This window comes from Nocardia sp. NPDC051832, assembly GCF_040681285.1.
GTDB lineage: Bacteria > Actinomycetota > Actinomycetes > Mycobacteriales > Mycobacteriaceae > Nocardia.
Genome location: NZ_JBFAYL010000011.1, coordinates 2,619 through 56,277, shown reverse-complemented (window position 1 = coordinate 56,277; position 53,659 = coordinate 2,619). Strand labels below are relative to the sequence as shown.

Here is a 53,659-nt window from a genome sequence, read left to right as displayed (position 1 = left end):
GAAAGGGATCGAGGCTGCCGAGAAAGAATCCGCTGCCGCGAAGCAGGAAGCGCTTGCTGCGAATGAATCCGCGAAGAAAAAGGTGGAAGCCGAGCAGCAGCGTGCCAATCGCGAGATCGCCGAGGTACAGAAACACGCTCAGCAGGAGGTCGCGGCGGCGAACGCAGCCCAGAAGCGCGCCGAGGGCGAAGCCGAGCAGATGCGCAAACAGGTGGATCAGCTCAGCAAGCAGCTGGAGCAGGAACGCGCTGACCGCCGTACCGACGCCGAGCGCTACCAAAAGCGCGAGGACGAGCACCGCGACGAAATGAACGAGACCAACCGCTACTGGCACAAGGAGCTTCGAGAAGCATACAAACTCGCTGGGCGGCAACATCTTCCGCCGGATGACAACGCCGAGCCCTGGCCCGGCGCCGAAGGTGCCTCGCCTGCCCGACGCGACGATCAGGGATAGGCCATGAGAACGGCCCAGCAGCTCGGCCCGGACAGCCGGGCTGCTGTGTACGCGATCGAGCTGCCGTTGCGGCGCCCGCCGATGACCTCCAACGATCAGCGGCGCGCGCACTGGACCGCGGTGCGCAAGGCCAAAGCCGAAGTGGCCGAGCTGGTCGGCTGGCATGGCCGCGCCCAGCTACCGAAGCAACTGCGGCTGGATCGAGCACGCGTCACGGTGATCTGGCATGCCCCCGACGCGCGTGGCCGCGACAGCGACAGCCTGGGCCCATTCCTCAAGGCCGCGCTCGATGCGCTGGTCACCATGGGCGTACTGCCCGACGACAACTCCAAGCACGTGATCGAGACGCGCCAGCGCGTCGAGATCGACCGCGCCAACCCACATATCACGATCGAGATCGCGGCCGATGAGCCCTCCAGCAGCCCCGTGCGCATGGATCCGCCGACGACTACCCCTGCGCCTGTACGTGTCCTTCCTGCGGCGTCTCAGCGTGAGATCGTGGCCCCGGCCCCGGCCCCGGCCCCGGCCCCGGCCCCGGCCATCCGGCCCAGCCCGCGCCCTCGCAATGTGACAGCGGTGGCCGCTCCTGGCGTGGCGAGCGCGCCGAAAGCAGCGAAACCGCCAGCCGCTGAACCAGTTTCGTTACAGCCCGAACCGGCGGCCGTAGCGCCGAGTGAACCGCCGGCCTCCGTGCTGCGCGACCAGACGCGCTGTTCGGGGTGCGGTGCTCCCATCGTGCAGCCTGGTACTGGTCGTCCGAAGCTGTTCTGCGGCGGGGCTTGCCGGGTGAAAGCACACCGACAGGGAAAAAAGACATGCCCGCGAAAGAATAGCGGAGCTGCACGATTACTGGCCAATTCTTTGCCAGTGCGTCGGGTTGATCCGGCAGTCACTCCTGCTGAGACCCACGCGGGATGGTTTCCGAACACCCACCAATCGAACTCGGCTCTCCGGTTACCACATTGAACCTATGCTCGCGCCTATGAGTGATGCCCGAACCGAGGAGCGGCCTAAGTGCCCATCCTGGTGCGCTGAGCACTATGAAGAGCTCGAAACCGTTATCCCTGGAGACGAGTACCGCCAACACATCGGACTGAAATCGACCCGAACGCTGAGCATCTACGGGCTGCAGCAGCTGACCGTTCAGCTGAGCCGATCCGACACTCCCGACGGCGAGGTCGAGTCCTACGCCATCGAGCTGCGCGTCCCCAACGACACCACCGACGACGACAACATCTGGATACAGCTCACCCCCGCTGATGCCGAGCATCTGGCCCGCCATCTGGACGCGCTGAACGCCGAGGTCCGCCGTGTCCCTGCCGGCAAGCAGGAGGGAACCTCAGGCCCATAGTGACCGGGCCCGGACTGCTCGTTCGGAGGATGCTCTCGCCGCTGTCGCGTCGAGGCGGCGTCTCGCGCGCGTCGACGCCGAGCAGGAAGTCGAGGTGCCGCGCTCGGAGTGGATGGCGACCTTGTGCGAGGCTCAGGACACCACCCAGCGCGCGGCCGAGCTCCGCTGAAATACAAGGGCCCGGCCCGCTTTTCAGCTGGCCGGGCCCTTGTTCGTCTCGGCGTCGAGTTAGGAGGTTGGACCCCGCGGGGGTGCTTCGCAGTAGACCTGCGGGTTGCTCCAGGGGCTCTGTTCAACGGCGGGCTCGTCGTCGACCAGTTTCACCGTCACCACGTCGTCCCTGAGCTCTACGGCGAGCACGCCCCCGTACTGCCGTGCCGCCATCATGGTGAGGATAGGCCGGTCGTTGCCCACCACCTGCAGCAGCTGCGCCTCGCCTTCGGAGGTGCCGCTGCCGGCGGCCAAGGAGGCTTTGGCGGTCACGAGTAGTGACAGTCGCGAGCACCTCGCTTCTCGTGCGAGCTCCCACGCTGCGACGCTGAGCCGGATATGGCTGCCTGGCAATCCATCTCGGTCAGAGCGCTCTCCGAAGGGGTGGCCAGCGTCGTCGCTGAAGTCCGTGGCTGCATAGAGCTGGGATTCTCGAGGTTGCGGTTCGAGGTCATACCACCCCGCGCCCGAGTCCACCGCGGGGTTGGCGTGCACCAGCGAGACCGGCTGCGGCTCATCGGTGCTGGGCTCGATGAGGTACAGCGTGCTCACCATGGTGATGGCCATCGCGATCACCGTCAACATCAAGAACATCAAGGTGCTCTGAGGCCCGCGACGGCGGCGGCGCGGCGGCGGCAAGACCGGCACCTCCGTTGGATCGTCGCCGGCGTCCGGCTCGCAGGGGCCGTCCTCGCCGGTGACCTCCATGGTGTTGGTGGGGCCCTCGCCGCGAGGCGGCCAGGAGCGCTGCACGACCGGCGGCTCCACCTCGGTGCGGCGAAGATTGACCTTCACAGCCAGGACGGGACGGATGTACTGCTTGCCGAGGTCGGGCGCCGGGTCGCTGTCGCCGAACCCGGAGAGGGTGGTCTCTGCCGCAGCCGGGGCGGTCGAGGGGGGCTCGGAGTTCGGGGCGGCTACACGCTGCTGCGCTGCGTTCAATCGTTCCCAGATCCGCATCACCTCGGCAACGCCGGCTTCGCCGAGCTTGCAGGCTCGGCAGAAGTCCTCCAGACGGTGCCGGGACTTCGGCAGCGACTCATTTTCCGGGTGCAGCCACCAGTAGGTGGTCGATCTCGGCATCTTGCTCACGGCGTGGATCTGCCCCTTGGAGCGGCCGGACCACTCCGCCAGCTTGCGCAGCAACAACATGAACGCCGCGGCATCCGCGGCTTCCAGGCGCAGCGCTTCACCGGCGGCGTTCACCGCCATGGGGCAGGTGCTGGCCTTCGCGGGCGCGGTGGCGGTCACTTCGACTCACCGCCGCCGTTGGGGCTGTTCCAACCCTGCAGTGCACCAAGAAGCTTGGTGGACAGGCCTTCCCCCTCCTGCTTGCGCAGCAGCGAATCGATCAAGCCGGTCACCACCAGCAATGTGATGATCGCCGCGATCACGGCGGGCACCCCGATCAGGATCAAGGTGATCACCGTGCCCAGGGTCACCGGCACCAGGACCAGCACCATCAGATAGGCCCACCGGCGGTCCTCGGTGAGCTCCTCACCGTCGCCGGCTCCGCCCGGCGGCGGGACGATGGGCACGCTGCCCGCGGCCAGCGGGATCGATCCTGGTGCCATCGGCGACGGCCAGGCGATATCGGGCACCGCGGTACCCGAGGGCCGCGGCGCGCACGGGGTGCTGCCGGTGGGTTCGCCGGCAGAAGGGTGAGAGAAAGGCGTCTCCGCCCTTCCGACATGCTCGGACATTTTTCCCTCCAGAGGAAGGAGTCACGAGACAAGCTGCGGCGCTCGGGATTTCGTACAAGGGTGCTGATCAGCGAGCTGGTTCAGCACCCCTGCCGACCTCGAACAACCGGAGCGGCCTCCGTGTCTCATTGGGCTGCAACCGCAATCGGATGCGTAAGGACGGGCCATCTCCGCGGATTGCAGTCCACTCCGGCCCCTGCTTCGGAATCCGAAGAACCAGAAGCACCCTCATGTTTCCATATGCCGGGAAAGTTACGGGCACGCGATCGAAATCAATGTCCAACAGGCACTTAGCGCCTCAGCTAACTCCGGGTTAGGTTAGGGCACCATTCCATCGGGCATCCAAAATTTGCATCCGAAAATATCTCCGGGGAGTTGCAGAAACCGATGGTTGAAAAATTGGACGCGCACCATACCATGGTCTGGCACGACCCCCGCACCACCCCAATCCAAACAGACCGCCTAGCACCGAACACCAATTCCAACAAGGCTGTTGGACACAATTCCGGCGTGTCTAGCCCGGCCCGTTTCCCCAGGTCAGTGAGATCTGTGGGCCATCCAACGTCCAAGAACGGTTCCCCGTGAGTGTCGAGTGGTCTAAAGTCGATTGCACGCGTTGCGGATGGGACACCCCATCCCTTCGGCGTATCCGGACTCCTCTTGCAGTGGGCTGCAGCCGAAGCCGGAGGTGGGATCTGTTGCAGCGGACCCGCCGAAACCAAAGCGAATGGCCCCGGGTTCGAACGAAACCCGGGGCCATTTGCATGTGACGGCATGGCCCCTCAGACGACTTACACGGGCGGGTGTGATGCAATTCACTTACCTACCCGGCAGTAACTTGGCGCGAAAATACCAAATGCCCATTTAGCACCTGTAGAGCAAGATCAAACTTCGTTTGAATATTCAAACATCGCTGCCGGCACGGACTTCGCACAGCGGAGCGCACCGCGCGCATCTTCCGGTGTATCAGAGCTGAGACACCGCAGCGCAAACTCATCGAAGAGAAAACGAACCGAATCCCTGTTCTTGCCCTAGAAAGCGGATGTGCCGCAACACAATTCGATCAAAATCCGAACTACATCGATGAAACCCTGCTCGGCGCCCGCAGCGAAATACCAGACTTGAGACGGACAGTTCCAAAGTCCAGGAAGGGATAGACGATGAAGCGCGACAGCGCCGAGCCGGAGACCACGAGGCCGAGCATCCGGAAACGGCGGGCCCGCCTCAAAGCGGAGCAGCTCCGCGAGAAGCTGCTCACCACCGCGCTGGAGGTCCTCGACCGCGACGGACTCACCCTCACTCTGGCCCATCTCAATGTGGAAGGACTCATCCGAGCCACCGGAATACCCCGGTCCTCCTACTACCGGGCCTGGCCCTCCAACGAGCTGTTATACCTCGACCTCATCGCGGCCATGGTCGCACCGGAGCGGATGGACGAGCGAGTCCCCGACCCCGGCACAACGGCCTTGGGGTACACGATCATCAAACAGTACGAGGACAGGATGGGCGACCGCGATGGCCGCCGCGCAGTGCTGCGGGAGCTCATCCGCCAGACGGTCGCCTACAACTTCGACTCCACTCACGAGTCACTGGCATGGCGCACCCACGCCGCCCTGACCGCGCCGCTGTCCTCGCTCAGTGCGGAGAACCACAGCAGGGCCAAAGAGATTCTCGGAGAGGCGGATTCGCGCAACCTCAAGCGGATGGCCGACTACTACACCGAGATGCTGGAGCTCTTCAAACTCCGCCTGATCGACGGAGTCGATACCAACGCACTCGCGGTCAACGCGGCGGCACTGATCGGAGGGTCTGTCATACGTCACGTGATGGGCCGAGCCGCCCCCGCTCCCCTCCGCCTCCCCGGCATAGACGGAGAACTCGTCGATTGGCATCCCGCGGCGGTCGGGTTTTTGGCCATGGTCGACGGCATGACCAAACTCGCCGACGAGGAAGCGGAACACGAATAGTCGAACCGTCCGCAAGCGATCCAGTCACTGGTCCCGCCCGGTGTGCAGAGTCCTGTAGGAGCAAGGACACCGGTGAGATCAGTTCTGCCACAAGGTGTTCAGCCCGATCAGCAGCATGCTGAACGAGGCGGCGAAAGCGCCGCTGGCGTGCATGACCGCGGTGGACCATCGGCCGGTGTTGTGTCTGGCCAGCGCTGCGGCGATGAGGGCGACGATGACGCTGATCAGCGCGAAGACCAGGACCAGCAAGCTCTTGACGAGCAGCGGTGAGGCCTCGGCGGACAGGGCTAGAGGATCCATTGCGGGGTCTCCGATCGGTTCGCGGTGTGCGCGGATGCTGTGCGAGCCCAGAGAACCTGCGCAGAACCAGAGGGCTGGACTCGCACCAACTTTGCGAGTTGGGCCCGGTGGCCTCGATCTGGCTGGTCGAGGCAGGGGGTGGGGGTCATCGGCGCTCCTGGCATCGGTCCGCTGGATGGCTTGGTGCCGATGTTGTAGGGGGTTCGCCGTGAAATCACCCGGAGTGTAGGGCGGTTGACGATTCTGTCCGGGCACTGGCAGTGGTCCTCGCCTATAAGGGGAGTTATCCGGACGAGCGGGATCGTCGACGCCGAGGGCAGGGAGCGAGCATGTGCAACATCTCGAGGGGTGGGTTGGATGGCTTGCGAATCAGATGATGATCCTTGGCCGGCCGCCGAGAGCGAGCCTGCGCTGATCGAGGTCGAACGCAATGCGCGGTTGGATGCCGATGCCGAGCTGTTCGACATGCTGTGGGATGCCGGGTTCGAGGGTCCGGTGTGGGAGTTGTTCGCTCAGGAGATGTGCCGCTACGCGATACCTGTGTTGTTGGCGTGGATGAGTTCTGGGCACATCTTCACGGTGGTGCGGTCGAAGATTCCGTTGAGGCCCTCCGAGCAGGAGATCCGCCGGTTCGCTACTGACGGCGAGCTGCGCGATGGGATGGCTGATACGGCGGTGGCGGTGGCTTTGCACCGGTTCAAGCAGCGCTCCCGCAAGAACCAGTCATGGTCTCGAACGGGTGCGGCGAGCTTGACGACCTACTTCGTCAACGGGTGCGTCTACGCATTCGCTGAGGAGTTCAAGAAGTACCGCGGTGTGGAAGAGCGCCGGCGCCTGAGCGATCTGGCCGCGATCCAAGAGGAGCTCGCACGCCCCATCCAAGGTCGGTACTGCGAGGACTTCGCGCAACGGGTGGTCGACGACGCGGTGGTGACGGAGTTGATGGACACCTTGGCACCGCGAGATCGAAACATTGTCTGGGGGAAGGCGTCCCAGATGACGAACAACGAAATCGCGCAGATGTTCGGTGAGAAATCCGGACGTGCGGTCGAGGATCGCTGGTCGTGGCTGAGGAAGCAGCACATGTGGATCGCCCGGCTGGGTAGGGAGACGCGATGAGCAACCACAACGAGCACAACAGCGCGATCGCCAGGAAGCTCGAAGCGGTCGCGGCGATGATCGAACGCTCCTCGTTGGGCACCGAGGAGGCCCGCGACCTGCGTGCACTCACCACGATCGTCCGTAGCAGGAGAGTCGTTGCCAGGTCCGACGACCTGGAACGTGGCACGACAGATTCGCTCGAACGAATCTCGACCTCGCCCCCGACGGTCGCCTCGGCCGGCCTTGGCCGCACAGGTGTGATGCGGGCGGAGCTTTCCGGTGATTCCGGATCGGTGCAGGAGACCGGCTGGCTCATGACCAGCGATGTCACCCCCGAGTCGGCCTACCGTGACGCGAGTGCGGGCTGCTGGCGGCTGACGTGGCTGCCTGAACGCCGACTGACCCGGGAACAGGCGCGGGCGGGAATGGAACTGGACGAAATTCTCAGCGACATCGAGTCGGTGCACGACCAAACGGCTCAGGCCCGCGCGGCGGAGCTCGCTGACCAGCTGGGCATGCTCAGCGAGCAAGCGGTCATCCGGCTCTCCAAGCGCGTGATTCAGCGAATGCAGGACGAGTCACCCACAGCTGAACATGCCAGTAACCACCGCAAAGAACGACTTGATCAGTGGCTCGGCTGAGTCGAGCGCGCTCGGCCGAGGATGACGTGGTTGGGCGGCCACGCCCGCCGGGATTGGTGGCATTCGCCGACCGGGCTGCCCCCGGCGGGGTGGGGCTGGCTGCGGGCCGAAGATTGAACTTTTTTTGAACTTCAAACCGCGGGATCCGGCGTAGCTTTCGACTCATGAGCAGAGCACCCGGTCGAGTGTTACAAAATGCTACGTTCCGCCGCTCCTCCGAGGCGCATAACGTCATCGGCAGTGTCCATCGCCCACCCGGGCGACCCAGCCGGGAGAGGCGGAACTACCAGTAAGACTGATAGTTCCGGCAGCGAGATCCGGCATAGCCTCGTTGCACGGTTAAGGATCTGCCGAGAGCGGGGGCCTCCGCGGCCGGAGTTCAGGACCAGACCCATCGAGCCGGTCAAGCGACCAAATCATCCCTTGCGGGAGGCATCCGAAGGTCGGTGCAACGCACAGCGCGAAACGGCCGTATGACCGATAAACGGTAGCTCTCACCGAGCGACTGAACGCGCGATCGAGGATGTTGATGCCAAAATACCTTCACGCTGATGGAACGCTGAGTTCCGCAGGTCAAGCTCTCGCTGCCGAGCTCTACAACCCCGCTGTCGGAGCGATCACCAACTGGCTCAAGGGCGGGACCGCCAGCGCCATGATCCGGTTCGGGAGCAAAGACCCGTTGGTGCTCGAGTGCGCCCGGACCGATTACGAGCTGCGCGAGGAAATCGCGGTCGAGACCTTCTGTGAGGCGCTGATGCCGTTCCTGCGCCAACTCGATCGCGGCGGCTACGACGCCACCCGCGGGGCCTCGATATCGTCTTTCTTCATCGGAGCCTGCCGCAACCGGCTCGGTGGCACGGTCGGCAAACACAGCGAGCGCCTGCGCGGAAAGCGCGCCCAGGACAGGGAGATTCCTCTCGAGTACCTGCGTGAGGACGAGTGCCTCGATCCTCGCCAGGCCGCCGATCGGTTCGATCGGGTCGAAGATGTCCGGCTCGCACGCCGGGTGCTTCTCAAGGCTCCGCACGATCTGCGCGCGGCGCTGCTGCTGCAGGTCGCCGAGGGCACGACCATGGCCGCGGCCTCCCGGCGTATCGGGGTACCGCCGGCCACGATCCGCTCGCAGCTCAAGAGATTGCGCAAGAAGCTCGCCCATCAGCACCTCGTGGGCTTGATCGTCATTCCCGACGACACCGCCCTGGGCGACTGGGTTCGCCACGACGCCCACGACGAACCCGAACCAGCCCAGCCCGCCGAACCCGAGGAGCCCGACGAGCTCAACGCCTTCGATGAGTTCGACTTCTTCGGCGAGTTCGACGACCTTGACTAAGCCGCCGCCAGCGGCCGCACCGCTCATCGAAAACCGTTGCTGCCTGCTATTTTTCGATTGCAACATCGAATTTTCGTACCCGTAGCGTCCTGTTCTACCCACTTCCGAACAGGACCCGGCACAACGCAATTCACGCTGGTTTCTGCTCGGTCACTCAACCGAACGGAACATCATGAACACCTCCACCATGGCCACCAAGCTCGTGATCCTGCTGAGCGTGATCCTGCTCGGGCTGGCCGGCGCCGCGATCGGCACCGCGATCGCCCGCCACGAAGGCGCGTCCTGGCCGAAGTCGCTTCAGCACGCCTTCGTGGCGTTCGGCGCAACCTGCTCGCTGTGCGCGGCCATGTACACCGCCTTCATCCTGCTCCCGTGACCGCCGACAGGGTGTGGCTCCGGGCGGTAGCCACACCCCACCATCCGAGCAAGCTATTAGCGGCGACGCGGTCGCTGCACGTCGCCGCTAATAGCTCGGGCACGGCTCGAACATGTCGGTACCTGCTGCGATGCTGGCCGGACCAGAGATCGCGAGGGAGGCCGGAGGTGAGCGTGGACGCCCCGGATGCACCGCTGGACCTGTTCTCGATCGAGGTCGCCCTCGACCCGCTCCTGACCGGGTTCACCACGCTGCTGGGCGGGCGCGCGGATCTGGCGCCACCCCAGCATGATCCGTGCCGATCAGGACATCGCTCAGCGCGTCGTAAGGACCAGCACAACATGCCCATCGAGACTGATCAGCATGTTGCCAACGATCCGTGAATATCTTGACGATGTGACAGCGGTCGAGATCGACCAGCTCCTTGCCGACGGCCCGAATGGTCGGCGGGTACTCGATCTGAACGCCGAGCTGGTCATCGAGGCGGTCGAAGCGGCGTGTGGCGAGGCGAAGTTCAGTAACGGCGCCAAGTTCACCAGGTCGACGTTCAACGAGGGGGCCGTCTTCGCTAAGGCGGCGTTCAGCAGCGGCACAGCTGGGTTCAGCGAGACAAAGTTCCGCGGCACTGCCGATTTTTCCGACGTGACCTTCAACTCCCTCGCCACGTTCTATCGGGCCGAGTTCAGCGGCCCAGCAACATTCGCCAGGGTGACGTTCGCGGGCACGACCACCTTCTCAGGCACCAACTTCGGGACTGGCCAGATCAAGTTCACCGCGCCGCAGCAGTGGGGGCCACCGCTGCCAGCGTTCGATTGGGCCCACGATGGCACCGGTAAGCCTGGCAATGTCGAACCACAGAATTGGCCGCCCGCCGCGTCGATGTCCTGACAAGCTGTCCTCCGAACCAACTTCGACACTGGTGCGACTTCGTAGGCGCTCCCCGCGCGAGTATCGGAAATCGTTCGGTTGTCGGCCACCGACCCGGCCGGCGGCGAACGCCAGGTCGACCACACCGGGACACTGTTCAACAAACGTGTCGAAAACGATTGATGTGCAACAAGTCCTGTCGGGCCCTTCTCGTACAGCCCAGGCCATGACCGAGACCCTCGACTCACCGCCGCAGTCGCCCTCGACGGCGCCCCTGGACGAATGCGGCCTAGGCTGTATCGAGGCCGCGCGGGGTTGGCGTGAACGGGGTGGCCTCGTTCGAGCTGCTCACCGGCACTCCCTTGTCGGTTCATTGTGCTCGGCCAGCAGTTTCGAGACCGGCCGTTCGAGACCGGCCACCAGCTCGCTCCCTGTCACCCGCCCCGTTACGAAATTAATCCGGCTGTCCGGCGGCCGTGATGTGCTCGCTACAGTCGCCGACCTGCGGTTATGGCGATACTGGCGAGTAACTTATCGGACTTCCCAGGTATCCGCGAGGCGGATAGTGTCACTGAAATAGCCCCTCTGATCTGCGGTAATCCTGCAGATCAGAGGAATAAGGGCGGGTCAGGCGTTTCAGTGTTACGCTCGCAATCAGACGCAACACTTGTGTCCGCAACCACCCAGCCCTGCGGCTGGGTTTTCTTGTTTCCCACCTCTATTCATCCGAGCCCCCAGCGCACGCTGGGGGCTTTTTTGTGCCCAAAAGGAGAGCCGCCGTTGATGACCCAGATTTCGTCGATGCTGTCGGCCGGCGTGTGGCCACTGGTCTTGCTCGTCGGCGGTGTCGTCGTGGTGACCCTTGTTGCCTTGTGCCGGGCCGAGGTCAACGATGTACCCAAAGTGTTCGCATCGTTCGCGGACGCGTTTGGAATCCACCGCCATACCCCAGATCCCTCCCGCGACTGCGAACTCGGCACCCTGCCCGCCCCACTCGATGCCGCCTGCGAGCACGATGAGGGCGGGCAGGATTTGCGGGAGGAGGACGAATGAGCCGTCGGCGCCACGGCCGGGCCTATGCCGATCGCGATCCGGTCATGAACAGTGCGTCCGACCGCGTCGATGGAGAGCGATTCACCGCTTTCTTCGAGGTGGCCCTCGCCCGACTGCCCATTGTCGATGCCCTTATCGTCCGCCAGGTCATGGAAGGAAAGCCGTTCTCGGCGATCGCCATGAGCAACGCTATGACCGAGAAGAGCATCCGGCGGAGCTTCGCCAAAGCGCTGACCGATCTCGAGAACGCTTTCGAAGCCGACGGGCTGCGGGAGTACCTCCATGACGACTTCACCCGGACACTGGCGCAACTACACCGCCAGGGCGGCATCTCCACACCGCAACGAGTGTGGTGTGAGCGCCACGAAAAGTGGTGCGACCAGGAGAAATCCGAGCGCGACAGGTGCGCAGGCTGCCCCTGCAAGGTCGACCGGCACCCCATCGATACCGGACCGGGACGGCCGCGGCGATACTGCGACAAAGCCTGCAAGCAGGCCGCGTATCGGCGACGCCGCAGTTCTGGTGACGATCGCGCAGCCGCTGAACCGCTGTCGTGCGGTGTACTAGATGACAGGCTGAGCTTGACGCGAGGAGGAAAGTGATGCCTGACAGCACCTTCGGTGTCGAGTTGCTGAGATTCCGGGTGTGGTTCCCGGTCTATATGCCTGACGGCGAGGGCGAGATCTGGTTCAACGCCCACGGTCCGGTATTGCCGCGGATCGGAGAACGTCCGGCGCCTCGAAGCTGACTCCACACCCGCGAAGTGGAGATCAGCATGCCCGTCATCGACCATCCTGATGCGACATAACTGCGACATCGGCATGCGACCCTCAACCCTGTCCCACATCAGGCAGGAGAATCCGCCATGACCGATAGCGAGAACTTCGACGTTGCAACCGTGGAGCTGGAAGCCATGCGCTCGGCTTACAGAGCACTTGCGCCCCTCGATGAGGCAGGCCGGCACCGCGCGCTGCGCTGGCTCTTCGAGGTGCTCGACGTGGGAGTGCACATGCGAATGCCGCTCCCACCCAGCTGACCGAACGCTCCTGAAGCGGGTAGCCAGGCTGCCACTATCGAGATGGGCCCTCGTAGCTGCGGGCGTCCAAGTGCGCCAAAGCTTCTGCGGCCAGCGGCAGCAGGTCCTCCCGCATGCGGTAGCCCACGATCTTCGACTTGCGTGGATCCGGTGCCCGACGTTCCTCTACCAGACGCGGTGCAGGCAGGCGGTTGGTCACGCGGCCAGCGGCCCGCACCAGTGGTGTCCGCATGCTCGCGAGGGATTTGTGGCCGGTGATCTCCTTGATCTGCTCGACGGTGGCCCATCCACCGTGGTCGACCAGGATCTGTACCAGCCAGATACTTGATGGCCCTACTTTCTCGAGGATCCGCGTGATCAACTCGGCATCCCAGACCATGTCTGGTCCTTCTGCCGCTCGCACATGAACGGACTCGGCGATCGGGAGCCGTTCGGCAAGGGCCACGTGCGCGGCGAGCAGCCCCAACTGGATCCGCGCCTCCATGGATAAGTCCGTGGTGCTGTCGGCTTGTTGCACCGCGGCCGTCAGCTGCTCGCGCGCGATCTCGAGCGCATCGACATCCCCCAGGCCCATGCAGATCAGGGTATCGGCATCCGTGCAGAAGATCGGCGAAACCGTTGGCGTGCAACGCGACCCGATGCGGCCTGACGCCACGGCCGACTTACAGCGCGCGGCGTAGCACCTCGGGTGTCGGCTGTGAGGTCTCAGGAGATGTATTTCTGTGCGCGAAACCGGAAGCCGCGCAGTGCAGTCGGCCGAATCGAGCGGAGTGGGCCCGCCTCGGTGGATGGGGCCGTGCCGTGGAACTTCAGGCTCAGGGTGGTGAATCTTCGGGCTGCTGAGCCAGCGCCGCGGCGATCTGCGCAGCGGTGTCGTCGGCCCACTCGACGGCGCTGCCCACATCGCGGTCGGTCACTTGCCGGTGGATCGTGCCGTCCGCCTCATGATGGCCAGCGGCGCGGTCGCAGATGAAGTGCCGGGCTTGGTTGTCGTCAGTGGCCGCGGCCGGCACGTCCAGCTCGGCGGCGCAAGCAGGAGCGTCGATCGGAACGAATAGCCCGTGAGCGAACAGCGCCTCGATGACGGTGCTGCCGGGAACGTCGTTGATGAAGGCCAGGGCCTGGACCTTGTCGCCGCTCATGCGGCGACCGTACAGGTTGTCGGTGCCGGGTCGTACCCTTCCGGCCATGGGCCCAGATACGGCAACGCATTTGCGGATTTTCAAGGCCTACGATCGGCCCGCCACGCTGTCGTTGCTGAGTGTGCGGGTGATCGTGGTCCGTGACCGTCGCCTCAGCTGGACCGCCATCGGGATGCTGTCGTATCTGCTGACCCAGCAGAGCCGCGTCGTGGACTACTACAGGCCAGCTATCGCGGGCCGGGGTCGGATCACTGTCGAGCAACTGGCCGACGCCGTTGCGCTGCTGGTCGAATGCGGCTATCTCGTCCCATTCGAAGATGGCTGGCGCGTGCGCTCCCGCGGAGATCGCAAACAACGCTATCCCTACGGCTGAGCTCTGACCTTGAAAGTGTCCGCGTGGTGTTGTCCGTGGGGCAAGCCACTCCGAACTGCAATGCGGCGTAACGGAACCCTGCTGGAAGCGCCACGCGATCACGACCCGGGCCACGGAAGTACCACGCTTCGTGCACGGAGCTCAGGGCTCTACGAGCTTCATCGCTGCGCGGTAGACGCGACTCAGTTCCCACGAGGTGACGACGATGCAGAGCGCGATTGCGAAGAATGCTGCGCCCGCCACGATCTCTTCGGTGGTCGCGGCCCCGCGTGACCAGGCCCCGAGTAGGCCTAGTGCGGCGACGCCAAGGACGGCGGCTTCGATTCCGGCGAGCTGGAGCAGTCGTGAGAGGGGGAGGTGCTCGATCAGGGTGTCGACGCCGAAGATGCAGATCGCGAGCAGCACGCCACTGATTGCTATGACCGCCGCTGCAGTGCTGTTGCCGCTGCGGAACTCGTCATCGTCCGGTGCAGCCAGATGGATGCACACCCCGATGCCGACCGTGCTGGCCACCGCGCACGCCATCATCGCGCGGATGGTCCAGCGGCGGCGGGTGTACAGCTTCATCCAGGCGGCTGCGGACGGCCTGCGCTGCGGTTCTTTGATGTCGACCTGTTTGCGGCGAAGCATCAGCGGATCTCCTTCTAATGGGGGGTGATCTGGTCAGCAATTCGGTTGGAAGGGGAAGCAGCCGCGCGAGGGCACGGGCGCGGGCGCGGGCGCGGCTGGGGGCGCTTCGACGACGACTGGTTCGGTTTCCGGTGGCGGCGCCTGTTCGGCTGATGTGGTCGGCTGCTCGGTGAGCGAGGTCGTGGCGGGGGTCGGGGAGTCGCTCGCTTCGGAATCCTTGATGTCGGTGACAGCCCAGATGCCACCGGCGATCATGGCGAAAACCACGGCAGCGATTGCCGCAGAGCGGGCCCGGGAACGGCGGCTGGAGGTTTCGGCCAGCAGTTGGGGAAATGGCACGGCGTATTCGCCCGGCTTGTAGGAGTCCGTGCGGCCGAGATCAGGGTTGTCGATCGGTTCAGGTTTCTGGGCGGGTGGTGTCGGCATGCTGATGGGCTCGGGTCTGGGGAATGAGGTGGGCGGGCGGCGCGCGAACGAGTAGTCGGGGGCGAATGGGTCGATGACGTCGCGGCCGGAGGTTGGTGGCGCGGTGGGGGTGTGGCTCGGAAAGCCGTGTGCGAGCAGCTGCGCGTGGGTGACCGCTGTGACGCCGAGGCGCTGCAGCACGGCGAGGACCACCTCGGCGGTCCAGGGGCTTTCCTTGCGGCGTGCGGTGCCGCGTAGCCAGCCCATCATCCCCGCGGGCCCAACCAGTACGTCGCGTCCGGTCGGCATCGGCCCCTTGTCCAGGGTGACCTCGGCGCCGCGAGCCGGGAGCACCAGCACCAGCCCTGCGACGAACAAGCCCTGCCCGCCGGCCTCTTCGACGAGGTGTTTGAGGTCGTACATGCGGCCGGTGACCTGGTCCAGGGGTGAGGTGTCGCCGGTGCGGACGTGCACGGGGTCGCCGGGCACGCCGGGCATGCTCCATCTGCCGTTGGCGGGGCATTTCATCGTTCCGCTGTCCTCGGTGAGCATGCCTTTGACCTCGACGACCGCGCAGGTTTCGGGGGTGAGAACGACCAGGTCGGCCTCGTAGGTGCGCTGGCTGCGGCGGTCTTCGATCTGGCATCCCGAGATCACGAGGCCTGGTGCGTCGTGGTTGCGTAGCCAGCCGATGACGCGGCGTTCGGTTCCTGGAATGTTGGTGCGGTCGCCGTTGATGACCAGCATGTGGGTCACCCCTCCCTGTTTGTGTGCTCGCCGTCTCAGGCGATGTCGAAATGGTATAGCCGCCGACCGACAGCGTTCTGCAATCGATCTTGTTGTGGCGCAACACCTCTGGCCGAGTCGAACTGATGATGTTCGGGTCCGCTCGTGGTGTCAGCTCTACCGAACCCGCACTCGGCGAGTCGCGCCGCCGGGTGCGGGCCCCTATAGATCCATGTGCCAGTTGGTGGCGCCGGCGGCGAGGAGGATGGGTTGCGGGTCGGGGGCGGTGCAGAACATCCAGCAGCGTGCGGTTGTGGCATCCGCGGTGGCCAGCGCCGTGGGGGAGGTGGAGGCCGGGTGCGTGGCCGTGGAGTTCTCGGCATCGACGGGAGTGGGATCGGCGGGTGCGCAGAACATCCAGCAGCCGTCGGTCTGGGGCGCGGAAGCGCTGGCGGTGGGCGATGCCGGCACCGAGGGTTCGCGGTCGTAGGTCAGCAGCGCCGAAGCCTGTAGCACGATCGCGACGGCGGCCAGCGCGAACAGCAGGAACGGGGTGCGGAGGAGAAAGGCGATAGCGTCGCCGGCGTGGTGGACCAGAACGCGTGTGGCTCGCGCGGCGAAGGCCAGGGGAATCCGGCGGGGGATGGGGGTGCTGAGTTTCGTCATGGCCTTCTCCTGTGTCGACGTCCAAATCTGCTAACAGTCTAGCCTTTCAGACTTGCAGCAGTCCGTACTTGGGAGAAGAAAAGAAAAAGCCCGGAGCGTGTAGCTCCGGGCTTTCGTGGACGATTATTCTTCGTCCTTCTTCGGCTTGAATTTTTCGACCAGCTTGTCGAACACGGCTGGATCTTCCTGCGCGAGCTCGACGAGTGTCTCGACCATGTCGCGACGGGTGACCGCCCCATTCGAGCGGCCGGTGCGCCGACCGGCCGCGCCGGCCGCCCGCTTGACCAGCTCGTCCCACTCGTCCGCTTTCGACGGGGTCATCTTCAGGGTCCAGGTCAGCAGGTCGGAGGCCATGAAAGCATCATAGGCTTCCGAACTGTCATCAGTCTAGGAGTCTGATTTCGCATCTCCACCCCCCGCGGACCGGAGGGCACCGCGTTTTCGTCACTGTGACAGACAGGCGACTCCGGTATGACACAACAACTCCGGCGCGACCTCATCGCCCACTCACTGGCCCAGGCTGACCGCGTGGACAGCGCGCCCGGCGCGGAATGTGGTGGTGGGGGATCGGCCGACGCCATCGGCCGGTCCCCACCGGGGGACGGTGCTCGACTGCATCCCACTGCGTGAGTCCCGACATCGAACACCGTAGACACCCCACCACTACTTTGAGTTATCGGCGGTATTTGAGCCAGAGTCCGAAGATCGCGATGATGAATGCGCTTGCGGCGCCGAGGATCTGCGGTCCTGCCTCGGCGACGACCACCAGGACGAGCATGCTGGCGATGATCGCGAGCAGCACCAGGACGTCCAGCAGGTGCCGCGATCCGCCGTGGTGGTGCCCTGGAAGTTCGGGCTCTGCTGGGGAATTCGAGATCTCGATCGGGTTGAGGTCTTCCGGATCGGTGGGTCGAGAGGGGACGATCACAAGTGCTCGCTTTCGAGTGGGCGTATCCCGGGCGGATCGGCGGCCTGACCTTCGAAACCTGGTTGCCGATCCGTTCCGGCGCGGGGCCGGGTTGGTCACATCGCCCAGAAATTCAATGTTGCGCACCAGTTTTCGGTCAATCCCGATAACCATCTGAGCTGCACATCTCCCGATAATTCGGGGTTTTCGGGCCGCGATACCGAGTTTTCTGGACGCGATCCCCAGTTTTCGGTGACACTGAAAGGTCTTGTCGGGCAAGGGTGGGCTGAAAAGGACACGGGTGTCGGACCAGAAACGAGGAGGGCGGCCGCTGGTCACGGACCCGGCCAAATTGCCTGCGCAGATGCCTGACGATGTCAAAGCACTGGTCATTGAGCTGAAACTGCTGTTGAAGCGCGCTGGCCTGACCTGCATTCGAGTCGCTAACGGATTACAGCGACCCTTGACCTCCCAGCAGTTCTACGAGCAACTCCGCCGGGTTTCGGGTCCGCCCCCGTTCCTGTACACGGCGATCGTGCAGGCCGCCGCCGATCAGCTGCAGATTCCCTACGCCGAACTGCATGCCGAACTGAAACCGCTGCATGACGCGGTCTATGGATCATCGGCCGCCCGTGTTTCACCGGCTCCAGCCAAGGTGATCACTTCAGCGCTGCCCGACGACACGACCGCGGTGGTCAATCGGCGGAGTGCCAGCAAGTGGCTGCTCGAGATGCTGCGCGGTGCAATGGAAACCGAGGCCATCGCCGAGCTCGACAGCCGGTTCCACGGCGACGATATGGCGCTGGCAAAGGTGCTGATCGACCTCAGCGAAGTCGACCTGTTCGCTGTCGCGCTGCTGCTGGACACGCTCGCCGAGACCGATTACTCCCGGGCGCTAGCGATTCATCGGGTGATCACCGGGCTGGACAAGCGGGCTGCGGCCGAGATCTCCGAGGTCTGCGACGGCATGGCGGCGGCAGAGAAGGCCATCGCCGTCGAGCACGAGCAGATGCTGTCTGATCGCGATCCTGATGTCGGGGCCGGCCAACGGATTGCCTCGCTGCTGAAGCAGGAACGGGGAGTCGGTCGTGTCGTGCGGGAGATCCGCATCAAAGTCGAGCAGGACATCCACGCGGCCCAGAAACTGGATACGGCCGTCAGAATCGCGGCCCGACGTCGCGAACGGAACACTAGAGCCAGGCCAACGTGCAGCAGAGCTTTTCGCAACATGATCCACGGAATAGCCGGCAACGGCACCCTCGATGACGCTCGGGTGATGGCCCGACTCTTGCACGCTCTTCATGGTGTCGGAGACCTCCAGTCCTTGGACCACTGTGTGACGGCACTGTTCGATCTACCGAAGGTGTACATGCACCTCAGCTTGAGCGAGACCGCGTCGGAGGTGTTCGAGCATCTGAAGCGCGAGACTGCACTGCAGATCGTGTCGGGTATCTGCACGGACGCCCGGCTATCCGATGAAATCGACGGGCTGACAACATATTCGGAGCTGAGGGCTTTGCTCTACGCTCTCACCGACCGCGTTCTCACAAATGTCGCCCGCGGCGTGGCCAGCCTGCCCCCCAACGCCGATTTCAGCGTGGGCCATTTCGTCGAGTGCCTTCCCAACACGGCCGCGTTCTGGTCCCACCTCGTGGCGGACTCGAAAGACGAGTCGGCGGGCGTGCTGATCGAACGGGCCGTGATCGACTGGATGAGCAGAGATCCTGATCAAGCGGGTCCGATCGAAGACTTCCCGCCGCTGCGCGGCATCGCCAACGCGCTGATCGATGTCGATGCCACCTCGCGGATGCGTGCCGCAGTGCTCGGTAAGCCCCCGAATTCTCCGGTTACAGCCCTGGTGCAAAACCTGGCCCTGAAACGAAGCGGATTTGGGATGGCGGTGGTGCGGGTGATGCTGCTCATCCGCCATCTGCGGATCGAGGGACTGCTCCACGCACTCGTGAGCGACCGCGAATCCGGTGTTGCCTTCGTACGAGCAGTCCTTCTCCAAACCCGCGACCCGTTTACGCTGTTTAGCCTTTTATTAGAAGGCCTGCCCACATTGGCTCCTCCGGTCTGCGACGTGATCACAGCCAGCTTCGATCCGGGTTATGCGCTCCCTGGCGATGAACTGCCGATGCCTATCTGGCTCAGCAAGACCGTCCTCGATCGGCAGGCGCAGATGGACTCGACCGGAGTTTGGGCCAGGTTTGAGAAAAGGTTGCGCATGGACGGTAGTGACCGCGCGGCGGCCGCCATCGCCTCCTACAACCACCCCTCGCGGGTTTCGATAGAGCCGGACAGCGATGCGCCGAATCCGCCGACATTGGGAAAGACCTGAAGCTGAACGCGGAGCAGCGGTCCAAAACTCCGCTTCTGGCCTGCCCAACCCCCTTCCGGGAATTTGTCACCGTGACGGCAACCTGGAGGCGGCGCACCCGGACCGAGGCGACCCTTTACGGCTGTAAAGGGTCGGCGGTGTGATGCAGTCGGTTCCCGCCGCGCCGAGTCAAGCAAACGCGCAGTCTCCGCGAGTTCACGTAGGCTCCCAAGCGGTCGCCGCTACGGCGACAGATCAACACCAAATCCGAAGTAGCCCACCGTGGGTGGGTGAAGCGTACGGAGGAATACATGGCTGATGCCGTAGTCCGGACTGTGCTGAGCCAGAAGGGCGGGGTCGGGAAGTCGACGATCTCGATGAACCTGGCCGCCACCACCGCCGATGTACATACCGGCGGAGACCCCACCGCAGACTCGCAGACCTCGCTGGTCAGCATCGACCCCCAGGGCTCGGTCCTCTGGTGGGGCAATCGCGTCCCCGATCTCCCGTTCGGCATCGTCCAGGCCCGCCACGACCAGGTGGACCTGCTGCGCAAACTGCCGAAATCCCCGACAGAGAAAAGCTTCTGGGTAGACACCCCGGGCTGGATGGGCCACGACGGCAGCGCCGACGACCCGATCGCCGGGCTGCCCTTCGCCAAGGCCCTGCACGCGGTTCTCGACGTGTCGACCACGGTGATCGTCCCGATGATGCCGGAATCGCTGTGCTTCGATCCCACCGCCCGCACGATCGAGAAGCTGCTCGAACCCCGCGGACTGGATTTCGTCGTGGTCATCAACAACTGGGATCCGCGCGACGGTGAGGTCGATCTCGAGCAGACGAGGTTATTCGTACAGAAGCAGGGCTGGCCCCTGGCGAAGACCGTCCTGCGGCGCTGGAAGCTGCATTCCCGAGCCGCGGCCGAGGGCGCGGTCGTCACCACCTACCCGCGCAACCGCGCCGGAATGGAAAGCCGCAGCGACTTCGCCAAGCTGGCCATCGAGCTGAACGTGGGGGTCCGCTGATGGCACGCGGAAGGACCGACCTGTCCAGCCTCGTCGGCGACACCGGCTCGAACTCGGTGGTCGACCCCGCCAACACCACCCCGGCGCCCGGCACGGACCCGCTCGCGGTCGCTGTCGCCGACGTTGCGCGCAACCCTCGCAATCCGCGCCGGCCGAACCCCGATGTCTCCGATCTGGAGTCCATCACCGAGAAGCAACTCCAGCCCGCCCGCGGCGTATCCCGAGAGGCGTACCTACGGCTCTACCCGGGGGATGAGGAACAGATCGGGGACGCGAAGGTCGTCGCGATCCTCGGCAACCGGCGCCACTTCGCCTGCGAGAAGTTCGGCGTTGAGAAGATCGACATCGTCGTCGACGACGAGATGGCGAAGGACCGCGCGACCCTGCGCGCGTGGGCGTTGCGGGAGAACATCGACCGCCAGAACCTCGACATCATCGAGGAAGCCGAAGCGCTCAAAGCCCAGGCCGAAGAACTCGGCTCACAGGCGAAAGCCGCCCGGTCCATCGGCCGCAGCGAAGGCTTCGTCTCCCAACGCCTCAGCCTGCTGAAGCTCGATCCCGATCTGCAGGAGAAGGTGCGGGCAGGGGAGCTGGCGATCGAGCGGGCACGAGAACTGGCGATCATCCCCACCGAGGACCAGGTGCGACTCTGGCAGGAAATCGAGGTCGCCAAGCAGCTCGCCAAGATCAAGGGCGAAACACCACCGGCACCGAAGCCGCCCAAGCAGCCCGTGGGGATACCGGCCATGGCCAGAACAATCAAGAAATGGAACGCCCAGCCAGAGTCTCTCGCTGCCGCCCTGTCGGAGATGGACCGCGGCAAGCTCGAGCAGCTCGTCGCGAAGCTCAACGAGCACTTGAGCACACCACAAGGCTGACCCTTTACGACCGTAAAGGGTCGCTGTGTCGGGTCGTTTTCGCACACCCTTTACGGCCGTAAAGGGTGTGCGGCTCGACCGACGCGCATCTGCGTACGGGAGGCACCGAGCTTGCCCGGTTCGAACCCGACACCCTTTACGGCCGTAAAGGGTGCCTCGGCTACTCGCCCGACTGGGACACGAACTCCGCAGCAGCGGGTGAGGGCGTGACCTCCATGCGAAACCCCAAGATCACCGACTGCTGGGCGGCGTAGCCGATGACTGCTTCATAGCCGCCGCGATGGGCGGGATCGTCGGCACCCCCGCCGAAGAGCGAGTGGCGCATTGGCCACAACTCGATGATCTGGTCCAGTCGGGCTCGGTTCAGGGGCCACCCACCAGGGTGTTACGAAAGTCAGGATCTCCTCGGACGCCACCGATACCAGCTCTGACCTGCTGTTTTAATTAGTATTGAGCTTGGGTTCGGCGGGTGCTACCGTTCTCCCCAGCGGCACCCTTGTGCCCGACCAGCTCCGGCTTCATCGCCGGGGCTTTTTTTATGCCCCCAGTTGACTAACTTCCAGGCCCTTGGCATTCGCCGGGGGCCTTTCTCGTATCAAAGGAGTGTTGCGTGGACATCATCAAAGCCCTGGTGAACGGGGGGTTGTGGCCGCTGGCCCTGTTTTTCGGCGCCGTGAGCGTCACCACCGTCATCGCGCTGCTCCGCGCTGATCGAAAAGACATCCCTCTCGTCTTCAGATCGTTTGCGGAGGCGTTCGGGATCCATCCACGCCCCGCCGTGACCGACGCAAACGCAACCGATGTCCACGAGCAAACCCCAGGCAGCAACAGAGACGGCGAGCCAACCGCTTCCGAGGGTGGCGAGAATGTAGGCGGCTCAACCGAACCTTCCGAGATCCAGTCCAGCACAAGCGAGAACGGCGACGACGGTGCATAGGCGATTCTCCGACCGGGATCCAGTCGGCGACCATGTCACCGAACTGGTGGCGTTGGCGCAACTGGATGCCGATATGCAGCGCAGGCTCGACGACATCGGCAGACACTCCAGCCTCCGCCAAGCCGCCACGGCCCGGTATCTGACCGGCACCCCCATCCAGCAGATCGCAGCCGAACGCCGCGACGTCGTCGACGACGTCCGCCGGGCTATCCGCCTGGGGCTACGGGAAATACTTGGACTCGAAGCTACGGCGACCCCGATTGCGCCTGAAACCGACTTCGATCACGCCCAGCTACAGCGCCGCCTCACTGCTCTGCAGCTGCCGCGCATTGTCTGCTCCCAACACGGCGAGGTAGACCTCCGGGGACAACCCCGCTGCATCGCCTGCGAATGCGAAGTGCCCCAACAGGAAAGTCCGATCGGAACCAGCCAAGGCCGACCACGGCTGTACTGCAGCAACGCCTGCAAGCAGCGCAGCTATCGCCAACGCCGTGCTGGAATGGCAACTGCTCCTGATCGTGCAGTTACTTCCCGTAGACGAGAGTTCGATCCTCGCAGCACAAACTACAGCCGCGGGAGAAACTACCTGGCAGTCCGACAGTTGCCAGTGCCTATCAGTAATCCCTACCGCGCCGCCATCACCCAATTCGCCACAGCGCTACGCAACCTGCACAGTCTGCGTTCGAGGCGGCTAGAGCTGTTTGGAGTCAGAGTATCCGACCTAAGCTACCTGTCCGATCGCTCGGAAGTCACCATCCACGACCTGTACCCTTCAGCCATTTCGAACCGTCAGCGAACAAGGACCATGCGCCGGCTGCGGGAATTTGATTTGAGCGACGGATCGCAAAGGTTGCTGTCCGCAGGCTTAGAAGTCAGGGTCCGCGAACTGGACGTTTTCCTCGCTTGGAAGCGTCGGCGAACAGGGACTCTGCCCTGGCTGCAGCTGACTGATAGCCACCGATCGCGACGGCAACTGGCCGATCATGTTTCCGCCCCTGCCCTCCCCGTCCCCGACAGCCTGTTCGAACGGTGCGACGTCGGAATCCGCGATTACGGCACCTTCCACACGCTGGCCCCGCCCCCGGCGCCAAAGCGCGGACAGCAACCGACGCAACTGTCGTCCTGGTCCAGCGACCTGCAACGTCGGTCCAATCGCATCGACCCGCCCTCTCACCACATCAACGCACACATCACTGGGTCGCCGAACACCACGCTCAACTGCAAGGAGCGGCCAGCACTGTCGCTCAGGCCCGTCCTCCCAGTCGATGTCCGCTCACTAGTCCCGAGTCTGGCCGTGTCCGATCCCCTTCGGAGAGACACACATCGAGCGATCCCGCTGAGGGCCCGCACTGCGCGCCAAACCCATGGCCCGCGGCGACAGAATCCGCGTCGAACAGTTCATCGAGGTCGTCGCCACGCTCGCAGACGGTGACTCGCCGACAATTGCCACCTGAAGCTACGAGGTGAAGTTCGACAGCATCCGCGCCATCGGCTACGTAGCCGATGAGTTGCGGTTGCTGTCACGCAACGCCAACGACATCACGCGCGCGTGGCCCGAGCTCGCCGGGCTGGCCCCGGTACATCCCGGCATCGTCGTCGACGGCGAGATCGTGGTCTTCGGGCACAACGGCGTGCCCTCGTTCTCAGCGCTGCAGCCTCGCATCCACCAGCGCAATCACGCCGCCGTGGCGGCTCTGGCCGCGGCCGCGCCGGCGACCTACGTCATCTTCGATTTACTCCACATCGGAAACCGCTCGCTGATCGGTCTGCCCTACAGGCAGCGCCGCGAACTGCTTGAGCAGATCGGATTGCAGGGACCGCATTGGCGGATATCGCCGCGGCTACGTGGTCGCGGCGCCGATCTACTGGCCGAGTCCGCCCGCCTGGGGGTCGAGGGACTTGTCTGCAAACACCTGGACTGCCGCTATCTGCCCGAACAGCGCAGCCCGGACTGGACCAAGCTCAAGAACGTCCGCCATCAGGAAGTCGTCATCGCGGGCTGGAGCCCGGGCACAGGTGTGAGGGCGGGGCGGATCGGGTCGCTGGCCGTGGCCGTGCCCGACCCTCACGGGAATCTGGTCTACGCCGGCCACGTCGGCACGGGATTCAGTGCTGCGGCACTGGCTTCGCTGTACACCCGGTTACGGCCCCTGCACCGCATCAGCCCGGTCCTGGGTCACGCTCGCGCCGGGCCGGGGGTGGTGTGGGTGGTGCCGGAGTTGGTCGGAGAAGTCGCCTTCACAGAATGGACCAGCGAGAACCGGTTGCGGCATCCCAGCTGGCGCGGCTTGCGCCCGGACACCCCCCTGGCAGATCAACCTGCCGGATCTGGCGAACTGAACGGCTTCGGAGTCATCGGCTGATCGGCAGCGATCCGTTCAGGCGAACATCGCCGAGGTTCAGTGATTGCAGTTGGCGGACTTCGGCGGCGTGTGAATGACGTAGCCACATGCAGTACAGGTGTGCAGGCGATGCGAGCCGCCGATCGCCTGGCATGCCCGCGAGCCGACAAGGGCTCGACCCGGACCGAGCCGATGCCCGCGTGGACACGCCACCGGCGCCGGTTCTACCCAGGCTCCGCTACGGATTCGATAGAGCCGTCCGGCGTCCTGGACGACGCGACCTTCAACCTGGTACACAGGCCGCCATTCTTCGAACATGTGTACGATAATCGCACAAACTGGGCGGTTGCCAGAGAGAGGATTTGCCAGTGGTGAACGTAGGTGACCGAGTGCGGCTGGGGCCGAGCGGGATATCGATCTTCGAGGTCCTCGAACTCGACGGCGCCGGCCATGCGCTCGTCGAATCGGTGGAGAAGAACGTTCCGGGCTGTTACCCGTTCAACATGGGTGTGGCCAGGCTGGTCGTGGTCGAGCGGCCGTAGCCCTCAGAACAACCAACCGCTGAGGCAAGGGGGATCGCTTTCGCTTCCAGTTCCGGCCCCAGAGGCCTGAAAAGCGCTGAGCACAACGCCTTTCGGACCGTACCGTGAATCGGTGAGCATCGTTTCCGACTACGAGCAGCTGATTGCCGACCAAACCCGCGTACTCGGTGCAGATCACCGCGACACTCTGCTCAGCCTGCGACGGCTGACCGAATTCCAGTACGACTGTGGCGATTTCGCCGGAGCGATCGTCGGCTACGAGCAGTTGCATACTGTCCGCGCACGGACTCTCGGCCCCGATCACGAGGAAACGCTGATCGCTCTTTCCAACCTGGGTACCGCCCGCGCCATGCTGGGTGATTACACCGCGGCGATTGTCGATTACCTGCAGGTCTACGACGGGCGCGTCCGCGCACTCGGGACCGACCACCCTGACACGTTGCGAAGTTTGGAGATGCTGGCAAGCGCGCGTGGATCGGCCGGCGAGCACGAGGAGGCGGCCGCCGATTTCCAGAAGCTGCTCGACGTACGCACTTGCCTGCATGGTGGCGACCATGAGGACACCTTGCGTGCCCGCGGCGACCTCATCTATCAGCGAGGGCTGTTGGTCATCGCCCAGCGCAACGCGACGAAGCCCCAGAACGAGGATTAGCGGCCGCCCAAAGTCCAGACCCTCGAGGAGATCCTGATCGCGATGCAGCTCGCGATCGACCTCACCGACGAGGAGCACGAGGCTATTCGAACCCGCGCCCCAGTCGAACTGGCCGACCGCTTCCTCGACGAATAGGGAATGGTCGGCCAGCGCGGCCTGGCCAGCTTAGCGGGGGCAGGGCGCTCACCGCATCGGCGTTCTCGACAAGTCCGGCGTCGCCCTGCCGAGCGACCTACCAAATGTCTTGATGGACGAGTTGGGGCGCATATCTCGCATCGAGCGGGCGGCACAGGAACGTCTGTTTACGCAGTTCAAAGCGTTGAGAACCGGTCGTGTACGGCTGCGCCGGGGCACGGCCGGGGTACCCGCGCTGTTGGGCGTTCCGCGGTCTGGCTGGTTGGTGGCTCGTTCCTCGAGACCCGGTGGTGGAGAACCGATCCTTCAGGGTGTTTTCGCACTGGCTTCCGTTGCACCCCTGAGGACTAGAAGGACACCATGAGCAACACCACCAGGTTCATCATCGTCGACTGGCGAAAGCTCGCGCGGTACCGGCACCTCCCCGCCGAAGTGGCCGTGCTGAACATGACCGCCGACTATTTCGTCCCTCTGGAGGCGGTCCAGCAGGCCACGCACACCGCCGCGCCGACCCTGCTCGCTACCGCCGCGGTATGCACGGGCTGGAATACCCTGCACGCACTGAAGTCGTGGATCTCCATCGACGTCCGGGTCGGAAGCTTCCGCCTCCGCGTCGGCGCGCACCACGAACACGCCCCCGCCGGCGAACATCGCCGAGAAGCCGGTACCGGGGACATGCCACGTGATCGGCCGATCCGGGGTGTGTAGAACGGATCGGGGTGGCAGCTGCCGTAGCGGGCGGCCCGGTGTCCGGATCGCGTCGTTCCCGAATGACCTGGAGAAATCGGGAATTCGATCTTTTCGATTTCGGGTGGGGAACAGCGATCCATCGGTCGCCTATAAGGGTTGGTATCCGCACGTGGCCGTCGTGGCGGGTCGAGCGTCGGACGTCGGTCCGGCACGGTGTCGAGCACGCGGCAAGGAGGAAGCCGATGGCATCGTCTGACGATGCGAGTACCCCGGCCCGGCGATCACCGGAACAGCCAGGGGCAGAGGAGTTTTCGATCCCGTGCTCAGAGGTCGAGTCCGACGCCGACTATGAGGTGTGTGCGGCGGCGTTGGTGGACTGGGTGCTCGACGGCACCCACCCCGCCGAGCCGGGGCTGGGCCTCGATCTCGCCGTGCGAGAGGTGGTGAGCGAGGACTTCGAACGTAGCGCCGTCGATGAGGAGCTGTATCTGGCGTTGCACGAGCACGACTTCGCCGGGCCGGCCTGGGATGAGTTCGCCGAAACCTTGATCCGTCACGGCGCCTCGGTGTTGACCGGATGGTCGCGCAGCGGCTGGATCTTCAAGGCCCTGCGCGATCACGGTGTCCGGTTAACCCCTCCAGCCACGCAGCTCGAACGCCAACGACTCGGCAGCGAAGGCCGATTTCGCCAAGAGCTGGTCCGGGCATCGGTTGCCTCGGCACTGATCAAGGTCCAGCGCGAACTGCGCGCGGGTAGCGGCTGGAATCCCGACCGCGGCCGGAGTCTGTCGAGCTATTTCGTCGGTGCCTGCGTACTCGCCTTAGGCAACGAGTTCCGCAAATGGCGGCGCCGCGACCATTTCCGATATCCCCGCGACGGGGACCTGGACCCTTTCGAGCTCGCCGACTGCGGCTACGGCGAGTTCTGTCTGTTGGCTCCGTTCCCGGATCCGGAGGCCACCGCGATCACCAATGCGATGTTGCGCGAGGAACTGAGCGGATTGACCGAGCTCGAGCGCGCCATCGTCTGGGCGAAGGTCAACGGCTACACCGCCGCCGAGATCGCCGAGTTGTACCCCGACATCACCAGAAAGGCGATCGAATACCGCTGGGGGCGGCTCAAGCAGGAACACCAATGGGTCGACCGGCTGAGCACGACGAGGAGGCTCTCATGAACCGTTCCGAAGACACCGGTGCCCCGGACCTGAACCGCATCCGTGAGCTGATCGCACGGTCCTCGCTGGGAACCCGCGGCGCTCAGGCTCTGCAGAATCGCACCCCCGATAGCGAGATCGACCACATCCTCGACCTGCGCCAGCACATGCAGCACCACCAATCCCGAGATCTGGAGCCGCAGGCCTGCGAGCCCCGCGGCGTGCCTGTCGGGTCGGACATCGGCATGTGCCCGGAGCTCGATGAATACCTGATCGACGGTCAGCACCGGGTCACAGCCATCCTCGGGTCAGGAGGATTCGGCAAAGCAGCCTTCGCACGCATGCTCGCCCAGGAATGGGTCACCGCCCCCGAGCCTGTCTATGTCGACATGACCGAATTCGCCCAGCCGCTACCGACGCCGGCGCGCACCCTGGTCCAGATCAAGTCCTGGTCCACCGACCCAGCCTGTGTGAAACACAGCCAACCCGGTCACGAACTCGGGGAAAAGCTGTGCCTAGCCGCACGCTTCGATGTCGCCTTCGATCGCTACAGCGAGATGCGGTGCACACCCCCGAGCACGGCGCTGTGGGATCTGCTGACCGTGATGGTCACCAACGCACCCCGCACCGCCCGCCGAGTCCGGCTTCAAGGCATGGACATCGCCTGGACGGTGGCTACCTTCGGCGCCAGCGATTGGCCCGCCGCTCCGGGTGCCGTCGACTGTGGCGTCGACGCCGTCGTGGTCACAGTCACCGGGTCCGGAGCAGAGGGCTTCCTGGTCTCAGCTTATGAAGCGATTGCGAACTACGCCGGCGCCCAACGCCATACACGCGACACCGCACCAGCGGCCAAACATGTACTCGACCAGTTGCGTGATGTCGCCGAGTCTTTCGCCGACGAACTCGCCAAAGCCGACGCCCACCAGCCGCAACCCAAAGAACCCGGCGTGCTGATCATCGTGGACAACGCCGAGGAGGACGTCCCGCTGGTCCGGTTCGACGGCCACGCCGCCACTCTCGTCCGACCCAGTGAACAACACACGACAGAACCGGGCAGCGTGCTGCTCATCGACGACACCGACGGGTTCCGCCACTCGGCATGAGCGACGCCGAACGCATACCCAAAAGTTGACTTATAACGCTGGGTCTGGTGTTCGGCTGAGCAGGGTTGCAGTAAGCGCCGGCGGTGTCGATCAGGACCAGGGGAATCGCCTTCGCTGCCACTGTTCGACACCGGCGCGGAGTATGCGCCGGACGCATACGACTTATGCGTGCGACGCTGTGCTGCCCATCAGTGTCTCGGTGCATGCTGAACCAGTGGAAACACGACCACTGCTCAGGCGCGATTACTCGGCCATGACCTCGGCGTGCGCTGAGTGGCCTAGCAGTACGTGCGGTCGATGGCAACCCCTCAACTTCGCCGCGAACTTGAGAAGAACTTGGGGGGCTTCTTGAGGTGTTGGTCTCGGCAGTGCTCCGCAAGGATTGAGAAGCCCGCCGTCGTGGCGGGCAACGGCTTGCTCTCAGTGTGGGGGTGCGCCGCTATGGTCCGTTTACCGTTGCTCGGCAAGGGCGATGGGGCCGTCCATCTTCGATGCTGGCGGTGCATTCGACAGAACAGCCCGGGAGGCATATGCGTTCACCCGTCCCTGACGACGGTCTCCAGCGGAGAGAGGGCACTGCCGATGGTAGTTGGGCGCGAAACTCGTACTTCTATATGAGTTTTCAGCCGGGTGGTCGGCAAAGATGTTGAGGTGTCCAGCCGCACAGCCGAAGTCGCTACCACAATCTTCGCAACTTGGGGTGTTCGCGCGTGTGGGCGGGAGAGTTGTCGAAAGTTTTGCTCCAATAAATGCGGCTCGAACCGGCCCACAAAAGGGCTGGTGAGGGCGCTGACCTGACCTGTTCGTAGCAGGCCAGGCCAGCTGATGTCCGTCTGTCCCGTCTGAAGGAAACATTGGAACAAGTATGAGAGTAACCAAGTCACAACGTTGTGCTCAGGAATGGGTTTCCCGCGTGTGCACCCACCACGTGCACCACGATGAAAATACCTGGTCACCCCCACAATTGCGGAGTGCGGTGAAGTGTCCATGCCCCCGGTGAACCCAGCGCGCGGCAGCGATGTGATGCGCTTCGGTCGCCTGCAGCAGTGGACCAGTGTGGGCCTGGCAGCCAGCGTGCTCACCGCCGTCCCGGCCGCACCCTGGGACACGGTTGTACAGCAGAGCGCGTCCTGGTCAGCCATTGTCCTGGCCGGGTACCTGGTCCTCGATCGAGGGATCCGCGTGGCGTTGTCGGCCAAGCGCGGTATCTCCATCTCGATCCGGCTCGGCCACACCGATGCACCAGGATCCGACGAGCTGGCCGCGCGCCGGCGACCACTGTAGCCCGTCAGGGGGTCCGGATATGGCCTAGCTGTGCCATCTCATGCGGCCGATGGCCGGCGGCGGAGTGGTCATTCCCCGTGTCTCCCTGTCGGTTTCGGCGCTGTCGGCGCTTGGGACCCGTAGGTTGAGGTGATGGTGGTGGCATCACAATCCGGGCGGGCGCAGTGGCTTGCGAATGACGCGTATGACGCACTGCAAGAAGCGATCCGCGTGTCGTCCGAAGCGGTGGCGAACGGCACCCATGTCGATCCGCGCACAGCTGCCGAACTCGTCCAGCGATGGCATTGGGTCAACGGGCTCCAACGCCAGGCCGAGATCCACGCCCGACTGGCAGACATCGTCGACGACGACTGACCACCCCGTGGCCGTCGCCCCGACCGGATTGGGGACCAGCCCTAGGCCGCGGCGGTGAGGGTCAGACCGGTCTGTGCCGCGAGCTGGGCGAGCAGGTGGGTGCGCAGGGCGTGGGCGACGGCGGCGGGGTCGGCGGGGATGTAGCCATCCTCGACGGGGCCGCGGCCGCCCTGGGTCTGAATCTCGAGCAGGTCGCGTAGCTGCTCGGCGGTGGTGGTGGCGTCCTCGGTGTGGTCGCGCATGGAGATGAACATCGAGGTGCTGGGGGTGCCGAATGCGAGGGCCAGGACAGCGTCGAGCAGCTGGGTGGCGTTGGCGGTGATGGCGGGGGTCAAATCCTGCATTGTGGTGCCCTTCTGAGAGTTTCGGGCGGGGACCAGGCGTTTAGGCGACGCCCGGTCCCGTTTCGAGGTAAACCCATATTAGACTGTTAACAGTCTAGCCGTCTAACTTTCCGGAGAATTTATCTCGCGCATCTTTGGTCACCGCCCCACCCCGCAGCTGAACGGCGCGCAATTGCGGGTCGTGGTGGGGGAGCTGGGCGAGACCGGCTCGGCGGGGTTGGTGAGCAGGAACACCACCCAGATCAGCCCGGTCAGCAGCGAGACGACCAGGAACAAGGCGAGCACGGGCACTGTGGCCAGGCTGCTCGCGGTCGCCCTGAGCAGCTGGCGTTCCAGCGATCTGCTCATGACGCTTGCCTCCGCGGTTCGCGCACGTCACCGAGCTGGTAGATCACCGTGGGCCCGGCGGCGGCTTCGCGGCGGCCGCAGTCGGCACACACCATCTGCGGCCCGTGGTCGGTGTCGACCTCGTCCAACGGCGCCAGGCAGTCGGGGTTCGTGCACAGGATGTCAGTGCCGCGCTTCATGAGCGGACCGCCTCGGTGGTGGTCGGGCAGCCGGGTTCGTGGCACCAGTTGATGCCCGTGCAGCTCAGGCAGCCACCGTTGGCGGGGTCGGCGAGCCAGCTTCCGAATTCGGCGTCGACACGCACGATCGGCTGATGATCGGGGTCGCCGACCGCCTCGGGGTTGAGGATCTGGGCGGGCAGCGGGATGGCGGGGTAACTCATTTCTTTCTTCTCCCTTTCTTCTCAGGGGCAGGGGCTGGTGTGACCGACCGGGATGGACTCGGGTGCGGCCGGCAGCCACGGCATCCGGGCAACGATTTCGAGGTTCACGACGTCGTCGCCGACGGCATGAGGTGTCTGCGTTCAGGCGGCGCGCTCGAGCAGTTCGCGCGCGAGCTTGGGGTTGTGGCCGCTGTTGTAGGCGGCCAGGACCACCAGGGCGATGTATTTGCCGACGGGCCCGTTCTTTTCGATCTCGCGCAGGGCGACGGCGCGGCCTTTGAGGGTGCCGGGCAGGAAGTCGACGAGGACGTCGACCAGGCGGCGATAGTCCAGGCCGGCGTCGCTGTAGGTGTGCAGGAACAGCGACAGCCCGGTGACGAGCGGGGCATCGACCGCGTCCAAGCGCCGCCCCCAGGCCTGCAAGATCAGGCGCAAGGTGTTGCCGAGCAACAGGGTGCCGCCCAGGCGGCACACCCGCTCCAGGGTCGCGGTGCAGCGGATGTTGCCGTCGGTGGGGGTCATAGAGATCTTCAGCCCGACACTGTCGGTGACAGCTTTGATGTCGAGCACGACCAGTTCGCCGGCGGCTTCGCGCGAATGCCAGCGGTCCCAGGTGGTCAATCGGCGGGTGTTGGCGTCGATTTGGTGGAACAGGATCGCTTCCTGGGTGACCGAGAGACCGGTGCGGACGTTGGCGACCATGACCGCGCCCGGGTCGCGGCGTCCAGCGGCGGCCCAGCGATGCTGGCCGTTGATCAGCGCATAGCGGCCCTGCGGGTGGCGAGGGCCGCGGTCGGAAACCTCGACAACACCGACCAGGCGGCGATCCCAGTTCTTGACCATGTGCCGCACGCGCGGTAGATCGAGCTCGCGCTGATAGGAGGGATCGACGAACATCGCGGTCACCGGGATGGCGTCGACGAAAACATCCGGGACGGACAGGGTTTCGGGTCGGTCGAGCAGGGCGGTCATCTCAGGCATGAGGGTGGTTTTCCTTGCGCTCGGGCGGCCCGGTGGATGCGGGCCTGGGAATCGGATCGGGCGGTGAGCAGGCGGGCGCGCGGCGAGTCGGCGACCAGCTGGGCGCCGAGCTGTTGCTCGGCGGCTTCGGTGCGGGCGCGCGCGGCGGCGCCGCGGATCCAGCGCCGCCAGCGGTAACGGATCGGCCAGTTCATCGCGACGCCCGCCCGTTCTCGGCGGCGGCCGCGTGCTGGGCGAGGACGGCCACCAGTTCGACGTGGAGCTGGTGGGCTTCGGCGATAGCTTCGGCTTCCCAGGCCGGAGTGGGTGTCATGGCCTGGCACGAGCACGACCCGATCCACAACGCACGCCCGCTGGTGTCAGGCACGGGCTGCTTGTACAGCGTGTGTTCGATGGTGGTCATCGGTCTTCCCTTTCCTCGGAGTCCGGATCCCAGGGGTCAGTAGGTACGCACATCAGGCCGCCGCCACGCGGATTGTCATGGCGGCCCGCGGGATTGGGTGCCACGGTAGGACCGCGTGGTCCAGGCCGACGTTCTTCCCGCGCCGGGCGGCGCGGCGGCCGCCGGCGGCTCATCGGTCTTCTCCGGCGTTGAGCTCGGCGGCGCGGGTGACGGCGACACGGGCCGCGCCCAGTGCGCCGCTGATGGCGTGGCCCAAGTCCTCGTCGCCGTGGACGCGGTAATGCACCGCGGCGATCGTTTCTGCAAGGGCCAGCTGCTCGCCGAGCTGGGCCAGCATCGAGAACAGCCACAAGAACCCGCCGGCTTCCCCGTGGGTGATGTCCAGGTACGGGCGCAGCACCTGCGGCAGACCGGCGCGCGCCAAGCCATGAAATCGGCGCAGGCCTTCGCCGTCGTCGTCGACGGCCTGCTCCTCGAGGCCTTCCAGCGCGGTGCCGAGTTGGTGGGCGGCGTGCGCGGCCTTCTGGGCGGATTCAAGGGCGGTACCGGTCGATCGCAGGCCGCTCAGCAGCCTCAACAGCGCGGCTCCCAACGCGCTGAGGTCACCAGCGGCCAGGATCGGCAGCTCACGAGCGGTTTGCTCGGCGTCGCGGGCTTCGATCAAGTTCTGCAGTTGCTCGCCCGGGTCGGGCGCTTCGGGTGCGGTGAGGAACGGAGCCAGGGCGTTCATCGGTCTGCTCCTTCACGCTCGAGCCGTGCCCAGGTCTGTCGGGCTTCGATGATCCGGTGGTGTTCCCATCCGGCGCGGATCGTTTCGATCTGGTCCAGGCCCGCGTGCAGTTCGGCGGCGCCCAGGTCGTGATCGGCGGCCGCGGCGGCGAGTGCACCGGTGAGGCGGCGGATGCGCGCGAGGTCGGTGTGCAGCTGCGTGTTCCAGTCTGCGGAGATGGTCGTTGTGGCCATGGCGGGGGAGCCCTTCTGGGAGAACCGGTTTGGGTCGGCTGTGGTGGTCATCGGGGCACTCCGGCGGGTTCGGGTATTTCGTCCCAGAAGCGGCCATCGAGCTCGCGGCCGGCGGACTTCTTGCCGACGCGCCACACCGCGCACCAGCTCCCGCCACCGGCCAGGGCGGTCTGTTCGTCGCCGATCTGGCCGTCGCTTTCGCGCACCCACGCGGCGGGATCGGCCCATTCCCACCGGTCACCCACGGAGCGGGAACTGGCGAATTCGCCGTGCTGTTTGAAGAAGAACGGCACAGGCGCCGCGGTCTCGGTGCACTGGTCACGCAGAGCACGCGCCCAATTCGGGTGCATCGGACGGGCTTTCGGGCCGGACTCACCGCCGACGATCAGCCAGTCGATCCCGGTCAGAGTGCCGGGGATCGTGGTGAGGTCGATCGGTCCCAGCAGCGGCTCCGCGGAGACGAAACGCACGGCCGCCGGGGTGGCGAGCAGGATCGGGATCCGCAGGTTCGCCCACTGCTGGGTTTCGGTGCTGACACCGAGCCAGACGTTGCGCAGCGGCCAGGTGAAGGTCCACTCGCCGTCGTAGTTGCCGGCGTAGCGCTCCTGGACCTCCTCGAGGAACCACAGGTCCGCCAGCAGCGCCCGCATCCGGGCGGGACGCTTGGTGAGGATCTGGAAGGTGTGCCGCGGCGCGAGGGCCATCGCCGTGAACACCTGCGCGATGAACACGTCCGGCACGTCGTCATGGAACAGGTCGGACATGCTGTTGACGAACACCATCTGCGGCTTGCGCCAGCGCCGCGGATGCTCGAGGCGCTCCGGGTGCAGTTCCACACCGGTGCTCGCGCCGATCTGCGGGCCGTCGAACCACCTGTGCGCCATCCGCATCGGCGGCTGCCGCTCGATGAAGCAGTCCAGACAGCCGGGCGAGACGCGGGTACAGCCGGTGACCGGGTTCCAGGTCCGCTCGGTCCACTCGATACCGGTCATCACGGCTCCTGATCGGGGTTAAGGCACATGGCGACGTGCACGGCGTAGATCAGGTCATCGATGGCCCGCCCGAAGTGCGGGGCGAACAGGAACAGCGGGTCGCAGAACGTCTCGCCGTCGCCGAGGAGTTCGGCGCGGGCACGCTGCGCGCGGTCAGCAAGGACGGCGGCCTCGGCGAGGGACTCGCGGATGGTGGCGATGAGCTCTGCCCGGCGCGCCGTGGTGGCCAGGGTCATGACATGCCTTTCGTGGAGAGCGGATTTCGGCTGCTGGTGGATGCCGGGCTCTCGATGAGGTGGTGGGCCTGGCGGAGCACGCTGGCGGCGAATTGCAGGTGCGCGCCGACGTTGCCTCCGACCTGGATGGATTCGGTGGTGCTGTTGAGCGCGAGGTTGATGGCCCAGGCGGCATCGGCGCGGGCGATCAGTTCGGCGGCCGCGGCGAGCAGATCGGTCAGGCGCGGATATCCGGCCTGGTCGCCGAGTAGCGGCCGGATCAGGATCGGCAGGCGCTCGCGGAGCTGGTCGACCGAGATCGGGCCGCCGAGATCGGCGAGCGCGGTGAGCGAGTCGGCGACGCGGTCACCGGCCTCGGAGGAGCACACCAGGTCCGCGGCTGCCGGGGTGTGCCCGACGTGAGCGAGGACTTCGGGCAGGAGTTTGGCCCAGGCCGCCAGGTCGAGGGCGGCCTGATCACCGAGTTCGGTTCGTCCGGCGCCGGGGTAGTAGGTGGTCATGAGCGGGCCTTCCTCGGGGTGATGCCACAGAGCGGGCAGCGCCGGGATGCACCGCCTGCACGTTTGAGCTGGCGTTCGCGGCCGCGGGTGCCTTCCCAGGTGCGGGCGAGTTGCCAGGTGATGCCGTGCTGACCGATCACGCTCATCAACCGGGCGCCGCGCCCGGCGCGGTGCTCGTCGAGGCGGGCATCGAGGTCGCGGGTCCAGCCGGTGTAGTGGCGGGCGTGGGCGAACGGGCTGTCGAAATGCAGCAGGTAGACCGTGCCGACCTCGTCCTTTTTCGTGGTTCTCACTGTCCGTCCCACTCGTCGGCGGGCGGGGCGGGCAGCAGGTGGTGCAGGTTTTCCGGGATCTGGGCGCGGATCTGGGCGCACAGCTGGACGCGGTCGAGAGGATGGTCGCCGGATTCGATGAGGCTGCTGCCCAGTTCGTAGGCCTGGTCGGCGAATTCGTTGACCCGCTCCAGCAGCGTCTCGGGATCCTCGAGCGCGGCCAGGGTGGCAAGGAATCGGGTTGTCGTGGCGGCGAATTGGCCGCTGACCGCGGCGGTGGCGGTGGCCGTGCTGGGGGTGGCACAAATGCGGACGTTTGTCATCAGGTGTCCCTTCCAGGGAAGATTGAGGCGGGGACCAGGGATTTAGGCGATCCCTGGTACCCGCCCTTCTTTCAGAGGCTGAGCAGTGCGCCGGTGTCCACCAGCTCGCGGCCCACGCGCGACCGGTCGATCCCCGGAGTCTGGGTTCGTGCGGGCGGCACCGAGGTGAACGCGTCAAGCAGGTCGTCGATGAAGGCCGCGAGGTCCGCGCGGGTGTGCAGACTCCGGGCCCGGCGGCGGACCTCGTCGCACAGAGCAGCGGTTTCCTCGTCGGCGCGGGTGCGGAACGGGTGCAGGAGCGTCATCGTGGTCACCGGGTCTTGGTGGTGTCGGCGACCAGGTCGGCCGGGCGCCAGGGGCTGGTGGTGAGGCCGGGACGCACGTTGCGCACCATCAACCGCAGGCGGTAGTCGCGCCGGCGCGCCCCGAATACGGTGCGGGCCTGCATGGTCACGTCGAACATCTCGTTCTCCGCGGCCTCGCGGCTGTGGAAGACGCTGGGGGAGCGGCCGTCCGGGTCGGCCAGGCGCAGCGAGAGCTTGCGCCACCAACGTCCGCGGGGCAGCAGAATGGCGAATTCCTCGCGCAGCTGCGTCGGGACGAAAGCGGCGTGCATCGCCTCGGCGACCGCGTCGACGAGCGCGGGCAGCGTCTCGGGAGCGGCGGGGGTGAGGGTGGTGGTCATGATTTTTTCCTTTCGAGGGATTTCTTTCCTTCAAGACTGCTAGCAGTCTGGAAGTTTCTAGGCGGTGTCTTCGCCGTTCGCGTCGTCGAGCTCGTTGCCGATCGCCTCGGCCAGCGCATCGGCCTCGGCGAAGACCGCATCGACCACATCCGCGTCGTCGCTGTCGTCGCTGGAGGGCAGGGCGCGCAGCCGTGTGGGTACCTCGCCGTCGGGCAGCGCCGGGGTGGTGCGGCGTGGACGAGAGGCGGTGAATTTCTCGGCGGCCTCACCGCCGGCGGCGCCGTCGACCTCGAACTCCCGCGCGGAGGTGTAGGCCTCGACCTGTTCGGCGATCCGGTGATCGAACAGCGGGTAGCGCGCGGCGGCGGCCGCGAGGTCCTCAGGGGTGACGTAATAGGCGCGCACACGCACGATCTGGCTGCTGCTCTCATCGACCACAAACGCGATGCCCTGGGTGCCGCGGTCGGGAATGGAGGTGTTGTGCGCGCCGCGCTCGATGGCGTGGTGATCGCCGTAGGTCATGACGACCTGCTCGGGGGAGGCCATGCGCATGCCGATCCGGATCTGGAACAGATCGCGCAGCATCCCGAGGATGGCCTTGTTGCCGAGCTGGGTGTAGGCCGACACCGAGACACCGATCGCGCGACCCAGGCGCATGATCGAAACCAGCAGTCGCAGAAGCTCTTTGCGGGTTTCGGGGTTGTCGAGCAGCTCGGCGAGCTCATCGATGATCAAGTGGTACAGCGGCGCGTCCGTGGTCGGGACATGCTTGTCCAGGCCGCGGCGTTCCATCTCGCGGCCGCGCTTCTCCACGACCTCGTAGCGCAGCCAGCGCAGCACCCGGGCGCCGTTGTTCTCGCTGGTCGCGGCGTAGTGCAGCAAGCCCTTGGCCTTGGCGGCTTCGATGCCGAACTTGAAATCCATCATGATGTTGACGATCAGGCCGTCACGCGCGGCGGGAGCGGTCGCGATCAGCGCGGAGTGCACGAAGCCGGACTTGCCGGCACCGGGGACGCCGACGCCGAGCCAGTTGCGTTCCAGCAGCGGGACCAGCCAGAATTCGCCGTCGTCGCCCAGGCCGGGGTTGAGCTTGGTCAGGTCGACCGGTTCGGCCGGGATCGGCACCGGGATCGCCTCTTCGAGCGGGTCGCGGGTGCGTACGTCCAGGCAGATCAGCTGGCCCTTGTGCTCGACCACGCGCACGCCGTCGACGTCGAGGACCGCGGTCAGCTCTTCGAGCTTGGCGACGTACTGCTTGGGGGCGTGGCCGGGCAGCATCCGCAGCCGGATCCGCGCGCCGACGGGCACCGGCCACACGCCCTCGTCGGGCGGGTAGGAGTTCAGCGACGGCTCCAGGGTCGGATGCGCGCCGGGCTCAAGGCCTTTCGGCATGACACCGAGCCCGACCGAGGACCACAGCGACACCGCCGACCACGGGTCGGTCAGGCGCCGCACCACGTGCTGGACCGACCGCGGGAATCCGGCCAGCCATTCAGCATGCGCGGCGGCGGCCGCCGCCTCGAGCCGGGCCTCCCGCATCTTCTCCGACAGCTTCGCGGCGATGATCGAGACGGCAACCACGACGGCCACCACGGCGATCACCACAACACCGGCGGTGCCGAACCCCAGGTAGGCGGTGGCGATGATCAGGTAGGCGATACCGATCCCGGCCAGCAGGCCAACGATTCCGAACTCGTTCATGCCGCACCGCCCCGGCCCAGCACGGTCACCGTGGCCAGCTTCTCGGCGCGCGGCCAACGGCGGGTGCGGGTGAGGAGGAGGTCGATCTGGGTGGGCCGGTTGGCGACCAGACGCAGGTGGGCGGTCTGTACCCCGAGCGAGCGAGCCAAACCGTGTAGCGCGGCAGCGAAGTTCGCGGGGGTCTGCCCGTCCAGCATGCGGATCCGGGCCACCTCGGCCGCATGCCCGCTGTTCACCGAGATCAGCTCCGGCAACCGGACCTCACCGGGGCGTTCGACACCGAGCCCGGCGTCGATGACCGCGCGCTGCCACCGACGCCGCAACCGCAGCCACCGCAGCCCGCGCCCGCGAATGAACGCCAGCATCGCCAACGTCGCCAGGATCGCTGCGATGACGACCGCGGCCCCGAACAGCGCCGCGACCGCCGCGTCGGTGAGCCGGTTGCCCAGATCCGCCGGCCACATCGGGTAGCTCAGGATCGCCAGCGCGACCGGGGTACCGATCAGCATGAACGCGTCGGTGCCAGGCGTGGCCTTCTGCGCGGCACGCCGCTGCTGTCGAGAAGTCGATGAACGTTCCGCTGCCATGAGACTCACCCACTGCGCTCTGGTTAGTTACTGTTCTAGTGCACCATAACACCGGACTAGCTGAGACGCTACAAGACCGGTGAGACTGGCTCCATACGTGCACGTCCGCAGCTACGCTGAACAGGCACTTCTTTGAAGTCCAATCCCCTTGCGGTGCAAGGGGATCTGGTCGAGTGCACGACCCTGGGTGAAACGGTATTCGCAGGTCAGCTGGGGCGGAACTCATTCAGAATGGGGCTTTTTGCCCTTCAGGAGCCCAAATGGCGGTCAAAACGGCTGAAAGCCCTATTGAGAATGGGGGTGGCCTGGATGGCCGGATCGCCGGGGCTGTCCTCGCCGCGATCCGACGCGAACTGAGGTTGGGCCAAGAGCAGTCCGCAGCGCGACTCGGAGTTGCCCTAAAGACATTTCAAGCTTGGGAACGAGGCCGAATCCCTATAACGCGTTTGCCATACGCGCGTCTGCGCCAAATCAGCCGCAGCCTGTTGGCCTGGGGTGCCGCACCCGATCTACTGATTGCGTGGGAAACGGCGCTCACTGCGGACGATATTCTCGCCGGCCTTGATCAGCACACACCGAACCTGCACCCCCTGGGCATGACGGTGCCGGACCGAACTACTACCGAAATGCTGACCTGGCCCCTGACTGGCGCCACACCACGTTGCCTCCGCGGAACGTCAGCTGTCCTGAGCATCACGACAGACCAGCGAGCTGAGACCGCAGCTCACCTTCAGGCGCTTGCCGAATCCGCGCCAGATGGGGAACGAGGGGCAATGCTGCGCAGGCAGACAGTGTTTCTGGTTGCCGAGTACGACGCCGTCAATGCCGACACCGGGTGGGCGGCCGATCAAATTCGTCAGGCAACTCGCACTGTTGATCTGGGTCGCTGGTCGCCGGAATGGGCTGTTGCTCGGTCCGCCGCAGTTCGAGCCGCCAGCGACGGTGACCTCGAACCATTGCAACGATTCGCTTCCAACGGTTTGACCACCTCCGAAACCGAACTCGCGAACCTCCGCTACTGGGCCTACTGGGTTGGCGAGTGTCCCACCGCATGGGCTTCGGACGCGGATATGGCGCGCCCGGAGTCTGACGCCTGGTGGTCAGGGGAAATTCTGTTGCCATCGTTGCTGAAAGGGGTAGTTTCGGCTCCCTATCGGGAGTTGTGCGCTCACTCGCTTTGGGCGCTGGCTCGGGCCCGTCGAACACTTGTGACACACCCTCGGTGGGCGGCAGCTATCTCCGATACGGTCGAAAAGGCCACGTCCGGCGATGGCTTGTCCATGCAGGCACGGCAACGCCTGGAGCAAGTCCACTACCTGACAGGGAGCATGGGATGACTGCGGAGTCGACACACATGGTCGAATTTGCCTACGAGGTGGGCTTCCTCAAGCGACTGCCACGCACTGGGTGGTTGACTGCTGGAGTAGCAAACCCGGAATCCGTCGCCGAGCACAGCTTTCGTGTAGCCATCTTGGCCTTCATGATCGCCGCTTCAGAGGGCGCGGACCCGGAGCGCGCCGCAGTCCTGGGTTTGTTCCACGATTTGCCCGAAACTCGCATCGGTGATGTCCCCGCGGTCGGGCGTCCGTATGTGCAAACCGCTGCACCAACTGAAGTGGTAGCAGATCAGACAGCGAATTTGCCGTCGGACTTGGCGGAGCGGATCGGGGCCGCGATCGCTGAACACGAATCCGCTAAACGTCCAGGTGCAAGCACAGAATCGCTGTGCAGCCGTGATGCTGACAAGTTGGATCTCCTGCTGCAGGCGCGGGAATACCAGGAGCAAACAGGCAACATCGCCATGTCCGCGTTCATCGATTCGATGCTTCCGCTGTTCGCGACACACACTGGGAAATCCCTCGCAGAAGCGGCTATAGCGACGTCGCCTTCAACATGGTGGAACGAGTTCGCCTCCAAGTTCGGCACTCCGGCGGCCACAACCCGCCCAGTTCGCTCCGCTTGACCCCGTGCTGACTAGCACGATGTGAGCCAGAGGGGCGAACAAAGATGCACCAGTCCTGCCGACAACTTAATGTCGCCGAAGTCGTGAACGTTGATCACCTCGTCGGCCTCGCTGCGGAGGAAGGCGGCGTCACGATCGTGACGGGGTTTCCAGCATCGGGCAAATCCACTATCGCGCAGCGTCTGGCGGCGGACATCGATGCTCTGCTGATCGACAAGGACACCTTTGCCCCCGGCCTCGAAGAGTCGGTGATGTCGGAGCTGGTGGGCCGCCCACATGACCGAGATAGCGACACCTACCGGCGAGTGGTGAGCCCCCATCTCTACAAGGCGATCGTGGACCAGGCTTTCGCGGCTGCCCGATTCGCGCCAGTCGTCATCGACGCACCGTTTCTCGGTTTCATCCGCGCGGCCGCCGATCATGACCTACCGCTGGCTCAATACCTCGTCGAGCTCGCCAGCATGACCGCACCGCGGATCCGAACTGCTTGGGTGGCAACCGATCCCGCCCAGATCAAGGAGCGGATGATCGCCCGCGCAGCCGAACGCGATCTCGGCAAGCTTGCCGATTGGCATGCGTACCGCGTGAACGTTCTTGAGAACGGGACCGCCGAGCTAGCCCGCACCGCAGTCGACTTCCTCATCGCGAACTAGTAGCGCGGTACAACTGCCGGGCGTGCTCAGTGCTCGATGATCGTGAACCGCGCGGGTTGGAAGGACCGTCCTGGTGCTGACGTTCGACTGGGCACTCCATCCATCACCCTGATCCCTACATCGACCCTTCTGCACGGTGAACCGCGCCCCTGAGCAGTGGCTCCGACTGGTCGATAGCGGTGTGGACGATGCTGCCGACCTCGTACCGCTCGCGGATCTCAGCCAGTCGCTGGTCAATAGTGAATGTCTCGCCAGAGGGGCCTGTGATCATGTCCGCCCACCAGATGAAGTCGTTGGCAGCGTCAAGATCCTTATGGTCGGGCAGCTGGAAGGGGTCGAACAGCTTGTCGTCGAGGCCGCGAACTTGCGCCTCAACAACCGCAGCGGAGTGGAACGCGACTAGGTGGCACACTGTGGGGGAAAATCGGTGTGACACAAGAAGATTCGCGCCGTCGATTGGATGGAATCCTGTCTCCGGGTAGCCGTACCCCACATCGTGAAGGAACGCCGCGATGACCGCGTCCTGACGAATCCAGTCCGGGAGGCAGTGCGCGACGCTCCGCAGCTTTCGCCCGACCTCGAGCGTGTGCACGCGCCGAGAACTCGTCAACGGCGCCAGTAGCTTCGAGAACATTGCGTCCACGTTTGACACGCTAACCACGCAAGATGCGCGTTAGCCAGAGCTGGTCCCTGCCCAACCCCCATTCTCGATAGGGGTTTCTCTCGCACTTTGCCGTTGCGGCCGCGGAAAGGCCTCCAAAACCCCATTCTCAATGAGTTCCGCGGCAGTCGGGACGCTCGTAGCGTTACCGGTCGTGATCCTTAACCAGCGTGATCGGGGCGGCGAGCCGCACGAAGGGGATGCCGGACTCGGTGATGCCGCAGGTCAGCCGTTCTTCGGGCACGTCCCATTCGTAGGCGATGGTGCACAGGGCCGCGGTGAGCTTCTTCTCGGTCACGCCGGCCTGCGGCTCGAGCTCGAGAACGAGGGCGCCGGGGTCGTCGAGGGCGAGGCGGCGGATGCGCGGCAGGCGAGCGCGCCGGCGGCCGGTGGACGGCGGGAAGGCGGCGGCACGGTCGAACACGGTGGGGGTGGTGATGATGGCGTTGAGGTCGCACATGGTGGTCACTTCGGGCCAGGTCAGGTAGATGCGGCCGATCAGGCGGCGGTGTGTGCGCCAGGCGCGCAGGCTCGGCAGGCTCCAGCCGAACAGGAGGTAGGAAATCGTGTTGCGGCGCATCGAGTTTCGCTCCTGGTTCGGGCGGCTACGCATACACTAAATCTAGACTGCTATCAGTCTAGCCGTCTAGAGTTTTCGCCGAACTCGGTACAGCTTCCATTCCGTACGGCCGTCCCACTTGCTAACCCTTGCCATCTTCCGACACGCCGGTGCGGCGGTCGACAGTGAACGCATGAGCCGAGATTTGCGCCGAAAGGCGACGAAAAAGGACAAAAAGAGGACAAGAAGCACGTCCGGCACAGGCAAGGCTGGCGGCATGAACAGTTGCTCTTGCCCTGGTACACGTCGAGAGTCCGTGCTGCGGTTCGACGTGCGCGCCAGGCTGCAACTCCCGCCCGCCACGAGCGCGGCGCTGATCGGACTACTGATCGCGTTGCCGCTCATGATCTTTCAGCAGCAGGGTGCCGAGGGTGGTGTCACGGTGCGTGACGTTTCGCCGGCGGGTTCGGGTGATGATCGCACCGCGTGTGCGTGGCAGGAGTTGACCTCAACCGGTCCAGTGTTCCACTGTACTAGAACACGTGGGGTACTCTATTCCGGTGAAAGGAGATGACGAGATGACCACCATCAACGAAGCCTCCGGCATCCTGCCGTATCTGCAGGTCGTGGAGGAACTTCGTGAGCAGATCGCGGAGGGCGAGTACAGCCCCGGGGATCAGTTACCGTCGTCGAGAGAGCTGGCGAACCGGTACGGGATCGCGTTGACGACCGCGGTGAAGGTGATCGACGCGCTCCGTGACGAGGGCCTGGTCGAAACCAAACGCGGCCGCGGCAGTTTCGTGCGTTCGCGTCCGGAGCTGTTCCGGCGCGGCGCGAACCGGTACCTGCGCAGCCCTGAGGGTGTGGCGCCGAACCTGAAGGAGGCCAAGGCCGGCGGCTGGCACGACGAGGTGCGCGCCAAGCGCTGGCGGGCGGGAGCGTCGAAGAAGATCGCCGCACGGTTGGGGATCGCTGAGGGTGATCCGGTGACGGTGGCCCAGTACATCTGGGAGGTCGACGGTGTCCCGATCCAGGTCGGCACCCAGTACGAGCCCCTCGCTGTGACCGGCGGGACCGCGATCGAGGAGCCGGTCTCCGGTGAGCGCGGCCAGCCCGGCGTGGTGGCGCGCTTCGACTCGATCGGCATCACGATCGACCGCGTCGTCGAGGAGACCCGCGCGAAGAACCCGAACTCGCAGCAGAGCGAGCTGCTCAAGCTGGGATCCAATATCCCGATCATCGCGATCACCCGCACCCACTGGGCCGGTGAGCTGGCCGTGGAGACCGCTGATATCGCGATCCGTGGTGATCGCATGGTCATCACCACCACTCACCCGGTTCCCCCGCTCGACGACAATCCCGAAGGAGCGAAATGACATCCCCCGGTGGCGACTTGAGGGCCGCGCAGACCGGCGCCGCGCTGGAATACCTGTCCGACCTGCACGACATCGCCACCCCGCACCCTGAACGGCGCCGCGTCACCGACCCGAAGGCCGCCGCGGATCTGATTGCCGCCGAGACTGTTTCGCGCGTGCAGGCAGTCTGTGAGCGCTTCCCCGGGGACCCGGTGCTGCTGCTGTCGGGCGGTGTCGACTCGATCCTGGTGGCGGCCGCGGCCGTGTCGGTGGGCATCCGCCCACACACGATCACGGTGGCGACCCCCGACAGCAGCGACCGCACCGGCGCCAGCGCCGCGGCCGCGGCGCTGGGCTTGGCGCACGAGGTCGTCGAGCTCGATCACGCGACGATCGTGGAGCTGGCCGGTGAAGCCGTTGCGCGGCTGGGGCTTCCGGAGCTGTGGGAGGTGTCCTATGCGATTCCGCTGCTGGCCGCGGTCCAGTCGGTCGACGAGCTGGGCGCGATCGGGCCGATCCTGACCGGTGGCGGCGCGGACGCGATCTTCGCTGGCGGCCGGCCCCTGCACCACGACCTCGACTCCGCCGAGGCCACCGCGGAAATGGACCAGATCATCCGCACCGAGTCGGCCGCGAATTTCACCATCACGCGGTTGGTGCCGGATTTCCACGAGCGCGTCCTGCCGGCCTATGCCGAGAAGTTCGTGCACATGTTCCAGACGCTGCGCTGGTGGGAGCTTTCCGAGCAGCTCGCCGCTCCTGCCTTGTTCGGTGAGCGTGACGGGCAGCCGGTCGACAAGCTCGCGGTGCGGATCGCCGCCGAGCAGCTGCTCCCCGCAGCGGCCGCGCCGCTGGCGTGGGCGAAGAAGAGCCCGATCCAGCGATCGGCCGGGATCATGGGCGCTCTCACCGAGGTGGCCCGCGAGTTCGCCGCGGCTCTGCCGGGCGCGCAAACCTACACCGACCCGTTGACCGAGCCCGCCGACGCGGTGGCCGCGCGCCTGTTCCTGGCGCTGCTGTCCGACACCGACTACCGCCAGAACAGGAGCTGATCATGTCTGAGACCGATGTGACGAAGTTCGTCGCCCACTACAGTGCGCCGCAAGGTGATTCCTGGGACGTGGCGAAAGCCGCGTGGAATCAGAACGCCCTGGACGCGTGGCTCGCGGCTGCCCGCGAGCACGGCCTGGAGGTGACCGTGCGAGAAGTCCTGGACGGCAACGGTCTGATCGCCCGGGTCGAAGTCGGCGGTCAGGAGTACGGGATCCACCATTTGGGCCGGCGCATGGAATTGGAGGCGCGCCCATGGTGAACCAGATCGAGGACCTGCGTTTTCTGAGCGCGGCGGGACTGAGCGACGAAGAGCTGATCGAGCTCTACGAGTACCCGGCCGGCGCCGGGCGCTGGATCCGCGCGAACTTCGTCGCGTCGGTGGACGGCGCGATCGCCACCACCGGCGGCACCTCCAGCGGGCTGACCAACAGCCTCGATCAGCGGGTGATGAAGCTGCTGCGCGAGACCGCCGATGTCGTGCTCGTCGGCGCCAGCACCATCCGCGCCGAGGATTACATCGGGATCAGGTTCTCCGAGGAAGGCCAGGCGCGCCGCGCCGCGCGGGGCCTGTCGGAGGTGCCGCCGATCGCGGTGGTGAGTGGACGCGCCGATATCGCCCCGGATTCGCGGCTGCTGACCAACACCTTTGTGCCGCCGATCATCCTGACCACCGCCAGCGCGCCCGCCACCGCGAAGCAGGAACTGGCCGCGGTCGGCGCCGAGGTGGTCGAGCTCGGAGAGACCACCATCGAGACCGGCGCGCTGATCGCGGCGCTGGCTGAGCGTGGACTGTCGAAGGTGTGCTGCGAAGGCGGCCCTACGCTGACCGGGCAGCTGGCCGCCGACGGCGTCCTCGACGAACTGTGCGTGACCACGAGCCCGATCCTGCTGGGCGGCAACTCGATCCGGATCACCTTCTCCGACCGGCAAGCCTGGCTGCCGCTGCGATGCAGCCACATCCTCGCCGATTCTGATGGCACCCAGCTGGCGCGGTGGATCCGCCGCGACTCCGACCCCAACAGCGCACGTAGATAGGCCTTCTCATGCCGAACCACCAAGCAAACAGTCTTGAAGTCTACAATGCTAGACTGCTAGCTGGTGGTCGAGACCGGGCCGCCGACCCGAACACCCTGCGGCCCATCCCATCTCGCCAGAGGACAGCCCGATGAAGACACTCCCCCGCCTCACGAAGTCCAAGACGACCGCTGACGACGAACTGCTGGCCGGAGAACTCGCCACCCGTGTGCAGACCGCCCGCGAACGGATGGCCCACCAGTTCGACCCGGCCCTGATCGACGCGCTCTCCGAACGCGAGCTGCACGCCGACCGCGCCCTCGCCGAAGGCATCCGCGACCACAAACGCAACGAAGACCTCTCCCGCATCCAGAGCGCGGCCGCGGCCGCCGAACGGCTGCGCAAAACCACCGCCCGCCTGGCCGACCAGGAAGCCGCGGACCTGGTGACCGCCCGCGCCGCCATTGCCGAGCAGCGCCGCAAGCACTCCCCGCACGCCCGCCTGGCCTGGCTGCACCGCCGCCGCAACTGGGTACTGCGCGGGCTCATGCTGCTCATGGTCGCCGCCATGATCTTCTCCGCGGTCACGGTGCAGCAGAACATCGCGCCCGGCCTGGGCCCGGCCAACTTGATGTGGTGGCTGTCCTACACCCTCGAGTTGTTCATCTCCGGCATGCTGATCGCGATCGCGATCTCCGCCAGCGATACCGACGAATTCGTCGCCGACCGCCCCGACGCACACGCCGAGATGCGGAAAGTCCGCGCCGCCGAAATCGCGCTGCTGACCACCACCCTGGGCCTCAACATCTACCCCTACGTCCGCTCCGGCGACCTGTACAACACCGCCGTGCACGCGATGGCGCCGCTGTCGATCGGCGCCGCCCTCGTCGTCCACGAGGCCGCCTCGCGCCGCTACGGCCGCGCCATCGAGCGCGTCACCGCCTCGATCACCGACACCGAATCCGACATCACCGTCCGCCTGGCCGAACTGGCCCGGCTCACCGATCTGCCCGCCAGCGAAGCGCTGCGCGGCGAGGCCGACGCGGTACACCATCGCGCCGAGCGCATCGACGTCGCCGCGGCCGCACTGGAGCCGCGACCGGCCGCCGTGGACTACGACACCGATCAGTTCCCCATCCGTGACGTCCTGGCGCACGAGCTCGACGCTATGCGCGACGCCCGCACCACTGCGGGTTCCGAGCCCGCACCGACTAACTCCAAGGCTCGCACCGCGGGCACCTCGCAGCCCGCGCCTCGCACCAGTGCGGGCGCCCCGCACCCCGCACCCGCAGTAGATCCCGCACCCGCCGCCCGCACCCGCACTGGTGCAGGTGCGGGCCCCGCACCAGAAACCGGTGACGACCAGGCCGCCGAGACCATTTTCGCTGCTGAACAGACCTCTGAACTGCCGATGATGCAGGCCCGCACCGAAACCCCGCACCTGCTTCCCGCCGCTCCGGAACCGGTGTCGGCGGCCCGCACCAGCGTGACCTCGCCCGCCGAGCCCGCACCGGCACCAGCCGACACCGAGCCCGCACCGGCGTACACCAACTCCGCGCCGGTGGCCGCGGTGCGGCCCCGCACCAGCCCGCACCAGCCCGCACCGGCCTCTGCCGATTCGGTGCCCACCATCGCCCGCACCAAATCCCGCACCAGTGCCAGCACCGCGGCCGCCATCGCACGGCAGCCGGAATGGATGTCGCCGATCGTCGACCTCGCCGCCGAAGTGAAGGCCCGTGGCGTCGCCAAGAGCAAACCAGTCGAGACCGTCGCGGCCGTCATCACCGCGATCGACGCGAACGAGTCGAACAACGCCATCGCGAAAACGCCGACGACGAAGATGTCGCACAGCACAGTGGAATCCATCCGCCAGGCCGTCGCCGAGATCCGCCACGAACAGCACCGCGGCACCGGCGGGCGAGTGATCGAGCTGAGGAAGCAAGGGATCTGATGAAGGCGACAGCAGACAAGCCGTTCGACCCCGTACATGAGCTGCAGGTCATGCAAGACCTGATGACTCATGTGAAGGTGACCCTGTGTGAACTCCTGGAAACCGCGTCCCGTCTCTCTCGCGAGATCCACGAGACACAGGCCGAACTCCAACAGCGCCGGCCGGGAAACTCCTCAGCGTCGTCGACCTCCAAGCTCGCCGGTGCCAACAATTCTCACCGGCGCCGCAACGACACCGCCGTCGGCCCGTTCGCACGACCGCTGACCCAGCAGGCGGCGGCGAAGCTAGCGCGGACTGTGGTGCAGCGTGGCCTGTCTAAGCAGCCCGTCGACCTCCTCACCCAGATCTATGTCACCGCCTCCAACCCCACCCTGGACACCACGGCCAACTCGATCGCGACCGCGGTCAGCCTGCCACATTCCACAGTGGGCCGGGCCCTGGACGCAGCAGCCAAAGTCGCCGGCCCCCGAGCGATCAACTGAGCCACGGGAACTTAGGAGCCCCCATGCCGAAGACAGTGCCCGCCTCAGCAGCCCGACAGCGATACCTGGATTTGACGGTGCGCCACAACAGATCCGACTTGTTCGGATTCGTCCCCGACGACAGCGCCCCGACGCCGCCCTGGCCAAAAGAGGCGTGATGCAACACATCTCGAGCCCCGAAATGGCTAAGAAATTGCTGTCCAACGCGACCCGCGATCTGACGGCGTATGCGTGTCGAACTGCGAATAACAGGGTTGAATGTGCTGAGGTAGGAAGTTGGCAGGAGTCTCAAACCCCCGCCACTCAGTCAGGGAAAAAGGAAACCCGCCCTCTGGTGCGAACAGAGAACGGGCTGAACTTCCTTGACGCCCTAGCTCGTTCAGCGACAACGAGCCGGAGCGCGATAGATGACGATACAGGCCTACACAGACATGTGAGGCCCGGACCCGCCACAGAACGCGTGTCGGCTCTGACATCCCCAGGAAGGGGCAGAGTGTTCGACACCATGAGGCCGGCGCCGCAGCTGCGCGGCCCTCACCGCTCCCCGTTCGGGGAGTTCACACTCGCGCTGTCGAAAGACTTCGGCGTTGAATCCCGGGACAGTCGATCCGTGACGATCGCGTCCCGTTCCCGCCGCTGGCTCCAGCGCACCGCATCCGGCCCACAGAAGCCCGTAGGAGGTGGTTCCACCACTAGGTGAAACAACACCTGACCTAACTACATACCTCGCACCAGCAGGCTGAGCCACTCGCGGCCAAACGACAAACTCACCTGCTGCCCAAAAGAAGCCCCTTTGCGAAGCGGGTCCCTTTTGTTGTGCCTCCACCAGATACCTGAAGGCAGGTCTCATGTTAAAGCATGTCCTTGCACACTGTGTGCCAGGACGGGTCGATAACCCGGTCACAACTTGCACCGAACCCTTGTCTCCGCAGGTCGAACCGCCTTATAAGGCTGGTGATTCCGGCCCCGCCGACACGCTCACCGAGCAGATCAAGGCCCTCAACGCCACCCAAATCGGCAACTCGTGGTCGCTGCCGGTCCCAGAGGGCGCCTCCTCGAAAGTCCCCGTAGTCGCCGTGCGGGACTGGCTGTCGCTAGTCGGGCCGGCCCTGGACACCGACGACGGCCGCGCGGCCGTCGCCAAAGAGCAGACCGGCGCGGCCGCGGTGCTCTCCTGCGCACCGGCCATCGCCTCCTTCGCCGACTCCCACACCGGCCGCCGCATCACCGCCTCCTACGCCACGATGGCCGAGCAGTGCGAAAAACCCTCCCCCCGCACAGTCGGCGACACCTACTCCGAAGGCACTGTCCGCAAAGTGATCTACGTCCTGGCAGCTGTCGGACTGATGAAGCGCATCGACACCGGCCGCCACCTGAACCGGCTCGAAATGCGCGCCGCCCGCGCCCACCACGGCGGCCACCAGACCCACGTCGCCAATGTCTGGCACCTGACCACTCCCCGCCCCAATGCCGCGCCGGCGGCGGCCGCGCCCAAATTGCTTGCGCCGCGGCGCAAGTCCGCCAGCCTGAGCCGGATCAACCGCAGCGCGCACCGCGCTGCCGCAGCCAACTCGACCGAGGAAAAAAAGCCGGAAAAAAAGCTGGAAACGGCCCGCGCCGGCAACGCTGTGACCAGCAGCGGGCACCTATCTTCACCAACGTTAGTTGGTGAAGATCCTTACGTTGCTAACGGTTGTTTTGTTCCTCAGTCATCTCAAGTTGAGAAGAAATCACCAACGCGCGCGCGTAGCGCGCACGCGGGCAAGAATCTTCGACGAAAGGCGAAAAAGACCAGGTCACACCAGGATCCCTTCCCGCTGCATGTGCAGCAGGCCGGCGCCGAACTCGTCTCCGCGTGCCACGGCCTCGACCGCGGACAGTGGATCAATCTCGGTGCCCAGCAGTACATCCGCCGCCGTGGTTGGCACATCGGCTCCATTAACGCTGCCCTGGTGGAATTCGGCGTCGACACCGAACGCTTTGACGGTTACGCCATCGCCGCCGAGCTCACCCGCTACTTCACCGAAAACCGTCTGGCCTGGCCCAACCGCATCGCCAACCCGATCGCGTTCGTGCGCTGGGCCTTGGCTCAGATCGACTGGGCGACCGTCGTGAGTCCGACCGAGCCCGCGGTCACGCGCCACGCCCGCCAGCAACAGGAGGCCGCGCAGCGTGTACAACGCTGCCCCGATCATCCCCACGCCGGCCGCCGCCGGGATGGTGAGTGCTCGGCGTGCTTCAGTGAGAAATTCACCCCTGAAACGGCCGTGGAGCCCCATCAATCTGAGTTGCGGACAAGTCCGGGCAACCGCGACGTTCGCAGCCCCACGGGCGGCGCAGGTGCCCAAAAGCGGTCCGTGAGCGTGATCTTGGGACGCACGAGCCTCGAACAGGACCTGGCGGCCGCCGACGACGGAGTCTGCATGGTGTGTTCTGCGCCCGGAACCTTGCGCTACGAACTCCCGAAACCCATGCCGGTATGCGACCGATGCTGCGACAGCTTCGGGATCGGGGCCCTAACCGGCGAGTATGCGAGTGCGGACGTGGCAGTGTGACCCACCGGACCGGATCAGGACGCCGCTGCGGCGAGTGCTCGGCTTCCGCGGAGATCCTGGCTGTAACAGCCCCTCTCGGCCGCACGGTTACCCGTCGGACGGTACGACTCGGACCGCTCCGATCAATGGGGCGTCAGTATTTGGCGAGGAGACATTGCATTGAGTGATGAGAGCGAACTCTGGCGGCACAACCTCGGGCAACTCAGGTTCTTCGTGGAACTCGCACGGGAGAACGTCGAAGCCGTCCCCGCTTCCAAGGGCCTCGCCGAGAAGTCGACCAAAGAGACGTTGCGGCAGGCAGTGTTCCATCACCTGCTGGAAGAGCGCCAGCGCAAGGCGATCTACAGCCCCCAGCTCAGTGCCATCATCAAACCCGTACTGGATGCGGTGCCGGTGTTCCTCGACAAGCCGCTCACGACCCCGCAATTACTGGTGCAAGCCCTCGATGAAATCGATGTGCTCGCCGGTGAGGCGATCGAATCCATCGACAACATGCCCGACGAAGAAGAAGTCGAGCAGGTCGTCGAAGCGTTCGAGACCCGATACCTCGCCACGTTGGCCACCGCGCTGTCGGCGCACTTCACACTCGCGCAGAAGCTCGCCTCGCGAAAGCCGACCGACGGCGAGTACTTCGACGTGGGGCGCTACGTCTTCGCCCGCCATCCCGCCCCGGGCAGGGTGCATTCCACCGATCTGAACTACGCGATGGACAGTGGATCCGGGTCTATCAGCATCAAGCGTGGCCTGGTGTCCTACGAACGGTTCCCGCCGATCCAGATCATGACCTACGGGCAGTGGTTCGCCTACATCCACGCGATCTGGGACGAGTGGTATCGCCCGCGCCTCGCCGCGGCCTACTCCCGGCGGCTCGGTGAGGACTACCTGAAAAACGACATCAAGAGCGCGTTCATGGGGGAACTGAACAAGATCCGAAACGACGTCATCCACAACCGATCTCGCGTCAAACAGAGCGCTACGAACAAGATCCTGGACTGGGCGACTGATGATGGTCTGGTAGGGATGACCACCGAGCGGATGGTCGAGCTGCGCACGATGTTCCCCCGAGAGGAGCTCCTGACCCCACCCAGCCACGGCGCCGTCCCGACAGCGAAGAGTTTGCCGTGGACCGGGGACGTCCAGCTGATCGATTCCGTACAGCGGCGCCTCGCGGAGCTGGGCATGACCAAGCGTCAGCAAAAAGAGATCGGGGACGAGATGCTCCGACTGTGGCTGGCCGAGAATCCGACACCGGACAAGCCCGCACCCGCTTCGTCAGAGCACGAAAAGTAGTCAGCGACTGCCCCTGACAACCAGACCAGAGATCGACCGAGGTTCCGAAGTCGTGATCCGCTTACCGGTCCTGACCTTTCGTCAGCGTGACCGGGGTGTCGACCCGCAGGTACCGGGCTCCGGCGCCGGTGGTGCCGCAGGACAGCCGCTCTTCCGGCACGTTCCACTCGTAGGCGAACGTGCACAGGGCGCTGGCGAGGCGCTTCTCGGTCACTTTGGCCGTCGGCTCGATCTCGATCACGAGGGCGCCGGCGTCATCGGTGGTGATGTTGCGAATGCGGGGGGTGCGAGCGCGTGGTCGGCCGGTGGACGGCGGGAAGGCGGAGGCGCGATCGAAGATGGTCGGGGTGGTGACGATGGTGTCGAGTGCGCACATACTGGTCACTTCGAGCCAGGTCAGGTAGATGCGAGCGATCAGCTTCGGGTGGGTGCGCCATGCGCGCAGGGTCGGCAGGCCCCAGCCGGTGAGGAGGTAGGAGATCGTGCGGCGCATGGGAATTCGCTCCTGGGTGAGGCTGCTGCTTTCCGTATCTCGATTATAGACTGCTGCAAGTCTAACAGTCTAAGTTTCGCGAAAGTCAGCAGTTACGAGCTGCGGTGCAGCACACCGGATTCGGCGATGTTGCGCGCCTGCTCCCGGGGGGGGGGGGGGGGGCGGTGGTGTGGGGGGTGGCGGGGGGGGGGGGGGGGGCCGCGTTTAACGCCGGACCCCGGGGGTTCGACGGGCCCCCACCCCCCGGGCGTGTCTGTTG

69 protein-coding genes (1 of these 69 running past the window's edge) are annotated in these 53,659 nt (G+C 65.4%); 38 read left to right on the top strand and 31 right to left on the bottom strand.

Annotation, left to right across the window (positions count from 1 at the left end; all coding sequences use genetic code 11):
• The 3 genes in view from AB0M14_RS38015 to AB0M14_RS38005 are tightly spaced (at most 16 nt apart) and all read left to right on the top strand, a layout consistent with a single transcriptional unit that may run on beyond the window.
• On the top strand, positions 1-454 hold the end of the coding sequence (locus tag AB0M14_RS38015) for a hypothetical protein (RefSeq protein ID WP_365005202.1). It extends 797 nt beyond the left edge of the window; the window shows 454 of its 1,251 coding nt (coding positions 798-1,251); its start codon lies beyond the left edge, outside the window; it ends in the stop codon at positions 452-454.
• 3 nt (positions 455-457) lie between these two features.
• Positions 458-1,420, top strand: coding sequence for a hypothetical protein (locus AB0M14_RS38010; RefSeq protein ID WP_365005199.1), 963 nt, complete (start codon positions 458-460; stop codon positions 1,418-1,420).
• A 16-nt stretch (positions 1,421-1,436) separates the two neighbouring features.
• Entirely contained in the window at positions 1,437-1,805 is a 369-nt protein-coding gene (locus AB0M14_RS38005; protein WP_365005196.1) for a hypothetical protein, read from the top strand.
• Between the two features lie 228 nt (positions 1,806-2,033).
• On the opposite strand, the gene AB0M14_RS38000 is transcribed toward AB0M14_RS38005, so the two are convergent.
• The gene (locus tag AB0M14_RS38000; RefSeq protein ID WP_365005193.1) at positions 2,034-3,266 is read right to left on the bottom strand and encodes a hypothetical protein; all 1,233 of its coding nucleotides are present in this window, start codon (positions 3,264-3,266) and stop codon (positions 2,034-2,036) included.
• Positions 3,263-3,718 (bottom strand): hypothetical protein, encoded by a 456-nt coding sequence (locus tag AB0M14_RS37995; protein ID WP_365005190.1) that lies wholly within the window; start codon positions 3,716-3,718, stop codon positions 3,263-3,265. The genes AB0M14_RS38000 and AB0M14_RS37995 overlap by 4 nt, the downstream gene beginning before the upstream one ends.
• Before the next feature lie 1,160 nt (positions 3,719-4,878).
• Between AB0M14_RS37995 and AB0M14_RS37990 the strand changes: the two genes are divergently transcribed.
• Positions 4,879-5,685: a hypothetical protein gene (locus AB0M14_RS37990; RefSeq protein WP_365005188.1), complete on the top strand. Its 807-nt coding sequence runs from the start codon at positions 4,879-4,881 to the stop codon at positions 5,683-5,685.
• Between the two features lie 78 nt (positions 5,686-5,763).
• Here the strand turns inward: AB0M14_RS37990 and AB0M14_RS37985 are convergent, their stop codons facing one another.
• The gene (locus AB0M14_RS37985) at positions 5,764-5,985 is read right to left on the bottom strand and encodes a hypothetical protein (RefSeq protein WP_365005185.1); all 222 of its coding nucleotides are present in this window, start codon (positions 5,983-5,985) and stop codon (positions 5,764-5,766) included.
• A 348-nt stretch (positions 5,986-6,333) separates the two neighbouring features.
• On the opposite strand from AB0M14_RS37985, the gene AB0M14_RS37980 reads away from it, so the two are divergent.
• From AB0M14_RS37980 to AB0M14_RS37935, 10 genes are all read left to right on the top strand, one after another.
• A complete protein-coding gene (locus tag AB0M14_RS37980; protein WP_365005182.1) occupies positions 6,334-7,104 on the top strand; it encodes a hypothetical protein in 771 nt (256 codons plus the stop codon).
• A complete protein-coding gene (locus AB0M14_RS37975) occupies positions 7,101-7,727 on the top strand; it encodes a hypothetical protein (RefSeq protein ID WP_365005179.1) in 627 nt (208 codons plus the stop codon). The genes AB0M14_RS37980 and AB0M14_RS37975 overlap by 4 nt, the downstream gene beginning before the upstream one ends.
• A gap of 529 nt (positions 7,728-8,256) precedes the next feature.
• A complete protein-coding gene (locus AB0M14_RS37970) occupies positions 8,257-9,057 on the top strand; it encodes a sigma factor-like helix-turn-helix DNA-binding protein (RefSeq protein ID WP_365005176.1) in 801 nt (266 codons plus the stop codon).
• Positions 9,058-9,229: 172 nt separating this feature from the next.
• Positions 9,230-9,433 (top strand): hypothetical protein, encoded by a 204-nt coding sequence (locus AB0M14_RS37965; RefSeq protein WP_365005173.1) that lies wholly within the window; start codon positions 9,230-9,232, stop codon positions 9,431-9,433.
• 167 nt (positions 9,434-9,600) lie between these two features.
• Positions 9,601-9,816 carry a hypothetical protein gene (locus AB0M14_RS37960; RefSeq protein WP_365005171.1) on the top strand — a complete coding sequence of 72 codons (216 nt, stop codon included), beginning with the start codon at positions 9,601-9,603 and terminating at the stop codon, positions 9,814-9,816.
• Complete coding sequence (locus AB0M14_RS37955; RefSeq protein ID WP_365005168.1) at positions 9,797-10,321, top strand: pentapeptide repeat-containing protein; 525 nt, start codon at positions 9,797-9,799, stop codon at positions 10,319-10,321. Before AB0M14_RS37960 ends, AB0M14_RS37955 begins: the two co-directional genes overlap by 20 nt.
• Before the next feature lie 762 nt (positions 10,322-11,083).
• A complete protein-coding gene (locus AB0M14_RS37950) occupies positions 11,084-11,353 on the top strand; it encodes a hypothetical protein (protein WP_365005166.1) in 270 nt (89 codons plus the stop codon).
• Positions 11,350-11,955, top strand: a complete 606-nt coding sequence (locus tag AB0M14_RS37945) for a hypothetical protein (RefSeq protein WP_365005162.1) — start codon at positions 11,350-11,352, stop codon at positions 11,953-11,955. The genes AB0M14_RS37950 and AB0M14_RS37945 overlap by 4 nt, the downstream gene beginning before the upstream one ends.
• Positions 11,955-12,101 (top strand): hypothetical protein, encoded by a 147-nt coding sequence (locus tag AB0M14_RS37940; RefSeq protein WP_365005159.1) that lies wholly within the window; start codon positions 11,955-11,957, stop codon positions 12,099-12,101. The genes AB0M14_RS37945 and AB0M14_RS37940 overlap by 1 nt, the downstream gene beginning before the upstream one ends.
• A gap of 117 nt (positions 12,102-12,218) precedes the next feature.
• A complete protein-coding gene (locus AB0M14_RS37935; protein ID WP_365005156.1) occupies positions 12,219-12,389 on the top strand; it encodes a hypothetical protein in 171 nt (56 codons plus the stop codon).
• Positions 12,390-12,423: 34 nt separating this feature from the next.
• Here the strand turns inward: AB0M14_RS37935 and AB0M14_RS37930 are convergent, their stop codons facing one another.
• Complete coding sequence (locus AB0M14_RS37930) at positions 12,424-12,963, bottom strand: hypothetical protein (RefSeq protein WP_365005153.1); 540 nt, start codon at positions 12,961-12,963, stop codon at positions 12,424-12,426.
• Positions 12,964-13,204: 241 nt separating this feature from the next.
• Complete coding sequence (locus AB0M14_RS37925; RefSeq protein ID WP_365005151.1) at positions 13,205-13,531, bottom strand: hypothetical protein; 327 nt, start codon at positions 13,529-13,531, stop codon at positions 13,205-13,207.
• Positions 13,532-13,577: 46 nt separating this feature from the next.
• Between AB0M14_RS37925 and AB0M14_RS37920 the strand changes: the two genes are divergently transcribed.
• Positions 13,578-13,904 (top strand): hypothetical protein, encoded by a 327-nt coding sequence (locus tag AB0M14_RS37920; protein ID WP_365005148.1) that lies wholly within the window; start codon positions 13,578-13,580, stop codon positions 13,902-13,904.
• Positions 13,905-14,045: 141 nt separating this feature from the next.
• Here AB0M14_RS37920 and AB0M14_RS37915 read toward each other — a convergent pair whose 3' ends face one another.
• From AB0M14_RS37915 to AB0M14_RS37895, 5 genes are all read right to left on the bottom strand, one after another.
• The gene (locus tag AB0M14_RS37915; RefSeq protein WP_365005145.1) at positions 14,046-14,534 is read right to left on the bottom strand and encodes a hypothetical protein; all 489 of its coding nucleotides are present in this window, start codon (positions 14,532-14,534) and stop codon (positions 14,046-14,048) included.
• A gap of 33 nt (positions 14,535-14,567) precedes the next feature.
• The gene (locus AB0M14_RS37910) at positions 14,568-15,686 is read right to left on the bottom strand and encodes a nuclease-related domain-containing protein (RefSeq protein WP_365005208.1); all 1,119 of its coding nucleotides are present in this window, start codon (positions 15,684-15,686) and stop codon (positions 14,568-14,570) included.
• A gap of 201 nt (positions 15,687-15,887) precedes the next feature.
• Entirely contained in the window at positions 15,888-16,331 is a 444-nt protein-coding gene (locus tag AB0M14_RS37905) for a hypothetical protein (protein WP_365005142.1), read from the bottom strand.
• Positions 16,332-16,454: 123 nt separating this feature from the next.
• Positions 16,455-16,685: a hypothetical protein gene (locus AB0M14_RS37900; RefSeq protein ID WP_365005140.1), complete on the bottom strand. Its 231-nt coding sequence runs from the start codon at positions 16,683-16,685 to the stop codon at positions 16,455-16,457.
• A 319-nt stretch (positions 16,686-17,004) separates the two neighbouring features.
• Entirely contained in the window at positions 17,005-17,259 is a 255-nt protein-coding gene (locus AB0M14_RS37895) for a hypothetical protein (protein ID WP_365005137.1), read from the bottom strand.
• 280 nt (positions 17,260-17,539) lie between these two features.
• On the opposite strand from AB0M14_RS37895, the gene AB0M14_RS37890 reads away from it, so the two are divergent.
• The 12 genes from AB0M14_RS37890 to AB0M14_RS37835 all read left to right on the top strand — a co-directional run bounded on the left by AB0M14_RS37890 (position 17,540) and on the right by AB0M14_RS37835 (position 30,654).
• The gene (locus tag AB0M14_RS37890) at positions 17,540-19,579 is read left to right on the top strand and encodes a hypothetical protein (protein ID WP_365005134.1); all 2,040 of its coding nucleotides are present in this window, start codon (positions 17,540-17,542) and stop codon (positions 19,577-19,579) included.
• A gap of 290 nt (positions 19,580-19,869) precedes the next feature.
• Entirely contained in the window at positions 19,870-20,583 is a 714-nt protein-coding gene (locus AB0M14_RS37885) for a ParA family protein (RefSeq protein ID WP_365005130.1), read from the top strand.
• Between the two features lie 56 nt (positions 20,584-20,639).
• Positions 20,640-21,461 carry a peptide transporter gene (locus AB0M14_RS37880; protein ID WP_365005128.1) on the top strand — a complete coding sequence of 274 codons (822 nt, stop codon included), beginning with the start codon at positions 20,640-20,642 and terminating at the stop codon, positions 21,459-21,461.
• 610 nt (positions 21,462-22,071) lie between these two features.
• Positions 22,072-22,398: a hypothetical protein gene (locus tag AB0M14_RS37875; protein WP_365005125.1), complete on the top strand. Its 327-nt coding sequence runs from the start codon at positions 22,072-22,074 to the stop codon at positions 22,396-22,398.
• Between the two features lie 1,463 nt (positions 22,399-23,861).
• Entirely contained in the window at positions 23,862-24,761 is a 900-nt protein-coding gene (gene ligD, locus AB0M14_RS37870) for a non-homologous end-joining DNA ligase (RefSeq protein WP_365005122.1), read from the top strand.
• A gap of 347 nt (positions 24,762-25,108) precedes the next feature.
• The gene (locus AB0M14_RS37865) at positions 25,109-25,282 is read left to right on the top strand and encodes a hypothetical protein (RefSeq protein WP_365005119.1); all 174 of its coding nucleotides are present in this window, start codon (positions 25,109-25,111) and stop codon (positions 25,280-25,282) included.
• Between the two features lie 112 nt (positions 25,283-25,394).
• A complete protein-coding gene (locus tag AB0M14_RS37860; RefSeq protein WP_365005116.1) occupies positions 25,395-25,934 on the top strand; it encodes a tetratricopeptide repeat protein in 540 nt (179 codons plus the stop codon).
• Positions 25,935-26,429: 495 nt separating this feature from the next.
• Positions 26,430-26,777 carry a hypothetical protein gene (locus tag AB0M14_RS37855; protein WP_365005114.1) on the top strand — a complete coding sequence of 116 codons (348 nt, stop codon included), beginning with the start codon at positions 26,430-26,432 and terminating at the stop codon, positions 26,775-26,777.
• Positions 26,778-27,130: 353 nt separating this feature from the next.
• Positions 27,131-27,934, top strand: coding sequence for a hypothetical protein (locus tag AB0M14_RS37850; RefSeq protein WP_365005112.1), 804 nt, complete (start codon positions 27,131-27,133; stop codon positions 27,932-27,934).
• Positions 27,931-29,016, top strand: coding sequence for a hypothetical protein (locus tag AB0M14_RS37845; protein ID WP_365005110.1), 1,086 nt, complete (start codon positions 27,931-27,933; stop codon positions 29,014-29,016). Before AB0M14_RS37850 ends, AB0M14_RS37845 begins: the two co-directional genes overlap by 4 nt.
• 981 nt (positions 29,017-29,997) lie before the next feature.
• Complete coding sequence (locus tag AB0M14_RS37840; RefSeq protein ID WP_365005107.1) at positions 29,998-30,300, top strand: hypothetical protein; 303 nt, start codon at positions 29,998-30,000, stop codon at positions 30,298-30,300.
• A 132-nt stretch (positions 30,301-30,432) separates the two neighbouring features.
• Positions 30,433-30,654, top strand: a complete 222-nt coding sequence (locus AB0M14_RS37835; RefSeq protein WP_365005105.1) for a hypothetical protein — start codon at positions 30,433-30,435, stop codon at positions 30,652-30,654.
• A 41-nt stretch (positions 30,655-30,695) separates the two neighbouring features.
• Here AB0M14_RS37835 and AB0M14_RS37830 read toward each other — a convergent pair whose 3' ends face one another.
• The 18 genes from AB0M14_RS37830 to AB0M14_RS37745 all read right to left on the bottom strand — a co-directional run bounded on the left by AB0M14_RS37830 (position 30,696) and on the right by AB0M14_RS37745 (position 39,371).
• On the bottom strand, positions 30,696-30,998 hold the full coding sequence (locus AB0M14_RS37830; RefSeq protein ID WP_365005102.1) for a hypothetical protein: 303 nt from the start codon (positions 30,996-30,998) through the stop codon (positions 30,696-30,698).
• Between the two features lie 138 nt (positions 30,999-31,136).
• Positions 31,137-31,346, bottom strand: coding sequence for a hypothetical protein (locus tag AB0M14_RS37825; RefSeq protein WP_365005099.1), 210 nt, complete (start codon positions 31,344-31,346; stop codon positions 31,137-31,139).
• Complete coding sequence (locus tag AB0M14_RS37820) at positions 31,343-31,525, bottom strand: hypothetical protein (RefSeq protein WP_365005096.1); 183 nt, start codon at positions 31,523-31,525, stop codon at positions 31,343-31,345. Before AB0M14_RS37820 ends, AB0M14_RS37825 begins: the two co-directional genes overlap by 4 nt.
• Positions 31,522-31,728 (bottom strand): hypothetical protein, encoded by a 207-nt coding sequence (locus AB0M14_RS37815; protein ID WP_365005093.1) that lies wholly within the window; start codon positions 31,726-31,728, stop codon positions 31,522-31,524. The genes AB0M14_RS37820 and AB0M14_RS37815 overlap by 4 nt, the downstream gene beginning before the upstream one ends.
• Before the next feature lie 141 nt (positions 31,729-31,869).
• A complete protein-coding gene (locus tag AB0M14_RS37810) occupies positions 31,870-32,709 on the bottom strand; it encodes a DUF6551 family protein (protein WP_365005090.1) in 840 nt (279 codons plus the stop codon).
• Positions 32,697-32,903 (bottom strand): hypothetical protein, encoded by a 207-nt coding sequence (locus tag AB0M14_RS37805; RefSeq protein ID WP_365005087.1) that lies wholly within the window; start codon positions 32,901-32,903, stop codon positions 32,697-32,699. Before AB0M14_RS37805 ends, AB0M14_RS37810 begins: the two co-directional genes overlap by 13 nt.
• On the bottom strand, positions 32,900-33,112 hold the full coding sequence (locus AB0M14_RS37800) for a hypothetical protein (protein WP_365005084.1): 213 nt from the start codon (positions 33,110-33,112) through the stop codon (positions 32,900-32,902). The genes AB0M14_RS37805 and AB0M14_RS37800 overlap by 4 nt, the downstream gene beginning before the upstream one ends.
• A gap of 169 nt (positions 33,113-33,281) precedes the next feature.
• On the bottom strand, positions 33,282-33,842 hold the full coding sequence (locus AB0M14_RS37795; protein WP_365005081.1) for a hypothetical protein: 561 nt from the start codon (positions 33,840-33,842) through the stop codon (positions 33,282-33,284).
• On the bottom strand, positions 33,839-34,126 hold the full coding sequence (locus AB0M14_RS37790; RefSeq protein ID WP_365005078.1) for a hypothetical protein: 288 nt from the start codon (positions 34,124-34,126) through the stop codon (positions 33,839-33,841). The genes AB0M14_RS37795 and AB0M14_RS37790 overlap by 4 nt, the downstream gene beginning before the upstream one ends.
• Entirely contained in the window at positions 34,123-35,067 is a 945-nt protein-coding gene (locus tag AB0M14_RS37785; RefSeq protein WP_365005076.1) for a phage Gp37/Gp68 family protein, read from the bottom strand. The genes AB0M14_RS37790 and AB0M14_RS37785 overlap by 4 nt, the downstream gene beginning before the upstream one ends.
• Positions 35,067-35,303 (bottom strand): hypothetical protein, encoded by a 237-nt coding sequence (locus tag AB0M14_RS37780; protein ID WP_365005073.1) that lies wholly within the window; start codon positions 35,301-35,303, stop codon positions 35,067-35,069. The genes AB0M14_RS37785 and AB0M14_RS37780 overlap by 1 nt, the downstream gene beginning before the upstream one ends.
• The gene (locus AB0M14_RS37775) at positions 35,300-35,803 is read right to left on the bottom strand and encodes a hypothetical protein (RefSeq protein WP_365005071.1); all 504 of its coding nucleotides are present in this window, start codon (positions 35,801-35,803) and stop codon (positions 35,300-35,302) included. Before AB0M14_RS37775 ends, AB0M14_RS37780 begins: the two co-directional genes overlap by 4 nt.
• Positions 35,800-36,096: a hypothetical protein gene (locus AB0M14_RS37770; protein WP_365005068.1), complete on the bottom strand. Its 297-nt coding sequence runs from the start codon at positions 36,094-36,096 to the stop codon at positions 35,800-35,802. Before AB0M14_RS37770 ends, AB0M14_RS37775 begins: the two co-directional genes overlap by 4 nt.
• Positions 36,093-36,398, bottom strand: coding sequence for a hypothetical protein (locus AB0M14_RS37765; RefSeq protein WP_365005066.1), 306 nt, complete (start codon positions 36,396-36,398; stop codon positions 36,093-36,095). Before AB0M14_RS37765 ends, AB0M14_RS37770 begins: the two co-directional genes overlap by 4 nt.
• 71 nt (positions 36,399-36,469) lie before the next feature.
• Positions 36,470-36,712 carry a hypothetical protein gene (locus AB0M14_RS37760; protein WP_365005063.1) on the bottom strand — a complete coding sequence of 81 codons (243 nt, stop codon included), beginning with the start codon at positions 36,710-36,712 and terminating at the stop codon, positions 36,470-36,472.
• Positions 36,709-37,083 (bottom strand): hypothetical protein, encoded by a 375-nt coding sequence (locus AB0M14_RS37755; protein ID WP_365005060.1) that lies wholly within the window; start codon positions 37,081-37,083, stop codon positions 36,709-36,711. Before AB0M14_RS37755 ends, AB0M14_RS37760 begins: the two co-directional genes overlap by 4 nt.
• A gap of 57 nt (positions 37,084-37,140) precedes the next feature.
• Positions 37,141-38,784, bottom strand: coding sequence for a hypothetical protein (locus tag AB0M14_RS37750; RefSeq protein ID WP_365005057.1), 1,644 nt, complete (start codon positions 38,782-38,784; stop codon positions 37,141-37,143).
• Positions 38,781-39,371: a hypothetical protein gene (locus tag AB0M14_RS37745; RefSeq protein WP_365005054.1), complete on the bottom strand. Its 591-nt coding sequence runs from the start codon at positions 39,369-39,371 to the stop codon at positions 38,781-38,783. Before AB0M14_RS37745 ends, AB0M14_RS37750 begins: the two co-directional genes overlap by 4 nt.
• Before the next feature lie 260 nt (positions 39,372-39,631).
• On the opposite strand from AB0M14_RS37745, the gene AB0M14_RS37740 reads away from it, so the two are divergent.
• The 3 genes from AB0M14_RS37740 (at position 39,632) to AB0M14_RS37730 (ending at position 41,987) form a co-directional block, all read left to right on the top strand.
• Entirely contained in the window at positions 39,632-40,708 is a 1,077-nt protein-coding gene (locus AB0M14_RS37740; protein ID WP_365005051.1) for a hypothetical protein, read from the top strand.
• Complete coding sequence (locus tag AB0M14_RS37735; RefSeq protein WP_365005048.1) at positions 40,705-41,334, top strand: HD domain-containing protein; 630 nt, start codon at positions 40,705-40,707, stop codon at positions 41,332-41,334. The genes AB0M14_RS37740 and AB0M14_RS37735 overlap by 4 nt, the downstream gene beginning before the upstream one ends.
• Positions 41,335-41,417: 83 nt before the next feature.
• Entirely contained in the window at positions 41,418-41,987 is a 570-nt protein-coding gene (locus AB0M14_RS37730; protein WP_365005045.1) for an AAA family ATPase, read from the top strand.
• Positions 41,988-42,102: 115 nt separating this feature from the next.
• On the opposite strand, the gene AB0M14_RS37725 is transcribed toward AB0M14_RS37730, so the two are convergent.
• Both AB0M14_RS37725 and AB0M14_RS37720 read right to left on the bottom strand, forming a co-directional pair.
• Positions 42,103-42,621, bottom strand: a complete 519-nt coding sequence (locus AB0M14_RS37725; RefSeq protein ID WP_365005205.1) for an HD domain-containing protein — start codon at positions 42,619-42,621, stop codon at positions 42,103-42,105.
• 172 nt (positions 42,622-42,793) lie between these two features.
• The gene (locus AB0M14_RS37720) at positions 42,794-43,261 is read right to left on the bottom strand and encodes a hypothetical protein (RefSeq protein WP_365005042.1); all 468 of its coding nucleotides are present in this window, start codon (positions 43,259-43,261) and stop codon (positions 42,794-42,796) included.
• A 524-nt stretch (positions 43,262-43,785) separates the two neighbouring features.
• On the opposite strand from AB0M14_RS37720, the gene AB0M14_RS37715 reads away from it, so the two are divergent.
• The 8 genes from AB0M14_RS37715 to AB0M14_RS37680 all read left to right on the top strand — a co-directional run bounded on the left by AB0M14_RS37715 (position 43,786) and on the right by AB0M14_RS37680 (position 52,907).
• Positions 43,786-44,583 (top strand): GntR family transcriptional regulator, encoded by a 798-nt coding sequence (locus tag AB0M14_RS37715; RefSeq protein ID WP_365005039.1) that lies wholly within the window; start codon positions 43,786-43,788, stop codon positions 44,581-44,583.
• Positions 44,580-45,614: an asparagine synthase-related protein gene (locus tag AB0M14_RS37710; RefSeq protein ID WP_365005037.1), complete on the top strand. Its 1,035-nt coding sequence runs from the start codon at positions 44,580-44,582 to the stop codon at positions 45,612-45,614. The genes AB0M14_RS37715 and AB0M14_RS37710 overlap by 4 nt, the downstream gene beginning before the upstream one ends.
• Positions 45,615-45,616: 2 nt before the next feature.
• On the top strand, positions 45,617-45,874 hold the full coding sequence (locus AB0M14_RS37705; protein ID WP_365005034.1) for a hypothetical protein: 258 nt from the start codon (positions 45,617-45,619) through the stop codon (positions 45,872-45,874).
• Positions 45,868-46,650 (top strand): pyrimidine reductase family protein, encoded by a 783-nt coding sequence (locus tag AB0M14_RS37700; protein ID WP_365005031.1) that lies wholly within the window; start codon positions 45,868-45,870, stop codon positions 46,648-46,650. The genes AB0M14_RS37705 and AB0M14_RS37700 overlap by 7 nt, the downstream gene beginning before the upstream one ends.
• A gap of 130 nt (positions 46,651-46,780) precedes the next feature.
• Positions 46,781-48,580: a hypothetical protein gene (locus tag AB0M14_RS37695; RefSeq protein ID WP_365005028.1), complete on the top strand. Its 1,800-nt coding sequence runs from the start codon at positions 46,781-46,783 to the stop codon at positions 48,578-48,580.
• Positions 48,580-49,062 carry a hypothetical protein gene (locus AB0M14_RS37690; RefSeq protein WP_365005025.1) on the top strand — a complete coding sequence of 161 codons (483 nt, stop codon included), beginning with the start codon at positions 48,580-48,582 and terminating at the stop codon, positions 49,060-49,062. Before AB0M14_RS37695 ends, AB0M14_RS37690 begins: the two co-directional genes overlap by 1 nt.
• 920 nt (positions 49,063-49,982) lie before the next feature.
• Positions 49,983-51,617: a hypothetical protein gene (locus AB0M14_RS37685; RefSeq protein ID WP_365005022.1), complete on the top strand. Its 1,635-nt coding sequence runs from the start codon at positions 49,983-49,985 to the stop codon at positions 51,615-51,617.
• Positions 51,618-51,776: 159 nt separating this feature from the next.
• Positions 51,777-52,907 carry a hypothetical protein gene (locus AB0M14_RS37680; RefSeq protein ID WP_365005018.1) on the top strand — a complete coding sequence of 377 codons (1,131 nt, stop codon included), beginning with the start codon at positions 51,777-51,779 and terminating at the stop codon, positions 52,905-52,907.
• A gap of 61 nt (positions 52,908-52,968) precedes the next feature.
• Here the strand turns inward: AB0M14_RS37680 and AB0M14_RS37675 are convergent, their stop codons facing one another.
• Complete coding sequence (locus AB0M14_RS37675; RefSeq protein ID WP_365005016.1) at positions 52,969-53,400, bottom strand: hypothetical protein; 432 nt, start codon at positions 53,398-53,400, stop codon at positions 52,969-52,971.
• Between the last annotated feature and the right edge of the window lie 259 nt (positions 53,401-53,659).

Excerpts from the sequence above, each read along its gene's own strand:
- AB0M14_RS37710 (WP_365005037.1), top strand. The coding sequence starts at position 44,580 with ATGACATCCCCCGGTGGCGACTTGAGGGCCGCGCAGACCGGCGCCGCG.
- AB0M14_RS37745 (WP_365005054.1), bottom strand. The coding sequence starts at position 39,371 with ATGGCAGCGGAACGTTCATCGACTTCTCGACAGCAGCGGCGTGCCGCG.
- AB0M14_RS37975 (WP_365005179.1), top strand. The coding sequence starts at position 7,101 with ATGAGCAACCACAACGAGCACAACAGCGCGATCGCCAGGAAGCTCGAA.
- AB0M14_RS37965 (WP_365005173.1), top strand. The coding sequence starts at position 9,230 with ATGAACACCTCCACCATGGCCACCAAGCTCGTGATCCTGCTGAGCGTG.
- AB0M14_RS37805 (WP_365005087.1), bottom strand. The coding sequence starts at position 32,903 with ATGAACTGGCCGATCCGTTACCGCTGGCGGCGCTGGATCCGCGGCGCC.
- AB0M14_RS37920 (WP_365005148.1), top strand. The coding sequence starts at position 13,578 with ATGGGCCCAGATACGGCAACGCATTTGCGGATTTTCAAGGCCTACGAT.
- AB0M14_RS37725 (WP_365005205.1), bottom strand. The coding sequence starts at position 42,621 with ATGTTCTCGAAGCTACTGGCGCCGTTGACGAGTTCTCGGCGCGTGCAC.
- AB0M14_RS37780 (WP_365005073.1), bottom strand. The coding sequence starts at position 35,303 with ATGACCCTGGCCACCACGGCGCGCCGGGCAGAGCTCATCGCCACCATC.
- AB0M14_RS37970 (WP_365005176.1), top strand. The coding sequence starts at position 8,257 with ATGCCAAAATACCTTCACGCTGATGGAACGCTGAGTTCCGCAGGTCAA.
- AB0M14_RS37905 (WP_365005142.1), bottom strand. The coding sequence starts at position 16,331 with ATGACGAAACTCAGCACCCCCATCCCCCGCCGGATTCCCCTGGCCTTC.
- AB0M14_RS37715 (WP_365005039.1), top strand. The coding sequence starts at position 43,786 with ATGACCACCATCAACGAAGCCTCCGGCATCCTGCCGTATCTGCAGGTC.
- AB0M14_RS37955 (WP_365005168.1), top strand. The coding sequence starts at position 9,797 with ATGTTGCCAACGATCCGTGAATATCTTGACGATGTGACAGCGGTCGAG.
- AB0M14_RS37990 (WP_365005188.1), top strand. The coding sequence starts at position 4,879 with ATGAAGCGCGACAGCGCCGAGCCGGAGACCACGAGGCCGAGCATCCGG.
- AB0M14_RS37885 (WP_365005130.1), top strand. The coding sequence starts at position 19,870 with ATGGCTGATGCCGTAGTCCGGACTGTGCTGAGCCAGAAGGGCGGGGTC.
- AB0M14_RS37690 (WP_365005025.1), top strand. The coding sequence starts at position 48,580 with ATGAAGGCGACAGCAGACAAGCCGTTCGACCCCGTACATGAGCTGCAG.
- AB0M14_RS37930 (WP_365005153.1), bottom strand. The coding sequence starts at position 12,963 with ATGGGCCTGGGGGATGTCGATGCGCTCGAGATCGCGCGCGAGCAGCTG.
- AB0M14_RS37750 (WP_365005057.1), bottom strand. The coding sequence starts at position 38,784 with ATGAACGAGTTCGGAATCGTTGGCCTGCTGGCCGGGATCGGTATCGCC.
- AB0M14_RS38005 (WP_365005196.1), top strand. The coding sequence starts at position 1,437 with ATGAGTGATGCCCGAACCGAGGAGCGGCCTAAGTGCCCATCCTGGTGC.
- AB0M14_RS37820 (WP_365005096.1), bottom strand. The coding sequence starts at position 31,525 with ATGAAGCGCGGCACTGACATCCTGTGCACGAACCCCGACTGCCTGGCG.
- AB0M14_RS37910 (WP_365005208.1), bottom strand. The coding sequence starts at position 15,686 with ATGCTGGTCATCAACGGCGACCGCACCAACATTCCAGGAACCGAACGC.
- AB0M14_RS37985 (WP_365005185.1), bottom strand. The coding sequence starts at position 5,985 with ATGGATCCTCTAGCCCTGTCCGCCGAGGCCTCACCGCTGCTCGTCAAG.
- AB0M14_RS37735 (WP_365005048.1), top strand. The coding sequence starts at position 40,705 with ATGACTGCGGAGTCGACACACATGGTCGAATTTGCCTACGAGGTGGGC.
- AB0M14_RS37800 (WP_365005084.1), bottom strand. The coding sequence starts at position 33,112 with ATGACCACCATCGAACACACGCTGTACAAGCAGCCCGTGCCTGACACC.
- AB0M14_RS37855 (WP_365005114.1), top strand. The coding sequence starts at position 26,430 with ATGAGCAACACCACCAGGTTCATCATCGTCGACTGGCGAAAGCTCGCG.
- AB0M14_RS37765 (WP_365005066.1), bottom strand. The coding sequence starts at position 36,398 with ATGACAAACGTCCGCATTTGTGCCACCCCCAGCACGGCCACCGCCACC.
- AB0M14_RS37755 (WP_365005060.1), bottom strand. The coding sequence starts at position 37,083 with ATGACCACCACCCTCACCCCCGCCGCTCCCGAGACGCTGCCCGCGCTC.
- AB0M14_RS37810 (WP_365005090.1), bottom strand. The coding sequence starts at position 32,709 with ATGCCTGAGATGACCGCCCTGCTCGACCGACCCGAAACCCTGTCCGTC.
- AB0M14_RS37825 (WP_365005099.1), bottom strand. The coding sequence starts at position 31,346 with ATGAGCAGATCGCTGGAACGCCAGCTGCTCAGGGCGACCGCGAGCAGC.
- AB0M14_RS37835 (WP_365005105.1), top strand. The coding sequence starts at position 30,433 with ATGGTGGTGGCATCACAATCCGGGCGGGCGCAGTGGCTTGCGAATGAC.
- AB0M14_RS37775 (WP_365005071.1), bottom strand. The coding sequence starts at position 35,803 with ATGACCACCTACTACCCCGGCGCCGGACGAACCGAACTCGGTGATCAG.
- AB0M14_RS37795 (WP_365005081.1), bottom strand. The coding sequence starts at position 33,842 with ATGAACGCCCTGGCTCCGTTCCTCACCGCACCCGAAGCGCCCGACCCG.
- AB0M14_RS37720 (WP_365005042.1), bottom strand. The coding sequence starts at position 43,261 with ATGCGTAGCCGCCCGAACCAGGAGCGAAACTCGATGCGCCGCAACACG.
- AB0M14_RS37705 (WP_365005034.1), top strand. The coding sequence starts at position 45,617 with ATGTCTGAGACCGATGTGACGAAGTTCGTCGCCCACTACAGTGCGCCG.
- AB0M14_RS37790 (WP_365005078.1), bottom strand. The coding sequence starts at position 34,126 with ATGACCACCACAGCCGACCCAAACCGGTTCTCCCAGAAGGGCTCCCCC.
- AB0M14_RS37925 (WP_365005151.1), bottom strand. The coding sequence starts at position 13,531 with ATGAGCGGCGACAAGGTCCAGGCCCTGGCCTTCATCAACGACGTTCCC.
- AB0M14_RS37830 (WP_365005102.1), bottom strand. The coding sequence starts at position 30,998 with ATGCAGGATTTGACCCCCGCCATCACCGCCAACGCCACCCAGCTGCTC.
- AB0M14_RS37845 (WP_365005110.1), top strand. The coding sequence starts at position 27,931 with ATGAACCGTTCCGAAGACACCGGTGCCCCGGACCTGAACCGCATCCGT.
- AB0M14_RS37695 (WP_365005028.1), top strand. The coding sequence starts at position 46,781 with ATGAAGACACTCCCCCGCCTCACGAAGTCCAAGACGACCGCTGACGAC.
- AB0M14_RS37740 (WP_365005051.1), top strand. The coding sequence starts at position 39,632 with ATGGCGGTCAAAACGGCTGAAAGCCCTATTGAGAATGGGGGTGGCCTG.
- AB0M14_RS37675 (WP_365005016.1), bottom strand. The coding sequence starts at position 53,400 with ATGCGCCGCACGATCTCCTACCTCCTCACCGGCTGGGGCCTGCCGACC.
- AB0M14_RS37900 (WP_365005140.1), bottom strand. The coding sequence starts at position 16,685 with ATGGCCTCCGACCTGCTGACCTGGACCCTGAAGATGACCCCGTCGAAA.
- AB0M14_RS37940 (WP_365005159.1), top strand. The coding sequence starts at position 11,955 with ATGCCTGACAGCACCTTCGGTGTCGAGTTGCTGAGATTCCGGGTGTGG.
- AB0M14_RS38010 (WP_365005199.1), top strand. The coding sequence starts at position 458 with ATGAGAACGGCCCAGCAGCTCGGCCCGGACAGCCGGGCTGCTGTGTAC.
- AB0M14_RS37785 (WP_365005076.1), bottom strand. The coding sequence starts at position 35,067 with ATGACCGGTATCGAGTGGACCGAGCGGACCTGGAACCCGGTCACCGGC.
- AB0M14_RS37700 (WP_365005031.1), top strand. The coding sequence starts at position 45,868 with ATGGTGAACCAGATCGAGGACCTGCGTTTTCTGAGCGCGGCGGGACTG.
- AB0M14_RS37945 (WP_365005162.1), top strand. The coding sequence starts at position 11,350 with ATGAGCCGTCGGCGCCACGGCCGGGCCTATGCCGATCGCGATCCGGTC.
- AB0M14_RS37950 (WP_365005166.1), top strand. The coding sequence starts at position 11,084 with ATGACCCAGATTTCGTCGATGCTGTCGGCCGGCGTGTGGCCACTGGTC.
- AB0M14_RS37995 (WP_365005190.1), bottom strand. The coding sequence starts at position 3,718 with ATGTCCGAGCATGTCGGAAGGGCGGAGACGCCTTTCTCTCACCCTTCT.
- AB0M14_RS37935 (WP_365005156.1), top strand. The coding sequence starts at position 12,219 with ATGACCGATAGCGAGAACTTCGACGTTGCAACCGTGGAGCTGGAAGCC.
- AB0M14_RS37815 (WP_365005093.1), bottom strand. The coding sequence starts at position 31,728 with ATGAGTTACCCCGCCATCCCGCTGCCCGCCCAGATCCTCAACCCCGAG.
- AB0M14_RS37915 (WP_365005145.1), bottom strand. The coding sequence starts at position 14,534 with ATGCTTCGCCGCAAACAGGTCGACATCAAAGAACCGCAGCGCAGGCCG.